The 57,671-nt window shown below is 38.4% G+C and carries 44 protein-coding genes, 4 tRNA genes and 2 pseudogenes (1 of these 50 running past the window's edge); 22 read left to right on the top strand and 28 right to left on the bottom strand.

Features of this window, described 5'->3' with window-relative positions; genetic code table 11:
- Nucleotides 1–3,153 carry the 5' portion of a delta-poly-L-ornithine synthetase PosA gene (gene posA, locus J678_RS19835; protein ID WP_032027463.1) on the bottom strand. It extends 846 nt beyond the left edge of the window, so 3,153 of the gene's 3,999 nt are visible here — the first part of the coding sequence; its start codon is at nucleotides 3,151–3,153; its stop codon lies off the left edge, out of view.
- A gap of 618 nt (nucleotides 3,154–3,771) precedes the next feature.
- Here posA and J678_RS19830 point away from each other — a divergent pair.
- Nucleotides 3,772–4,290 (top strand): annotated as a pseudogene (locus J678_RS19830) (SgcJ/EcaC family oxidoreductase).
- 79 nt (nucleotides 4,291–4,369) lie between these two features.
- On the opposite strand, the gene J678_RS19825 reads toward J678_RS19830, so the two are convergent.
- Together J678_RS19825 and greB are read right to left on the bottom strand one after the other, a co-directional pair.
- Nucleotides 4,370–4,459 (bottom strand) — tRNA-Ser (locus J678_RS19825).
- A gap of 89 nt (nucleotides 4,460–4,548) precedes the next feature.
- The gene (greB, locus tag J678_RS19820; RefSeq protein ID WP_002048569.1) at nucleotides 4,549–5,043 is read right to left on the bottom strand and encodes a transcription elongation factor GreB; all 495 of its coding nucleotides are present in this window, start codon (nucleotides 5,041–5,043) and stop codon (nucleotides 4,549–4,551) included.
- A 372-nt stretch (nucleotides 5,044–5,415) separates the two neighbouring features.
- Between greB and J678_RS19815 the strand changes: the two genes are divergently transcribed.
- Complete coding sequence (locus J678_RS19815; protein WP_004707379.1) at nucleotides 5,416–6,528, top strand: transglycosylase SLT domain-containing protein; 1,113 nt, start codon at nucleotides 5,416–5,418, stop codon at nucleotides 6,526–6,528.
- A gap of 91 nt (nucleotides 6,529–6,619) precedes the next feature.
- On the opposite strand, the gene J678_RS19810 is transcribed toward J678_RS19815, so the two are convergent.
- The gene (locus J678_RS19810) at nucleotides 6,620–7,003 is read right to left on the bottom strand and encodes an SCP2 sterol-binding domain-containing protein (RefSeq protein ID WP_001110719.1); all 384 of its coding nucleotides are present in this window, start codon (nucleotides 7,001–7,003) and stop codon (nucleotides 6,620–6,622) included.
- 208 nt (nucleotides 7,004–7,211) lie between these two features.
- Nucleotides 7,212–8,117 carry a tRNA 2-thiocytidine(32) synthetase TtcA gene (gene ttcA, locus J678_RS19805; protein WP_002048552.1) on the bottom strand — a complete coding sequence of 302 codons (906 nt, stop codon included), beginning with the start codon at nucleotides 8,115–8,117 and terminating at the stop codon, nucleotides 7,212–7,214.
- A 504-nt stretch (nucleotides 8,118–8,621) separates the two neighbouring features.
- Between ttcA and J678_RS19800 the strand changes: the two genes are divergently transcribed.
- Together J678_RS19800 and htpX are read left to right on the top strand one after the other, a co-directional pair.
- Entirely contained in the window at nucleotides 8,622–9,488 is an 867-nt protein-coding gene (locus J678_RS19800; protein WP_002048562.1) for a lytic transglycosylase domain-containing protein, read from the top strand.
- Nucleotides 9,489–9,745: 257 nt separating this feature from the next.
- Nucleotides 9,746–10,651 carry a protease HtpX gene (gene htpX / locus J678_RS19795; RefSeq protein ID WP_002048489.1) on the top strand — a complete coding sequence of 302 codons (906 nt, stop codon included), beginning with the start codon at nucleotides 9,746–9,748 and terminating at the stop codon, nucleotides 10,649–10,651.
- A gap of 39 nt (nucleotides 10,652–10,690) precedes the next feature.
- Here the strand turns inward: htpX and J678_RS19790 are convergent, their stop codons facing one another.
- A complete protein-coding gene (locus J678_RS19790; RefSeq protein WP_017394275.1) occupies nucleotides 10,691–11,269 on the bottom strand; it encodes a DUF4112 domain-containing protein in 579 nt (192 codons plus the stop codon).
- Nucleotides 11,270–11,341: 72 nt separating this feature from the next.
- Nucleotides 11,342–14,437, bottom strand: a complete 3,096-nt coding sequence (locus J678_RS19785) for a multidrug efflux RND transporter permease subunit (RefSeq protein ID WP_032027461.1) — start codon at nucleotides 14,435–14,437, stop codon at nucleotides 11,342–11,344.
- Nucleotides 14,438–14,701: 264 nt separating this feature from the next.
- Here J678_RS19785 and J678_RS19780 point away from each other — a divergent pair, with 264 nt between their 5' ends.
- Nucleotides 14,702–15,841 (top strand): glycerophosphodiester phosphodiesterase, encoded by a 1,140-nt coding sequence (locus J678_RS19780; RefSeq protein WP_017394276.1) that lies wholly within the window; start codon nucleotides 14,702–14,704, stop codon nucleotides 15,839–15,841.
- Nucleotides 15,842–15,885: 44 nt separating this feature from the next.
- Here J678_RS19780 and J678_RS19775 read toward each other — a convergent pair whose 3' ends face one another.
- Nucleotides 15,886–16,848, bottom strand: a complete 963-nt coding sequence (locus J678_RS19775) for an MBL fold metallo-hydrolase (RefSeq protein ID WP_004707372.1) — start codon at nucleotides 16,846–16,848, stop codon at nucleotides 15,886–15,888.
- 107 nt (nucleotides 16,849–16,955) lie between these two features.
- Here J678_RS19775 and J678_RS19770 point away from each other — a divergent pair, with 107 nt between their 5' ends.
- A complete protein-coding gene (locus J678_RS19770; protein WP_004699662.1) occupies nucleotides 16,956–17,330 on the top strand; it encodes a diacylglycerol kinase in 375 nt (124 codons plus the stop codon).
- A 172-nt stretch (nucleotides 17,331–17,502) separates the two neighbouring features.
- Here J678_RS19770 and groL read toward each other — a convergent pair whose 3' ends face one another.
- The 4 genes from groL to J678_RS19750 form a co-directional block, all read right to left on the bottom strand.
- The gene (gene groL / locus J678_RS19765; RefSeq protein WP_002048605.1) at nucleotides 17,503–19,137 is read right to left on the bottom strand and encodes a chaperonin GroEL; all 1,635 of its coding nucleotides are present in this window, start codon (nucleotides 19,135–19,137) and stop codon (nucleotides 17,503–17,505) included.
- Between the two features lie 58 nt (nucleotides 19,138–19,195).
- Nucleotides 19,196–19,486, bottom strand: a complete 291-nt coding sequence (locus tag J678_RS19760) for a co-chaperone GroES (protein ID WP_000065579.1) — start codon at nucleotides 19,484–19,486, stop codon at nucleotides 19,196–19,198.
- Between the two features lie 185 nt (nucleotides 19,487–19,671).
- A complete protein-coding gene (locus J678_RS19755; protein ID WP_017394277.1) occupies nucleotides 19,672–20,430 on the bottom strand; it encodes a metallophosphoesterase family protein in 759 nt (252 codons plus the stop codon).
- Nucleotides 20,411–21,349, bottom strand: coding sequence for a diacylglycerol/lipid kinase family protein (locus J678_RS19750; protein ID WP_017394278.1), 939 nt, complete (start codon nucleotides 21,347–21,349; stop codon nucleotides 20,411–20,413). Before J678_RS19750 ends, J678_RS19755 begins: the two co-directional genes overlap by 20 nt.
- Before the next feature lie 391 nt (nucleotides 21,350–21,740).
- Between J678_RS19750 and J678_RS19745 the strand changes: the two genes are divergently transcribed.
- Nucleotides 21,741–23,573: a phosphoenolpyruvate carboxykinase (GTP) gene (locus J678_RS19745; RefSeq protein ID WP_004707365.1), complete on the top strand. Its 1,833-nt coding sequence runs from the start codon at nucleotides 21,741–21,743 to the stop codon at nucleotides 23,571–23,573.
- 41 nt (nucleotides 23,574–23,614) lie between these two features.
- Here the strand turns inward: J678_RS19745 and glpD are convergent, their stop codons facing one another.
- Together glpD and glpK are read right to left on the bottom strand one after the other, a co-directional pair.
- Entirely contained in the window at nucleotides 23,615–25,132 is a 1,518-nt protein-coding gene (glpD, locus tag J678_RS19740) for a glycerol-3-phosphate dehydrogenase (protein WP_017394279.1), read from the bottom strand.
- Nucleotides 25,133–25,285: 153 nt separating this feature from the next.
- Nucleotides 25,286–26,794: a glycerol kinase GlpK gene (gene glpK, locus J678_RS19735; RefSeq protein WP_017394280.1), complete on the bottom strand. Its 1,509-nt coding sequence runs from the start codon at nucleotides 26,792–26,794 to the stop codon at nucleotides 25,286–25,288.
- A 373-nt stretch (nucleotides 26,795–27,167) separates the two neighbouring features.
- Between glpK and J678_RS19730 the strand changes: the two genes are divergently transcribed.
- Together J678_RS19730 and J678_RS19725 are read left to right on the top strand one after the other, a co-directional pair.
- Nucleotides 27,168–28,499, top strand: a complete 1,332-nt coding sequence (locus tag J678_RS19730) for an MFS transporter (protein WP_079378170.1) — start codon at nucleotides 27,168–27,170, stop codon at nucleotides 28,497–28,499.
- 114 nt (nucleotides 28,500–28,613) lie between these two features.
- Nucleotides 28,614–29,036, top strand: a complete 423-nt coding sequence (locus tag J678_RS19725) for a hypothetical protein (RefSeq protein ID WP_001043188.1) — start codon at nucleotides 28,614–28,616, stop codon at nucleotides 29,034–29,036.
- A gap of 21 nt (nucleotides 29,037–29,057) precedes the next feature.
- On the opposite strand, the gene J678_RS19720 is transcribed toward J678_RS19725, so the two are convergent.
- Complete coding sequence (locus tag J678_RS19720) at nucleotides 29,058–29,726, bottom strand: class I SAM-dependent methyltransferase (RefSeq protein ID WP_001278008.1); 669 nt, start codon at nucleotides 29,724–29,726, stop codon at nucleotides 29,058–29,060.
- Nucleotides 29,727–29,959: 233 nt separating this feature from the next.
- On the bottom strand, nucleotides 29,960–30,808 hold the full coding sequence (gene folD / locus J678_RS19715; protein WP_001229846.1) for a bifunctional methylenetetrahydrofolate dehydrogenase/methenyltetrahydrofolate cyclohydrolase FolD: 849 nt from the start codon (nucleotides 30,806–30,808) through the stop codon (nucleotides 29,960–29,962).
- Between the two features lie 152 nt (nucleotides 30,809–30,960).
- Between folD and J678_RS19710 the strand changes: the two genes are divergently transcribed.
- Together J678_RS19710 and J678_RS19705 are read left to right on the top strand one after the other, a co-directional pair.
- Nucleotides 30,961–31,034: transfer RNA gene (locus J678_RS19710), tRNA-Cys, on the top strand.
- A gap of 11 nt (nucleotides 31,035–31,045) precedes the next feature.
- A tRNA-Leu gene (locus tag J678_RS19705) sits at nucleotides 31,046–31,131 on the top strand.
- 102 nt (nucleotides 31,132–31,233) lie between these two features.
- Here J678_RS19705 and J678_RS19700 read toward each other — a convergent pair.
- Entirely contained in the window at nucleotides 31,234–32,997 is a 1,764-nt protein-coding gene (locus J678_RS19700) for an alkaline phosphatase D family protein (RefSeq protein WP_032027460.1), read from the bottom strand.
- A gap of 196 nt (nucleotides 32,998–33,193) precedes the next feature.
- Here J678_RS19700 and J678_RS19695 point away from each other — a divergent pair.
- Both J678_RS19695 and J678_RS19690 read left to right on the top strand, forming a co-directional pair.
- Nucleotides 33,194–33,279 (top strand) — tRNA-Leu (locus tag J678_RS19695).
- Nucleotides 33,280–33,354: 75 nt separating this feature from the next.
- Nucleotides 33,355–33,696 (top strand): hypothetical protein, encoded by a 342-nt coding sequence (locus J678_RS19690; RefSeq protein ID WP_199963275.1) that lies wholly within the window; start codon nucleotides 33,355–33,357, stop codon nucleotides 33,694–33,696.
- Here J678_RS19690 and J678_RS19685 read toward each other — a convergent pair whose 3' ends face one another.
- The 4 genes from J678_RS19685 to rlmE all read right to left on the bottom strand — a co-directional run bounded on the left by J678_RS19685 (nucleotide 33,697) and on the right by rlmE (nucleotide 37,806).
- Complete coding sequence (locus J678_RS19685; RefSeq protein WP_016804968.1) at nucleotides 33,697–34,011, bottom strand: DUF5713 family protein; 315 nt, start codon at nucleotides 34,009–34,011, stop codon at nucleotides 33,697–33,699.
- A 132-nt stretch (nucleotides 34,012–34,143) separates the two neighbouring features.
- Nucleotides 34,144–34,995, bottom strand: coding sequence for a dihydropteroate synthase (gene folP, locus J678_RS19680; protein WP_025466196.1), 852 nt, complete (start codon nucleotides 34,993–34,995; stop codon nucleotides 34,144–34,146).
- A 130-nt stretch (nucleotides 34,996–35,125) separates the two neighbouring features.
- The gene (ftsH, locus tag J678_RS19675; RefSeq protein WP_001286662.1) at nucleotides 35,126–37,021 is read right to left on the bottom strand and encodes an ATP-dependent zinc metalloprotease FtsH; all 1,896 of its coding nucleotides are present in this window, start codon (nucleotides 37,019–37,021) and stop codon (nucleotides 35,126–35,128) included.
- Nucleotides 37,022–37,155: 134 nt separating this feature from the next.
- On the bottom strand, nucleotides 37,156–37,806 hold the full coding sequence (rlmE, locus tag J678_RS19670; protein WP_000235573.1) for a 23S rRNA (uridine(2552)-2'-O)-methyltransferase RlmE: 651 nt from the start codon (nucleotides 37,804–37,806) through the stop codon (nucleotides 37,156–37,158).
- A 199-nt stretch (nucleotides 37,807–38,005) separates the two neighbouring features.
- On the opposite strand from rlmE, the gene yhbY reads away from it, so the two are divergent.
- Complete coding sequence (gene yhbY / locus J678_RS19665) at nucleotides 38,006–38,329, top strand: ribosome assembly RNA-binding protein YhbY (RefSeq protein ID WP_000729551.1); 324 nt, start codon at nucleotides 38,006–38,008, stop codon at nucleotides 38,327–38,329.
- Between the two features lie 14 nt (nucleotides 38,330–38,343).
- Entirely contained in the window at nucleotides 38,344–38,880 is a 537-nt protein-coding gene (locus J678_RS19660) for a DOMON-like domain-containing protein (RefSeq protein WP_017394284.1), read from the top strand.
- A gap of 59 nt (nucleotides 38,881–38,939) precedes the next feature.
- Here J678_RS19660 and J678_RS19655 read toward each other — a convergent pair whose 3' ends face one another.
- Nucleotides 38,940–39,527 (bottom strand): hypothetical protein, encoded by a 588-nt coding sequence (locus J678_RS19655; RefSeq protein WP_017394285.1) that lies wholly within the window; start codon nucleotides 39,525–39,527, stop codon nucleotides 38,940–38,942.
- A 313-nt stretch (nucleotides 39,528–39,840) separates the two neighbouring features.
- Here J678_RS19655 and carA point away from each other — a divergent pair, with 313 nt between their 5' ends.
- The 3 genes from carA to greA all read left to right on the top strand — a co-directional run bounded on the left by carA (nucleotide 39,841) and on the right by greA (nucleotide 44,789).
- Nucleotides 39,841–40,980 carry a glutamine-hydrolyzing carbamoyl-phosphate synthase small subunit gene (gene carA / locus J678_RS19645; protein WP_032011620.1) on the top strand — a complete coding sequence of 380 codons (1,140 nt, stop codon included), beginning with the start codon at nucleotides 39,841–39,843 and terminating at the stop codon, nucleotides 40,978–40,980.
- A 14-nt stretch (nucleotides 40,981–40,994) separates the two neighbouring features.
- Nucleotides 40,995–44,225 (top strand): carbamoyl-phosphate synthase large subunit, encoded by a 3,231-nt coding sequence (carB, locus tag J678_RS19640; RefSeq protein ID WP_004707343.1) that lies wholly within the window; start codon nucleotides 40,995–40,997, stop codon nucleotides 44,223–44,225.
- Nucleotides 44,226–44,312: 87 nt separating this feature from the next.
- On the top strand, nucleotides 44,313–44,789 hold the full coding sequence (gene greA, locus J678_RS19635) for a transcription elongation factor GreA (RefSeq protein ID WP_002048557.1): 477 nt from the start codon (nucleotides 44,313–44,315) through the stop codon (nucleotides 44,787–44,789).
- Nucleotides 44,790–44,858: 69 nt separating this feature from the next.
- On the opposite strand, the pseudogene J678_RS19630 reads toward greA, so the two are convergent.
- A pseudogene (locus J678_RS19630) lies at nucleotides 44,859–45,456 on the bottom strand (TetR/AcrR family transcriptional regulator); the annotation flags it as partial.
- Between the two features lie 139 nt (nucleotides 45,457–45,595).
- On the opposite strand from J678_RS19630, the gene J678_RS19625 reads away from it, so the two are divergent.
- The 3 genes from J678_RS19625 (at nucleotide 45,596) to J678_RS19615 (ending at nucleotide 47,293) form a co-directional block, all read left to right on the top strand.
- Complete coding sequence (locus J678_RS19625; protein ID WP_002048554.1) at nucleotides 45,596–45,985, top strand: RidA family protein; 390 nt, start codon at nucleotides 45,596–45,598, stop codon at nucleotides 45,983–45,985.
- 115 nt (nucleotides 45,986–46,100) lie between these two features.
- On the top strand, nucleotides 46,101–46,733 hold the full coding sequence (locus J678_RS19620; protein WP_017394288.1) for a CatB-related O-acetyltransferase: 633 nt from the start codon (nucleotides 46,101–46,103) through the stop codon (nucleotides 46,731–46,733).
- A gap of 122 nt (nucleotides 46,734–46,855) precedes the next feature.
- A complete protein-coding gene (locus J678_RS19615) occupies nucleotides 46,856–47,293 on the top strand; it encodes a universal stress protein (RefSeq protein WP_004885516.1) in 438 nt (145 codons plus the stop codon).
- Between the two features lie 37 nt (nucleotides 47,294–47,330).
- Here the strand turns inward: J678_RS19615 and J678_RS19610 are convergent, their stop codons facing one another.
- Nucleotides 47,331–48,077, bottom strand: coding sequence for a hypothetical protein (locus J678_RS19610; RefSeq protein WP_017394289.1), 747 nt, complete (start codon nucleotides 48,075–48,077; stop codon nucleotides 47,331–47,333).
- A 25-nt stretch (nucleotides 48,078–48,102) separates the two neighbouring features.
- The gene (locus J678_RS19605) at nucleotides 48,103–48,432 is read right to left on the bottom strand and encodes an MGMT family protein (protein WP_004707331.1); all 330 of its coding nucleotides are present in this window, start codon (nucleotides 48,430–48,432) and stop codon (nucleotides 48,103–48,105) included.
- Between the two features lie 79 nt (nucleotides 48,433–48,511).
- Between J678_RS19605 and J678_RS19600 the strand changes: the two genes are divergently transcribed.
- A complete protein-coding gene (locus tag J678_RS19600; protein ID WP_017394290.1) occupies nucleotides 48,512–49,228 on the top strand; it encodes a metalloprotease in 717 nt (238 codons plus the stop codon).
- Here J678_RS19600 and J678_RS19595 read toward each other — a convergent pair.
- The 3 genes from J678_RS19595 to J678_RS19585 all read right to left on the bottom strand — a co-directional run.
- Complete coding sequence (locus tag J678_RS19595) at nucleotides 49,225–50,949, bottom strand: CapA family protein (protein ID WP_017394291.1); 1,725 nt, start codon at nucleotides 50,947–50,949, stop codon at nucleotides 49,225–49,227. The two genes, J678_RS19600 and J678_RS19595, sit on opposite strands and share 4 nt — an antisense overlap.
- Complete coding sequence (locus J678_RS19590) at nucleotides 50,946–52,601, bottom strand: poly alpha-glucosyltransferase (protein ID WP_017394292.1); 1,656 nt, start codon at nucleotides 52,599–52,601, stop codon at nucleotides 50,946–50,948. Before J678_RS19590 ends, J678_RS19595 begins: the two co-directional genes overlap by 4 nt.
- Nucleotides 52,602–52,748: 147 nt before the next feature.
- On the bottom strand, nucleotides 52,749–57,671 hold a 4,923-nt coding region (locus J678_RS19585), incomplete at its 5' end, for a type I secretion C-terminal target domain-containing protein (RefSeq protein ID WP_050675889.1).

Raw genomic sequence — 57,671 nt, 5'->3', positions numbered from 1 at the left:
ATCAGCAATATAAGCACTGTTTCCGACAAAACTACGGTTACCAATTTTGGTCGATTTTAATGTCATCCAGCCGCCTTTGATTTCTTCATCACCTAGCATTACAGCATCGGCAATAAAGCTTTCTTCACCCAAAGTCAGCATTTCTGGAATAACACCGTTTGCGGTAGAAATTTCGGTATTTTTACCTACTTTTGCACCGAGCATACGGAACCATGTTGGCGCATAAATGGTCGCAAACAAGCCATGTAAAGTTTGTAAGCTTGTTTCCAAGATTTGAGACGCAAACCATTTACGATAATACGTGCCGCCATGAACCGCATAGGTTCCAGTTTCAAGACGAGGCAATGCAATTTTACGAATGACTGAAGAAATAACAGCAGTAATCATCATCATCATTGCACTAGCTGGAATCGCTAAAATGAAATAGTAAAGTGCGATTTGCAAATGGTCGTTGGTACTAATATTAAAGACGTTTGCATCTAACCAGTCGACCAAAAGGAAGCTTGGGAAAATTGGAATAAAGAACAGACATGCAATAATTAATGCGCTAATTCCATAATATGCATATTCAGCAATTTTACGAATAAACGATAATTTTGGACGCTCTGGCAATTTAGCGTGTTCGTCCACATGCCCAATTTTCTTCGCAGGTGTACCATCCCAAATTTCTCCGGCTGGTACCACTGTGTCATATTCAATTGAGGTTAAGGCATTTACGTGAGCTTGTTTTTCTAACACTGTATTTTCTTCTAATACAGCATAAGAACCCACATAACTATCTTCTTTTAAGTGAATTGAGCCTAATACCAAGTGACCATGTTCGACTTTGGCATTTTCCAAGTTTACTTGAGAACCAATGCTCACCCCATCTTCAACAGTAAGTAAAGATGGCATACGAATATGTACTGAACTAATCGTTACGTCATGGCCGATTTTCGCACCAAGCGCTTTCAAATATAAGTTAAGTAAAGTTGAGCCTGACAAAAGATAGACTGGTGAAATATTGCTAATACGGTCTGCTAACCACCAACGGAAATAAGTTAATCCCCATAATGGATATTGCCCTGCACCAACGCCTGTCATTAATAATCGTTTTACCGTAATTGAAACCACAAAACTGGCAATAATTACGCTGATATAAACCAATAAAGACATCGCGATTGCATTTGGAATACTATCTCGTGTTCCACCGGTAAAATAATGATAGGTAAAGAATGGCGCTAACCACTGCAAGATATTAATCGAGATTAAAACCGGAATAGTAATAAACTGAGCAATACCACATAACCACTTATAAGTTTGATTACGAGGGTTATCTTGTCCAATCTGGCTATCAAATACAGTCGGCGTTGGTTGCTCTAGCATGAGTGCAGCAATTGCCCCAACCCTTCTCGCTTGATATAAGTTTTGAATAGTTAAGTGGCTATATTCCGGATGTTCACGTAGGTTCGAAATTAAAACCGCCGCTAGAAGTGAATGCCCACCTAGGTCATCAAAGAAATCTGAGTCGAGTTTAATCGGCATGTTTGGAAACAAGCGATTTAAAATACCAAATAAAACTTCTTCGGCCGGGTTCTGTGGTTGGTCAGATTCACTTCGATCAATCACACTGGTGAGTGGTCGTGCTTTTAAAGCCTTACGGTCAATTTTTCCTGACAATAAACGCGGAACTTCTTCAATAATCTCAAAACGGTTTGGCACCATATAAGGTGGTAATCGCTGGCTGAGATTATGGCGAATCTCTTTAATTTCGATTGCTTTCTTTGCATCAATTTCTGGTGCAATAAACGCAATGAGCTGGTCAATACCGTCTTCAGGACGAAGAATAACTGCCGCAGTACCAATACCTTCAATATCGCAAAGCGCAGCTTCGATCTCACCGAGTTCAACACGGAAACCACGAATTTTTACCTGATCGTCGGCACGTCCCAAGCAATGTACTTGTCCAAATTCATCAATTTTAGCCAAGTCACCAGTACGATAGAGCGATTGTTCATCTGGACCTTCTGCCCAAGGGTTTTGAATAAACTTATCAGCCGTTAAATCAGGTCTGCCTAAATATCCTTCTGCCACACTTGGCCCGAAAATACAGAGCTCACCTGTTTCACCTTGGGGTAGTAATTCTCTTTCAGCGTTTATGACCAACATGCCATAGTTTGGTAAAGGCTTACCAATCGTAACGAGTTTGCCACGCTCCAAGGCCTCAAGACTTGCCGTAACCGTAGTCTCAGTTGGACCATACGTATTAAACATTTTATGATGAGGCAATGCCCAACGGTCAACCAGTGAATCCGGGCACATTTCCCCACCTAAGTTAATAATTCTTAAGTTAGGTACATCTTCTGGGAATAAAGCAAGTAAAGTCGGTACAGCATGCAATACCGTAATGTTTTCTTGCTTTAATGTTTGGCATAAACGTTCAGGGTCACTCACAAGTGACTTAGGTGCAATCCACAATGTTGCACCAACCAAGTAAGAAAGCCAGATCTCTTCAAACGACATGTCAAAAGCAACAGAAAAGCCTTGATAGACTTTATCTTGCTCTTCAATACCCAAAACATTATTTTCACTACGTAAAAAGTGGCAAATATTTCTTTGGGTAATCACGATCCCTTTCGGCTTACCTGTTGAACCGGATGTATAAATAATATACGCAGGTTGTTCGGGGGTCGTTTTAGCTAAAGGAATATTTTCACTGAGCGGCTTTTGCAATTCAGTATTGGTCCACTTTGTTTGTGGTACTTCATCTAAATGTGCATACCATTCATCTGTAGTAATCATTCCTACAGCTTCGGCATCTTCAAGACAAACTGCTATACGGTCAGCCGGTGTATCCATATCGAATGGAAGCCATGCTGCACCACTTAAACAAATTGCCAACTGAGCTTTTAAAAGCTCAATACCACGAGGCAACCATAACCCAACAATATGACCTGGTTTTACCCCTCTTATCGTCAAATGCTGAGCCATGATTAAAGCTTGCTGATATAACTCACCATAACTCAACGTTTTATCTGCTTCAATTAAAGCCGTCTTATCAGGAAGAGTTTGTGCAGTATGGACAAAAATATCGGCCAAGACTTCATGCTGCAAAAATTCCGGATGATACTTTCCACGAATAATATTATTCGTGTTTGTTACAAACTGGTTCATTTTTATACTCTCTTTAATTTTCTGATTTGGCTCAAATGAAGTCATGTTTGTTTTTGTGACCCATTAAAGAAATCAAGATATGTCATAAATTAAATAATTGAACTTAAATCAAGATTAAAGTTTTAGTTTTAAAGTCTATTTAATAATATATAAATTCCGATTGTTTAGGCTCATTTTTTCTAAAAAAATTAATCTCTTAGCTACAATATTTTAATTTCATCACACTCATCAGGATGAAAAACGTACAAAAACAGCCAAGTAAAAACCTATAATTCACAAGATTTATATAACTCTAATTTTAATAAAACTAATAAATGCTATCCGATATACAAATTCTCCATATTTTAAACTTAATTGATTCATTGTGAACATTTAAAAAGTCCTAAAATGGAAAATTCTATTTAAATTTTTAGAGGGTATTTAATTATTAACAATATATTAAAGTCATTATGAGTCATTTCTATTTATCTTATATTTTTATCTGTATTTTTCTAAAAAACTTTTGCGATCGCTTAACTCAAGCTTACATATGTTTAATATCATTTAGTTATGAGGGAACACTCCCTATTTTGCGCTGCAAGTATTGTTTGTTTATATAGAATCTCAAACATATGAAGAATGAGAGCTGCTGTTACGTTTAAGCAGGTCGAAGTCCCTTCATTTATAATACATTGAAAATAGACTTAAAACTTAAATAGTAGGGATCATATGAGTCAACACATAATAAACCCAGAAGATATTCCCCTAGCATTTCAAGCCGCTTGGAATAATCATGATATGAAGGCCTTTGCAGCGCTTTTTCATCAAGATGCGACTTTTGTTAATCGTTTCGGTCATTACGTTAAAGGCATTAATGAAATTATTGCTCTTCACCAGCCTATTCATGAAACCATTTATAGCGATTCAACACTAGAGAATGAGCTCATAGACGTCACCTCTTTAACTAATGATATCTGTATTTCACATTTTTGGAGTCGTCTAACCGCAGGCTTAGCTCATCCTCAGGGTCCCCATCAAATTGATACCCTTCTTCTCACCGTCCTTGTTAAGCAAAATAACTCTTGGTGTATTCAGGCGCTAGAAAATGTGACTTTAACGAACCCACGCACAGGAGAGATCATACTTAGAAATTTATGAAACAGAGTAATATAATTTTTTAAGTAATTTATAGATATAAAAAAAAGCCCTTGTCATTAACAAGGGCTTTTAAGAATTTTGGCGGAAGCGGTGAGATTCGAACTCACGGAGGACTCACACCCTCGTCGGTTTTCAAGACCGGTGCATTAAACCGCTCTGCCACGCTTCCAACGAGCGCTATAATATAAACAAAAATGCAAGTTGGCAAATCTTTTATTTAATTTTTAATTCAAACGCTCAAAATAAAAACAAATCTATTTAAATTTCATCATTTTTAGGCTTTTCATAACGAATTGCATTGATATACCAAAGCTTTTTACCTAAAGGAGTGTGCACTTCAACCTCATCATCGACTTGTTTACTCAAGAGTGCACGTGCCATTGGCGACTCAATCGAGATATGTTGAGGATGATGATCATAAATTTCATCAATCCCTACGATACGTAAAGTTTTTTGTTCACCTTCTTCATTTTCAATTTCGACCCAAGCGCCAAAGTAAACTTTGCCTTCTTGCTCGGGAGCATAATCGACAATTTTTAACTCTTCTAAACGTTTTCCTAAATAACGTACCCGTCGATCAATTTTTCTAAGCAGCTGCTTATTGTACTGATAATCGGCATTTTCACTGCGGTCGCCAAGGCTTGCCGCCCAATTCACTTTCTTTGTGATTTCTGGTCGTTCTTCATGCCAAAGTTGTTTTAATTCAGCAACTAATTTGTCATGTCCTGACCGAGTGATTAAGTTAGATTTCATGATAAAAAACCACTGATGAACAACATACTGCTTACAAGATGTAGCATTTTATACCCTATTTACTCATATCAGAAGTGTATAAATTTTCTTCCTTAATAAATTCATGTTGTTATGTTGATATATCGAATATTTAATTGTTCAAAATTTGACAATCTTTTTTTTGAAGATTATGATGCGCGCATCTTAAATGTTGAGTATTTTTTAACCCAACCAAAAACTTTGTAGATTTTCTACATAGTTTATTTTTTTCATTTCATGTCATTTTGAATGACGTCATGACTGCCCACCCCTTATTGAATTTATCAACTTTTAAAAGTTATGGCAGCTTTTTGTCTGGCTTTTAGGGCATAAATTATCTGTAGCGGAGACAACATGCACAGTAATTCAAGTTCTGGGTCGAGGCTTGGCCTTAGCTCTTTATTTTCTTCTCTCCCATTGAAAGTTCTTGCACTCAGCACTATGTTTTTTCCCTTTCATAGTATTAATGCAGGAAAAACCCTACAGTACAATACTGTAGTTAACACCAACACATTAACCGTAGTTGCTGTAGAAAGCCCAACTACTGTTTTTAAAGAAGATCAATTTTTACATGGCTTCGGTTATGACTTGGCTCGTAACTATGCACAAAGCTTAAATGTAAAGTTGGACTTCAAAATCGTGGCAGATAACGCCACCGCACTCAAGTGGGTCCAGCAAGGTAAAGCAAATCTTGCCATGACGACCGCGAGCTTAAGCTCAATCGAGAACAAAGGTTTAATGTCTTTTTCTGCAAGTTGTGGTGACATCGTAAATTTGCAAAAAAATGGATTAAATCCCGATTTAAGCTGGGTGTTTAAACAAGCAGATGATCCTCTTACACAAACAGCTAGTGGTTTTGTTTGTCAAAGCAAGCAAAATGGTCTGACTCAACAACTGGCTTCATTTTACAACCGTAACGTTGTAAAACCTGAGTCTTGGTCGACGATTCAACGTGATATAAGTACACGTCTACCTATTTACAAAGCCAGCTTTAAACAAAGCGCGGCCAAGTATGATTTAGATTGGCATTTGCTTGCAGCAATGAGCTATCAAGAATCGTATCTTAAGCCAGAGTCTGTTTCACCAACAGGCGTACGCGGGTTAATGATGTTAACCAACAGTACAGCTCGGGCAATGGGTGTAAGTAACCGTAGCGATCCAGCGCAAAGCATTCAGGGCGGTGCGAAATATTATGATCTCATGCTAAGTGAGTATGGTGATATTCCCTACCCAGATCGTAACTGGTATGCCCTTGTGGCCTACAATATGGGTCCGGGAGCAGTCAACCAGATCCAGAAGCGCTTACAAACCCAAGGAAAAGACCCAAACCAATGGGTTAATCTCTATGACTATTTACAACGCAATCAAATGCGAAATGGTCGATACAAACAAGCGGTACAGTACGTGACTCGTATCCGTGCTTATCTTGAGCATATTAAAACGGCTCAAACACGAATCAATATCTAGTTTTATTGTTTTAAAAGTTGATAAATTCATTGTTTGTATCAATAAAAAGCTTACCTCTTGGGGTAAGCTTTTTATATGAATTCTTTTAGAATTAAGCTGTTTGTTCTAATACTTTCTTGAACAAATCTTTTTGTTCTTGGCTTGGTTTAGCTGTTTGTAAAGCCATTAACTGAGACATGTCGCCTTGAACTTTAATTTTACCAGTCATGAATGCTTGCATAGCTGCAGCCATATCAAACTCTAGGAATACTTTACGTAAAGTTTCAGCATCCATGTTTAAAGTTGTTTTGGCATTTGAAGACAAACCTTTTTGGATTTTACCCCCATCTAACGCTAATTCGGTATTTCCAGAAGCATCTGTAACTACTAAATTAATTGCCAAATTCGCAAGAGCTGGTGGCAAATTAAGATCACCTGCTTCAGCAGTTAATTTTTCGACAGTCGCAAACCAATCATCAGTTAAAAATGCAGGCATGATTCTTCCTCAAATTTATTTGTTCAATTTCTCTAGTTAGTTGCCTATCCAGACAACATCATATGAAGCACTTCTGCTTGTGCGTTGTTATAGCATGTAATTTTAAGGTTGGGCTATGACTTTTTGTACGGAACATTCATTTTTTAGTATTTTGATACATTAAAGGCACTTGTTTATAAAGTGCCTTTAATTGACTTACTTAATTGTTTTATTCAGCAGCAAAACTTAAGTTCACAACATCTAAACGTTTTTTAAGTTCTTCAGGGTCTTTAAAGTCGATCTCGCGCTGAGAATCTAGCGCTTCGAAATCAAACAAATCACGGTCTGCTAACTGAGACGGAGACACGTTTTGTAACGCACCAAAAATACTGTGTAAACGTTTCGGATATTGTTTATCCCACTCACGCAACATTTCATTAAGCATGGCACGTTGTAAGTTCTCTTGTGAACCACAAAGGTTACACGGGATAATTGGGAACTTACGTAATTCTGCATATTTGATAATGTCTTTTTCTTCAACATAAGCTAAAGGACGAATCAAAATATTTTTCTTATCCGAAGACAAAAGCTTAGGTGGCATTGCTTTTAAGCTACCGCCATGGAATAAGTTCAAGAAGAAAGTTGCAATGATGTCATCACGGTGATGGCCTAACGCAACTTTAGTGGCACCAATTTCTTGAGCAAAGCCATAAAGCGAACCACGGCGCAAACGTGAACACACTGCACAGTATGTTTTACCTTCAGGCGTTAAACGCTTGGTAATGGTATAAGTGTCTTTTTCCAAAATGTAATATGGAATGTTATTTTCTTCCATATAGCGTGGTAACACATCTTCTGGAAAGCCCGGCTGTTTTTGGTCAAGGTTAACCGCAACAATATCAAAGTTGATTGGTGCAATACGTTTGAACTGCAACAAAATGTCGAGCAAGGTATAACTGTCTTTACCACCAGACACACACACCATGACCTTGTCACCATCTTCAATCATGTTGAAGTCACGGATGGCATGTCCAACTTGACGGCGAAGCTTCTTAAGCAAACGATAATAGGCCGAGCTTGTTGGAAGTTCAGGCTTAAAATTAAATCCTTCGTTGGACTCAACTGGCGCGTACATAGACGAGATATACCCATAAATAAAAATACCGCGCAATTTTATATGATTCGAACGGGAATCGCATCAAAAGAATAGTTTCAATTCTTGAAGTCGTCATAATGCTCAGGCATGATGCAAAAGCAGTGCTCCATTTTGACCGATGAGTTCATTTTTTGCGCAAAATGCTTACTTTTTGGACTTTTCCACAGTTTTCCACAAAACCTGTGGATAAAATTGTGGATTTCTTAATACTTGACAAACTGTTTTCACCTTCTGTTAAGGGTTTTATTTAAATTGATCATTTTTTAACCAATGATTTTTGCCTTTAATTTTCAAATAGTTAGACAAGTCAATAGAATCATTTTAAAAATTTTTTTTAATTTTTTTTGATGATCATTCGAACAAAACAGCTTGATTTTTTAAAAGAGCAAAAATAAAAAAAATTACACAAAACTTCTTTCTGTAATATTTTTTGATAAACTCTTTGACTAGTTACGAATACCTTAAAATTGTGAATAACATAAAATGAAAAATTCGGTTCAATATCTTTTTTCGTGTTTACTGGGGATGACCACTTTTTCGGTAGGTATAACACCGACTTTAGCGGGTCAAATGTACATTTACCAAGACAAAAATGGCAGCACTTTACTTACTAACCGTAAAAGCTATGACCATTCACTCAAGAAAGTAAAGGTGACTTACTACCCCGATAGTAATATTCATAGTTATACAAACTGGGGCGCTTCAGAAGCTTCTGTTCTACCAAGCTATAGCAAAAATAAAAATGCTTTTGACCATATTATTAAACAGGCAGCACAACAGCATGGTGTATCCGAAGGTCTAATTAAGGCAGTCATGCATACCGAATCTGGTTTTAATGTGAATGCTCACTCTCCTGTGGGTGCGCAAGGTTTAATGCAACTCATGCCAGCTACTGCTCGCCGTTTTAACGTATCTAATGCTTATGATCCTCAGCAAAATATCTTTGCTGGTGCTAAATATCTAAGTTGGTTGCTCAAACGATTTAACGGCAATACGCAAATGGCTCTTGCGGCTTATAATGCAGGTGAAGGGAACGTGGATAAATACGGCGGCATTCCGCCATTCCGTGAAACCCAAGATTATGTACGACGAGTCACAAGTCGATATCAAAACTTATATTCTTCTGGTGTAAGCCTTTCATCTTTTAGTAATTCAAATATTTCTACCCAGACTGTAAATCAGCCAGAGTTGACCCAAACCACCACAACTCAACAAGTATCGGCTAAACCTGTTAAATATTCTTCTGCACGCCAAATCGTGACATTGTCTGATGGCACCTATACAGATGCACCAACAGGGACTTATGTCACCAATAATGCAACGGCAATTGCCCATATCAGAATTGAGTAAAATTAAAAACCGCATACTTTGCAGCTCATACTTTAATAAGGCCCATCGTCTAAAAATTGTAATGATCTATTACCCCGACCCTAGTATTTAGACGGGCCTTATAAATAACTTGTTTAATTTGAATACATTCGTATACCGGAAAGAATGTATCGATTCCTTATTTTTTCCTTGAATTTTTCCCCCAAGCGCCGCATATTAGCTGAGTGATTTATAATTTATAAATCAGATAATATTTTATTTATAAGAGGATTTTCTCAATGATGCGGATTGGTTTGTTTTTGCTTACCAACCTCGCGGTACTGGTTGTAGCTGGCATTATTTTGTCACTCTTCGGTGTCGGTAGTTACCATGGCGCGGGTGGCTTAAATCTAGGCAACCTTTTAGTCATCTGTTTTGTGTTTGGTATGGTGGGCTCTTTAGTCTCTCTATTTATGTCCAAATGGATGGCTAAGAAAACTACTGGTACAGAACTGATTGACCCAAATGCTCCTCGTAACCAAGCTGAAAGCTGGTTATTGCAAACAGTCGCTGAACTTTCTCAACGTGCTGGTATTAATATGCCAGAAGTTGGTATCTTCCCTTCATATCAGTCTAATGCTTTCGCAACAGGCTGGAATAAAAATGATGCGTTAGTTGCCGTTTCAAGCGGTCTACTTGAGCGTATGAACAAAGATGAGCTACGTGCCGTGCTTGCGCACGAGATTGGTCACGTTGCAAATGGTGACATGGTTACCTTGGCACTCATCCAAGGTGTTGTAAACGCCTTTGTTATGTTCTTTGCTCGTGTAGTAGGTGATTTTATCGACCGTAATGTTTTTGGTCGTCAAGACAATGAAGCACCTGGTATGGGTTACTTCCTCATTACGATGGTTTTAGATATCGTGTTCGGTATTCTAGCTTCTGCTATTGTAATGTGGTTCTCTCGTTACCGTGAATACCGTGCAGATGAAGCTGGTGCACGTTTAGCTGGTAAACAAGCAATGATTTCTGCTTTATTACGTTTGCAAGCTGAAACAGAGTTACCAGACCAAATGCCAAAAGAAATGAAAGCGTTCGCGATTGCGGAAGGTAAAGAACAAGGTTTCAGCTTAGCTGCTTTGTTCCAAACTCACCCAACGATTGAACAGCGTGTCGCAGCTCTACATCAGTTAGATTGCCCATAACACAGTAAATAAAAAAGCCTCCAGTTGGAGGCTTTTTTATTAGGCTGAATGATGGACCAGTCCCCAAAGAAAACTAATCCCCCACCATATTGCTAAACCAATCAGAACAAGCACCAATACCCCTAATAAATCCGGTATATGTAGCCATAGCCAACTCACAACAGGATTACGCCAGAAGGCTGAGTGTTGCTGTTTCTTTTCAAGCTTTTCATGTAAATACGGATGAATAACATGTATATCACTTTGAATCGCATATTCTTCACGAATATGGGTATGAACCACATCTAATGCTTTTCTACTAGGACGTATAAAAATATCGAAAATAGTTCCTGCAACTGGTACACACCCCACCACAGCATCGACTACAGCCAATTTTATGACGGGAGTAAGCTTGTGCTGTGGCACACCAATTTGCTTGGCTTTATATATGGCGTAGCAAGTCAGGACAAAACCCGCAACATCACCAGCAATTGGAATAGTACTTAAAGCAGCATCGGCACCAATACCCTGCTTTGTAAAAGGAATACGGACGGCGCTATCCATCATGGTTGCAAACTTGGCAAGGTCCCGTTCCAGTGCGATGACCTGCTGCTGTGTTAGTTTTTTTTCTTGAGGCATCTAAATCAAATATATGAAGAGAAGTTAAACTTAATATACTTGATTTAATGCCTGTTTTTAAATTGTTTGCTTTTAACTTGAAGCTTTCGATTTAAACAATGAACGTAATAACACATACATAACTGGAATAAAGAATAGAACCAGTACAGTACCAAACATTACGCCACCTAAAATACTAATACCAATTTCTTGGCGGCTCACCGCACCAGCGCCTTGTGCAAATACAAGTGGAATCACACCTGCACCAAAGGCTAAAGAAGTCATTAAAATCGGTCTTAAACGCAAGCTTGCGCCTTCTAAAGCGGCCTGAATAGCATTCTTTCCTTTCTCTTGGGCTAATGCAGCAAACTCAACAATTAAAATTGCGTTTTTACAAGACAATCCAATCGTGGTTAGAAGTGCAATTTGGAAATACACGTCATTTGGTAAACCAAAGATATAAGAGAAAATAACACTTCCTCCTACACCTAGCGGAATAGAAGTCATCACGGCAGCAGGAATACTTAAGCTCTCATACAAAGCAGCTAAACATAAGAAAATAAAACCTGCCGAAATCAGATATAACCATACCGCCTGATTGGTCGACTTCTGTTCTTCAAAAGACAGACCAGCCCAAGCCAAGCCAATATCTTTTTGCTGGTTGACGAGTTGTTCAACATCTTTCATAGCCTGACCAGAACTGCTACCACCGGCAACATCAGCCTGTAACTGTAAAGCACTATATCCCATATAGCGTTTTACAATTTCTGGTGCCCCACCCCAGCTAAAGTTAGCAAACGAACTAAAAGGCACCATTTCATTTTGATTATTACGCACAGACCAATTATATAAATCTTCAGGTTTAGATCTGAACTCGGCATCGCCTTGAATCATGACACGTTTAATACGTCCCCGATCAATAAAGTCGTTTACGTAAGTTCCGCCCCATGCACTCGACAAAGTGTTATTAATTGCAGATAGTTCCAAACCATTTGCCAAAGCCTGTTTCTGGTCAATTTTGATATTCAGATTTGCTTTACTATTGGTAGACTGCTTATCAAAGTTTTCAAAAGTTGAATAGTTTTTACTTTGAGCCTGTAACTGACGGAACATACCATCTAAGAAGTTTTGCCCTTGTCCATTTAAATCTTGAATCCAGAAATCCAAGCCATCAGTCTGCCCCAAACCATTTACCGAAGGAGGTAAGGTCACGTTAATTTGAGCATTACTAAAATTTCTGAAATATTTCATTGCACGCTTTTGTATAGCGTCAGCCGAGTCCTCTTTCGCCGTACGTACATCCCAAGGTTTTAAAGCAATAAAGCCTTGCGCTAAATTTTGTCCTGTCCCGGCATTATTTCGACCGTAACGAATTAAAACCAGATCAACATTTTTATCTTCTTTAGTGAGAAAGTATTGGCGCACTTGTTCACCAATTTTCTGACTTTCAGAAATTGGAGCACTGTCTACCAGCTTAATTTGCACACTTAAAATACCTTGGTCTTCTTTAGGAATAAAGCCGCTTTTTAAACCACTGTAGAAGAGCATAAAAACTGCAATCAGCGCCACAAAAATCACAATAACCGATTTACTGTAATGAATACTCGTCTGAACAAGCTTGATATATTTATTTTTAAGTTGATCAATTTTTTGGTTAAACCACACTGCCCAGCGCATAGGTTCAGGATTAGGTTTTAAAATTAATGCACACAATGCAGGCGTTAAAATGAGTGCAACCGTAAGCGATAATGCCATAGCGGCAACTAAAGTAATGGAAAACTGACGGTAAATCACGCCAATTGAACCACCTAAAAAAGACATTGGAATAAAAACAGCAGTTAAAACCAATGTAATGCCGACTAATGCACCGCTAATTTCACCCATTGACTCAATTGCAGCTTCTTTTGGAGTTAAGTGCTGTTCATGCATGAGCCGCTCAACGTTTTCAACTACCACAATCGCATCATCAACCAACAAACCAATGGCGAGTACCAGTGCAAATAACGTTAATGTGTTAATACTAAAACCAAGCACATATAAGACTGCAAAAGTTCCCAAAATCACAACCGGAACTGTAATACTCGGAATGAGTGTTGCACGCCAGCTTTGCAAAAACAGGAACATCACCAAAATTACCAAAATAATGGCTTCTACAAGCGTCTTTACAACTTCCTTAATCGACTCTTGAACAAACGGCGTATTATCTCGTGGATAAACGATTTTATAGCCTGCTGGTAATTTAGCGGCGAGCTGATCTAAGGTTTGATGGATGAGCTTAGAAGTTTGAATAGCATTTGCGCCCGAGGACAGAGATATACTTACACCCGCAGCAGGATAACCATTAATCGTGTTGAAAGACTGATAATTTTCTGCACCGAGCTCAACTCTTGCAATATCTTTTAAATAAACATAACTAGCCGTTTTATCTGACTTTACGACAATATTTTTAAAATCATCAACAGTCTTTAGTCGAGAACCTGCCGTCACTTTTGTATTTAGATATTGACCATCAATGACTGGTAAATCACCGATTGCACCTGCAGCAACTTGGGTATTTTGAGCAGTGATTGCATTAGCCACATCACTTGGCATTAAATTATATTGCTTTAACTTGTCTGGATTTAACCAGATACGCATCGCATATTGCGAACCGAACACATCCGTTTCACCCACCCCTTCAATACGGTTTAAGTTATCAACGACATGTGTAGTTAAATAGTCCGACAGCTCAATATTTCCGGTTTTACCAGTCGAGTCGTATAAACCAATTACCATAAAGGTATCGCCTAGTGACTTACTGACTGTCACCCCTTGACGTTGTACTTCATCGGGTAAACGGCGTATGACACCACTAATACTATTTTGGACTTGGACCTGAGCAGTATCGGGGTTGGTTCCATTATCGAAACTAATGGTAATTCGGCTACGTCCTGATGAATCACTTGATGAGCTAAAATAGAGTAAGTGATCAATCCCTTGTATTTGTTGTTCTAAAATTTGGGTAACACTTTGCTCAACCGTTTGTGCATCTGCTCCGCTATAACTTGCCGACACTGTAATTTTCGGAGGTGCAATATCGGGATACCGTTCTACGGGCAAGTGCATCACCGAAAAAATACCAAAAGCCATGACAATGATCGCCAATACATTGGCAAAAATGGGGCGCTGAATAAAAAATTTAGATAGCATGGCTGCTCGGTATGATGTCGTTAATTAACAGGAGTAAATGCCGCTTTGAGACCTTGTGATCATCAACGAGCGGTGTAAAAAAGACAAGTGGAATTAAAACAATAAATGTAATTAAGACAAAAACAAAGCGTGATTCACTATTTCCAACAAAGCAATAAAGAACCAGTTAAATAGTGTCACTTAAAATTCATGAATTCTTCATGATCACGTCAAACTAAATCCCAATACTTGAGTCGTTTCAACTAAAACAATATGAGTAGAATTATGTTTAGAAAAGCACTTTTATGCTTAAGTTTAATTAGCTTGGTCGGTTGCAATGACGATGATAAAACCGAAACAACCCCAACTACACCAGAATATCAACTTCCTAAAATTTTAGTGATTGGACACCGCGGCGCTAGCGCTTTACGTCCTGAACATACTTTGGCTTCATATCAAAAAGCGATTGATGATGGTGCTGACTTTATTGAACCTGATCTGGTTTCAACAAAAGACGGTGTATTGGTTACTCGTCATGAAAACGAAATTGGTGGTACTACCAATATCAGTACTCTTGCCCAATTTGCAGACCGTAAAACCACAAAAAATATTGATGGTGTCAATTTAACGGGTTGGTTTACGGAAGACCTCACCTTAAATGAATTACAACAAGTTAAAGCACGTGAACGTATTCCTGAGTTCAGACCAGCAAATACAGCTTATAACGACCTGTATTCAATTCCAACACTTGAACAAGTCATTGAACTTGCCGAAGCAAATTATAAAAAAACCGGAAAGATTATTGGCTTATATATTGAAACCAAACATCCAACTTATTTTAAAAACAAGAATTTGGCCATGGAAGACACACTTCTTAAAACTCTTGCCAAATATCAATATACACGTGATATTGCCCCTATCTATTTGCAATCGTTTGAAGTCAGCAATTTAAAGTATTTAAAAGATCAACTTGATCTACATAAAACACTTAAACATGCACAAATCATTCAGTTATATGATGCAAAAACCTCTCGACCAGCAGACTTTGTTGAATCTGGTGTGTCTAAAACATATGGTGATTTAGCTACAGCGCAAAGCTTAAAAGATGTTGCTAAGTATGCAAATGGTGTAGGCCCAAGCAAAAACTATATTCTCAATTTCAATAATGATGGTTCAGTACAAACTACTTCATTTATTAGCGATGCACATGCCGCTGGCTTAAAAGTACACCCATATACTTTCCGTCCAGAAAATAACTTTTTACCACAGCCTTTAAAATGTAGCGACAAACCTGCCGAGCGTTGCCCGACAGGTGCTCTAAAAGAGTTTGAAGCATATTTCAAAGCAGGTGTAGATGGCGTCTTTACAGATGACCCAGCACTCGGCCGTGAAGCAGTCAATAATTTTGAGAAAGCAACTAAATAGTTAAAGACTTAATAAAAAACAGGGCATTCAATGCCCTGTTTTTTTTACTTATCAACACTGTTATTAAAATATAGAGGAATCCATTGGTATTGCTCTGCATTTACTTTATACACATGGCCAATTCCTGGGAATGGCAAATGTGGAGCAGCTACCCATTGCTGTTTATTTGAGATTTCAGCAAACATTTTCAAACGAGTGTTAATTGCCTGCTCAGAATTTACATCAAAATCTACGCCGGTTTTTGGAGCATCAAACTGTAAAGAATGTGAGTGGACAATGTCTCCCACAAAGACAATTTGTTGATTTTTACTCTTTAAACGGAAACTGTGGTGACCCGGTGTATGCCCTTGTGTATTGATTACTTCAAAACCTTGAATGACATCGCCATCTTTAAAAGTCTTGAAAGCTTTTTTCGCTTGATACGGTGCAAGCGCAGCTTTTATATTTTTAACAGTGCCTAAATAATTTTCTTTTTTATCTGCGGGTACAGTTTTTTCAGAAGCTGGATTTAACCAATAGTCAGCTTCACGTTCATGTGCATAAATAGTTGCATTAGGAAATACAGCTTTTCCATTTTGAGCAATACCACAAACATGGTCTGGATGTAGATGGGTTAACAAAACCGTTTTCACGTTAGCAAGTTGATAGCCTGCCAATTCAAGATTTTTAGCAATTGAACCCAGCTGTGGGCCAAAACAACTTGAAGCACCACTATCAACAAGAGTTAAACTTTTACCGTCATCTACCAAGAATGCATTTACCGAAGTTTGAACCCCTTTCTCATTAACAGCGGCGTATTTTGTTAAAATTTTAGTCTTCTCAGCCTGACTCAAATTTTTAAATAACTTAGGGTCTAAATAAATAGTGCCATCCAGTAAAGAGGTGATGCGATAATTACCAAATTGATGCTTATAATATCCCGGTACTTGTTGAGCTGAGGCAGGCTCTGCATAGCTTACATGTAACCCACTCATGACAAGTCCTAATGCTACAAATAATTTTTTCATCTCTTCTTCTCTATCAAGTTATAAAGTCAAAATCTTTAAAAAAGATTTAATATTTTTTTTAAGGGCCGCGATATATAATGCATGAAAAGTGTTAAAAATATAAGTGAATGAATAGTTATTCTCCCTACAAAGGCAAAAGCGGACTAAAGCGCATCTTGAATGCGACAGGTTATTCAATTTCAGGATTTAAGGCGGCTTATAAAAATGAAGCCGCTTTCCGACAAATTGTTTTAATTAATGTTGTGCTTATCCCTACTAGCTTTTTTCTAGATGTAACTCGCGGTGAACATGCACTTATGGTGGTTGTGTGTTTATTTGCAATTATTGTAGAACTATTCAATTCTGCGATTGAAGCGGTAGTTGACCGTGTATCACTTGAAAAACACCAACTCTCTAAAAATGCTAAAGATATGGGAAGTGCTGCTCAATTTGTCGCGCTTTCAATTATTGCAGTGACATGGCTTATCATTTTATTAGGTTAAAAAAAAACCATGCTTATAAGAGGATAAGCATGGTGTAACAAAAAAGAGGAACTACAGCTACTGTTCCTGACTATAAGTTTAAGAATATCAACTTAACTTTTTCTTAATTTATATAAGAAATAAAAAAATCCCTGCAAATGCAGGGATTTTTTTATTTAGACGTTGATGTTTATCACATCATGCCGCCCATTCCACCCATACCGCCCATGTCTGGAGCAGCTGGTTTGTCTTCAGGAATGTCAGTAATCATACATTCTGTAGTCAACATTAAGCCAGCAACAGAAGCAGCGTGCTCAAGTGCAGAACGAGTTACTTTAGCTGGGTCAAGGATACCCATTTCTAACATATCGCCATATTCACCAGTTGCAGCGTTATAACCGAAGTTACCTTCACCTTTCTTAACTGCATTGATTACTACAGATGGCTCATCACCAGCGTTCGCAACGATTTGACGAAGTGGAGCTTCGATCGCACGACGTAAAATGTTGATACCTGCAGTTTGATCTTCGTTAGCACCTTTTAGGCCTTCAAGCGCATTTACGGCACGTACAAGCGCAACACCACCACCTGCAACAACACCTTCTTCAACTGCTGCACGAGTTGCGTGAAGAGCGTCGTCAACGCGGTCTTTCTTCTCTTTCATTTCAACTTCAGTTGCTGCACCGATTTTAATTACAGCAACCCCGCCTGCCAATTTAGCAACGCGTTCTTGTAATTTTTCACGGTCATACTCTGAAGTAGATTCTTCGATTTGAGCACGGATTTGTTGAACACGCTCAGCGATAGCAGCAGCATCACCAGCACCATCAACAATAACTGTATTTTCTTTAGAAACAGTGATTTTGTGCGCTGTACCTAAATCTTGAAGAGTCGCTTGTTCTAAAGACATACCAACTTCTTCAGAAATAACAGTTGCGCCAGTCAAGATCGCGATGTCTTGAAGCATTGCTTTACGGCGGTCACCGAAACCAGGAGCTTTAACAGCACATACTTTGATAATACCGCGCATGTTGTTTACAACAAGAGTTGCAAGCGCTTCACCTTCAACATCTTCAGCGATGATAAGAAGTGGTTTACCAGTTTTAGCAACTGCTTCTAAAACAGAAATCAATTCACGAATGTTGCTGATTTTTTTATCAACAAGAAGGATGAACGGATTTTCAAGTTCAGCAGTCAAAGTATCTTGCTTGTTAGCAAAGTATGGAGAGATATAACCACGGTCAAACTGCATACCTTCTACAACGTCTAATGCGTCTTCAAAGCCAGAGCCTTCTTCTACAGTGATTACGCCTTCTTTACCTACTTTTTCCATCGCTTGAGCGATAAGTTTACCAACAGTAGTATCAGAGTTAGCAGAGATAGAACCAACTTGTTCAATTGCTTTGAAATCATCAGCTGGCTTAGCAATAGAACGGATATTTTCAACTACAGTTTTTACTGCAATGTCGATACCGCGTTTTAAATCCATTGGGTTCATACCAGCAGTTACTGATTTGATACCTTCGTTTAAAATTGCTTGAGCAAGTACAGTTGCAGTTGTCGTACCGTCACCTGCGATGTCGTTAGTCTTGCTTGAAACTTCACGTACAAGTTGAGCACCCATGTTTTCAAACTTGTCTTTTAATGAAATTTCTTTAGCAACAGTTACACCGTCTTTAGTGATGTGCGGCGCACCGAAAGAACGGTCGATTACAACGTTACGGCCTTTAGGACCTAAAGTCACTTTAACCGCATCTGCAAGTACGTTTACCCCTGCAATCATTTTTGAGCGAGCTGAATCACCAAATTTTACGTCTTTAGCTGACATATTAAACTCCGAATCTTTTTAAATACTGAATCTGATAATGAATTGAGTTATGGATCGATTAGCCTTCTAATACAGCTAAGATGTCTGACTCTTTCATGATTAAGAGTTCTTCACCGTTTACTTTAACTGTTGTACCTGCATAAGTACCAAATAACACCTTGTCACCAACTTTAACATCCAAAGCACGTACGCCGTTATCAGTGATTTGACCATTACCTACTGCAATTACTTCACCTTGAGATGGCTTTTCAGCAGCAGAACCTGGCAATAAAATACCGCCAGCAGTTTTGGTTTCTTCTTCTACGCGACGAATCACAACGCGATCATGTAATGGACGAATGTTGCTCATAATTAACTCCATCAGACTTAGTCTTTTTGATTAATCGTTATTGCTTTAATCCAGAGCAATAACAAAATATTTAGATGTCACTTTTGTGGGGATGAAAAAAATGGCTTCAAGGGGAAATAAGAAAAATTTTTCTGTTTTTTGAATATTTTTTAAACAATCAAATATTTAATCTCATCTAAACCAAATCAATCTGTAGTGAATTCAGCCTGCTGTTCACTAAACCAATAATGCTGAATCTTTCCTGTATTTGAAACCATATTAAAGCTATTTGGATTATGATGATATAAACGAGTAGAAGTTGCTGTACCCGCATGAATATCATAAATAGGATGATCTATTTCCAGATGGTAAATTTGAGTTAAATCATATATAGCCGTTTTATGGAGATGACCATGCAGCATTCCGAATAATCCAGTTGTACTCCACTTCTCTAAGGCGATTTTTCCTAAAACCGGACAATCCTTTATTCCATGCTTATTATCGGGTGGTGTATAAAAAGGTTGATGGAAAACTACTAGCTTTAATTTATCTTTAGGCCCTTTTTGTAAACGCTCATAAGTATCTTGAATTTGTTCAATCGAAATATGACCACGTGTATGGTAACGACGGCGTATGCTATTTACACCAACAATATAAAAATGTTCAGTTTCTAAAGTTGGCTCTAGTTCACCAAAAAAATATCGATAACGAGTAAATGGAGAAAAAAAACGATTCCAGACATGATACAAAGGAATGTCGTGGTTACCTGGCACCACTAAATAAGGAATATTGAGACTATCTAAATATTGCCGACATTTAAAAAATTGTTCGTATTTGGCACGTTGAGTAATATCACCACTTACAACAATTACTTCAGGCTGTTGCTGAATACAGAAGTGCCTAATTGCCTCTAAACACTCTTGTTTTTCCGTTCCAAAGTGTAAATCAGACAGATGTAATAACATTCGGCACCATTATATTTAAAGCATTTTTTTCTACAGTGAACTTTAAAGGTGGTTTCATCTCTATGATTTCACCATCTAAAGCAACTGTAAGTTTCGATTTTTTTGCACATTCGACTACAACATGATCTGCACAAAAACTATATACATCTTGAGCATCTTCAACTTTACCTTGAATCCACTGCCAAAGCATATTCAGTAAACTCAGCTTATCACTTTTTGTAATTACAACTCCAGCAACTCGTCCCTGTGCTGCACATTCTGCAATTCTAAGTTTCATATCACATAGTTGTAATTGATTATTCCCAAAGAAAATAAGAGGTGCTTTAACAGGATATTTTTTACCATCTACTGTTATAGATAGCTTCATTGACTTATTTTCTCTTAACAAAACATCTAAAGCTGATGTATAGGCATGTAAAGGAAGCCTTCCTAAATATTTATTGTAGAGTTCGCGCTTTTTGATAAAGAGTGGATATAGACCTAAACTAGCATTATTTAAATAAATATGATCATTGATTACTGCTATATGTACTGACCGAGGAATGCCTGTAGCAATCACTTCTGCTGCTTCTAAAAGATCTAGCGGAATATCTAAAACTTTAGCGACATAGTTAAAAGTACCTAAAGGCAAGATTCCCATTGGAATAGAAGTATTCTTAAGTTTAGATGCAACAGCATTTAATGTGCCATCCCCACCAGCTGCAACAACCACCCCTATATTTTCGTTTTGTGAATGCCGATGAATAACATTATTCATCAGATCATCAAACAATGTATTTTCATTTAATTCAAATACTTGTATTTCAAAACCATGTTCAGTAAATACAGTCATCAGTTGCTCATAAACATCTTCATGTTTTGAAGCGTGAAATCCTGATTTTTCGTTATAGATGATCGAAAGAGGTTTCAAGGGCCGCATTTTATTATCGTAAAGTAAGATGTTTATTCTATTTTGTATATAAAATCACCTATTAAAAGTCTCTTTATGTAAATTTTGAATGATCTTCATTTGTTTAATCAATAATAATTCTCAAAAAAAATTTAAGAGCTAATTTATTGATTTTAAATAAAATAACTTAAGTAAATAACACACATACAACATAAAAATATAAAAGTAAAAACTATATAAAACATCATAAGCAAATGATTTTCATATAAAAACAATCGGAATTCCAAATATCTAATTGTTAGTCTTTAGTCTTATTTTTTTTATGATTTTATGCTTTAATACAGCCACTTTTTTATTTGATCTTTCATTGTACCCCAATGAATAGACTTGTACGTTGTACATATTTTGAATAGGCCTCACCATGACCACAGTGAACGCACCAGAATTCGTTCGTCATCCTAAGCTTATAGCATGGGTTGAAGAAATTGCAAACTTAACCAAACCAGCAAAAATCGAATGGTGTGACGGAAGCGAAGAAGAGTATCAACGTCTAATCGACTTGATGATCGCTAACGGCACCATGCAGAAATTAAACCAAGAAAAACATCCTGGTTCTTATCTTGCAAATTCTGACCCATCTGACGTTGCGCGTGTTGAAGATCGTACTTACATCTGCTCTCAAAATAAAGAAGATGCTGGTGCGACAAACAACTGGGAAGATCCAGCTGTTATGCGTGAAAAATTAAATGGTTTATTTGAAGGTTCAATGAAAGGCCGTACGATGTACGTTGTTCCTTTCTCTATGGGTCCTTTAGGTAGCCATATTGCTCATATCGGTATCGAGTTAACTGATTCTCCTTATGTTGCTGTTAGCATGCGCAAAATGGCACGTATGGGTAAAGCTGTTTATGATGTATTAGGTACAGACGGCGAATTTGTTCCTTGTGTACACACCGTAGGTGCTCCACTTGCTGAAGGTCAAAAAGACGTTGCATGGCCTTGTAACCCAGAGAAATATATCGTTCATTACCCAGAAACTCGTGAAATCTGGTCTTTCGGTTCTGGTTACGGCGGTAACGCATTACTTGGTAAAAAATGTTTAGCTCTTCGTATCGCTTCTGTCATGGGACGCGAACAAGGTTGGTTAGCTGAACACATGCTTATTCTTGGTGTGACTAACCCTCAAGGTGAAAAACACTACATCGCTGCTGCATTCCCATCTGCTTGTGGTAAGACAAACTTTGCAATGTTAATTCCACCAGCAGGTTATGAAGGTTGGAAAATCGAAACTGTAGGTGACGATATTGCTTGGATCAAACCAGGTGAAGACGGTCGTTTATATGCGATTAACCCTGAAGCTGGTTTCTTCGGTGTAGCACCTGGTACAAATACCAAAACTAACCCGAACTGTATGGCAACACTTCATAAAGATGTTATCTATACAAACGTAGCAGTAACTGAAGATGGTCAAGTATGGTGGGAAGGTCTTTCTAAAGAAGTTCCATCAAACTTAACGAACTGGAAAGGTCAACCTCACGTAAACGGCGAAAAAGCAGCACATCCAAATGCGCGTTTCACTGTTGCAGCTGGTCAATGTCCATCTATCGATGCTGACTGGGAAAACCCAGCAGGTGTTCCAATTTCTGCATTCATCTTCGGTGGTCGTCGTGCAGATACAGTTCCTTTAGTTTCTGAAGCTTTCGACTGGGTTGACGGTGTTTATAAAGCGGCAACTATGGGTTCTGAAACTACTGCTGCTGCTGTTGGTCAACAAGGTATCGTTCGTCGTGACCCATTCGCGATGCTTCCATTTGCTGGCTACAACATGGCTGACTACTTTGACCACTGGTTAAGCCTTGGTGCAAAAGTAAGCGAGAAAGCTGAAGCTTCTGGCAACAAATTACCGAAAATCTTCAACGTAAACTGGTTCCGTCGTGATGCTGAAGGCAACTTCGTATGGCCTGGTTTCGGTCAAAACATGCGTGTTCTTGAGTGGATCATTGACCGCTGTGAAGGCCGTGCAAACGCTGTTGAAACACCAATCGGTTTTGTTCCAACATATGAAGACTTGAACTGGAAAGGTACTGAGTTCAGTAAAGAACAATTTGACCTTATCACTACTCAAGATAAAGACCAGTGGGTTACTGAAATTGAAAGCCACACTGAGTTATTCAACAAACTTGGCGAGCGCTTACCAAAAGCATTAAAAGAACGTCAAGCAGCATTACTTGAAGCTGTAAAAACTGGCTTCTAATTGCTAAATATAAAAAAGGCCGCTTCATGCGGCCTTTTTTATTATGCGGCATCATCTTTTAATCGACGTTCAGACAAGTAAGCTTCTAACACTTTCACCTGTTTCTCATTAAACGCCAAACCTAATTTAGATCTTCGCCAGAGTATGTCTTCTGCAGTATTTGCCCACTCATATTCACATAAATATTTAACTTCACATTCAAATAAATCATGACCAAAATTTTGCCCCAATTGTTCTATACTATTTTGTTCATGAAGCATGTTCCCAACTCTTGTGCCATATGCATGTGCCCAACGTTTGGCAAGGGATTCTGAAACTCCATTTACACTTAATTGAATCTGGTTGATTAAATCATCTAATGTAATCCAGTTCTCAGCACCCGGTAATGGTTCATTGGCAGTCCACTCCTCTGCCATTTCACTAAAGAACGCAGACAAATGTTCTAAAGCGGCCTCAGCCAGTTTCCGATAAGTCGTAATCTTGCCACCAAATACCGATAACAATGGTGCCGTTTTATCTTCCGTCTGTAGTGCCAAAGTATAGTCGCGTGTAATTGCCGAAGGGTTATCAGACTCATCATCACATAAAGCACGTACACCTGAGTACTGACTTACAATATCTGCTCGCGTTAACTGCTTTTTAAAATGTGAATTGGTCACTGTCAAAAGGTAATCTATTTCTACATCGGTAATCTCTACCTTTTGTGGATCACCTGTGTATTCCTGATCTGTTGTACCAATGAGGGTATATTTTTCTAAATAAGGAATTGCAAAAACGATGCGTCGGTCTTCGTTTTGCATAATAAAAGCCTTATGACAGTCATATAGCTTTGGCACAACAATATGGCTTCCTTGGATCAATCGGACTTGATAAGGAGATCTTAAATTTAGATTTTCACTAATAATTTCTTCAACCCAAGGTCCCGCCGCATTTACAATAGCTTTCGCACGTATCTGATAAAACTCAGCTCCGCTTTGTAACTCCAGATGCCACAATTCCTGTTGTCTATAAGCCTTAACACAACGTGTACGTGTAACGACTTTTGCCCCTTTCTCTTTAGCTTGTAGTGCATTTAACACCACAAGACGCGCATCATCTACAGTACAGTCAGAATATTCAAAACCACGTGTTATCGCTGGTTTTAAAGGGCTGTCTTCTTTGAAATAAATGAGATTTGATCCTAATAATTTTTCTCGTTTTCCCAAATGATCATAAAAAAATAGACCTGCTCGAATTAGCCATGCAGGGCGTAAATGGGGTCGATGAGGCATGATAAAACGCATTGGTTTAATAATATGTGGCGCTTTAGCTAGCAATACTTCACGCTCTGCTAATGCTTCTCTGACCAGCCTGAATTCTTTATGTTCTAAATAACGTAGGCCGCCATGAATTAATTTGCTGCTAGCAGATGAGGTATGGCTGGCTAAATCATCTTTTTCACATAAAAATACCGATAATCCGCGCCCTGCTGCATCATTGGCAATACCAACACCATTAATACCGCCACCAATTACAGCAATATCATATATTTTTGAATAATCATTAGGTTGTACTTTCATTTCTCATGTTCTTTTTATTGTTGATCTTATAAAAATTAAAACATCAAATTGATGAAACAACAATCAAAAAAGTAGAATAATCAATTTTGAATAAATAAACATTGAGCCGCTAATTGATTACTCTACTTTTAATTTAACTCATTAAAGAACAAATCAATCCTCAGCCCAACTTTGACTGCGTTTCACTGCTTTCAACCAACCTTTATAAATAAACTCAGATTGTTCAGCAGACATTTTGGGTTCAAAAACTTTTTCTATGGCAGATTTATTTCTTAACTCGTGAAGATCTTGCCAAAAACCCGTTGCTAAACCTGCAAGGAAAGCTGCGCCCAAAGCAGTGGTTTCTTTCATTATTGGACGTTCTACAGGGGTTGCTAAAATATCAGACTGAAATTGCATCAAGAAGTTATTTTCCGTTACTCCACCATCAACACGGAGCGTACGAAGTTCTTCTTCTGCATCTTGCTGCATAGCATCTAAAACATCTCGAGTTTGAAAAGCAATGGACTCTAAAGTTGCACGAATAATATGTTCAATACTAGCCCCACGCGTCAGACCAAAAATTGCTCCGCGTGCTGTCGGGTCCCAATACGGTGCCCCTAATCCGGTAAAAGCTGGAACAACGTATACACCGTTACTGTCTTTTACTCGTGTTGCATAATGCTCAGAATCTTTAGCGTTCTTAATAACCTTTAATTCATCGCGTAACCACTGTACACAAGAGCCACCATTAAACACGGCACCTTCTAAAGCATAATTCACTTCTCCGTTTGCACCGCATGCAATAGTAGTCAGTAATCCATGCTCTGAACGAACAATCTTCTTACCTGTGTTCATGAGTAGAAAGCAGCCTGTACCATAGGTATTTTTAGCCTGCCCTGACTCAACACACATTTGACCAAAAAGTGCAGCCTGTTGATCACCCGCGATTCCCGCAATAGGAATACCTACTTCTTGGCCACTAATGGTATGTGTATACCCATAAACCTCAGATGAACTACGCACCTCAGGTAGCATTGCTCTAGGAATATTTAAAGCTTGTAAAAGTTTTTCATCCCATTCAAGCTTTTCGATATCAAACAGCATAGTCCGTGAAGCATTGGTAAAATCAGTGACATGGACGGCCCCATTAGTTAATTTCCAAATGAGCCAAGTATCCACCGTACCGAATAATAACTCTCCCCGCTCAGCACGCTCACGGCTGCCTTCCACGTGATCTAAAATCCATTTAATTTTTGTGGCCGAAAAATATGGATCAATCACTAAGCCTGTGGTTTTACGAATATATTCTTGCCAACCAGCTTTATGCAATTGATTACATATTTCAGTCGTCTGTCGACTTTGCCAAACAATGGCATTATAAATAGGCTTACCTGTTTTCTTATCCCAGACAATGGTGGTTTCTCGCTGGTTTGTAATCCCAATTGCCGCAACTTGCTCACTCTTGATGCCTGCTTGAGCCAAAGCCTCTACCCACACAGCGCTTTGAGTTGCCCAAATTTCCATTGGATCATGTTCAACCCAGCCCGGCTGAGGGTAAATCTGGGTAAACTCTCTTTGAGCAATACTGACAACATTTGCATCATGATCTAAAACAATTGCTCTTGAGCTTGTTGTGCCCTGATCAAAAGCAACAATATATTTCTTTGGGCAATTTGACATCTGAATGTCCCTTTCATTATCCACACACATCTAGTCCACAATGCAAAGACATTATGCCTAACTGTATTTATTTAAAATTTTCTTTGGAATATATCATTATTTTTAAGGGATATAGGTTTTCTTCGCCCAAACATTACTCATTCTTTATCGGTTTTTACTACTTGGGAAAAAATAATATTCTAAAAATCCGAGTAAGCTTATAAAAATGAACTGATCGGCTAATTTGAAATCACATAAATATTCAACTTATTCCTTTGCTTAAATAATAAACATTGTTTTACAGACATAAAAAAAATAAAGTGAAATACTCCTCTAGATAATATGTAAAAACAGAATAAATCTTCTCTTCTATAGCATTCAACCCAAGCGAAACATGGAGCGACTCATGGTTGATCAACTTTCTACCGCAACACCTCCACATTCTAATTTAGATACAAAAACTCGTCTAAAATCAATTTTGGGCGGTTCTGCTGGCAACCTTGTCGAATGGTACGACTGGTATGTATATGCCGCATTTACGCTCTATTTTGCTCATGCTTTTTTCCCAAAAGGGAGCCAAACTGCTCAACTTCTTCAAGCAGCTGCAATTTTTGCAGTAGGCTTCCTTATGCGTCCGATTGGCGCATGGATAATGGGGATTTATTCAGACCGTAAAGGACGTAAAGCTGGCCTTACGCTTTCTGTCACCTTAATGTGTGTTGGCTCTCTACTCATTGCGGTTACCCCTTCCTACGAAAGTATTGGCGTATTTGCACCATTACTTTTAGTTATTGCACGTTTAATTCAAGGCTTAAGTGTGGGTGGTGAATACGGTGCAAGTGCGACATATTTAAGTGAGATGGCTGAAAAGAACCGCCGTGGTTTTTTCTCAAGCTTCCAATATGTCACCTTAATTGCAGGACAACTTACAGCTTTATGTGTACTACTCATCTTGCAAATGGTACTCACCGAGCAGCAATTGCATGACTGGGGATGGCGTATTCCTTTTTTCATTGGTGCACTTTTAGCAATTGTAGTATTCCGTATTCGCCGTGGGCTATTAGAAACACAATCTTTTAAAAATGCTCAGACAGAGACAGATCAGCCAAAATCAGGAATGTTTGCTTTATTTAAGCATTATCCTAAAGAAGCCTTTACAGTATTGTTCTTAACTGCTGGTGGTACACTCGCTTTTTATACTTACACCACCTATCTACAAAAATATTTAGTCAATACATCTGGCTTTACCAAACCTGAAGCGACTCAAATTACCACTCTAGCCTTATTTATTTTTATGTGTTTACAGCCATTGGCGGGTGCATTATCAGATCGAATTGGGCGTAAACCACTGATGATTTTCTTCGGGGTGACAGGTGTTTTATTCACATATATTTTATTTGATGCACTGGCAAACACGCATAACTACTGGACTGCATTCTGGTTATGCTTTGGGGGCCTGATCATGGTGACTGGCTACACTTCAATTAATGCTGTCGTGAAAGCTGAACTTTTCCCAGCGCATATTCGTGCTTTGGGCGTAGCTCTCCCTTATGCAATTGCAAACACTTTATTTGGAGGAACAGCCGAATTCTTCGCATTAAGTTTTAAAGAAGCTGGTCATGAATCTTGGTATTTCATTTATGTCAGTATTATGATTTTCATTTCATTGCTGATTTACATCTTTATGAAAGACACCAAACATCATTCAAAAATCAAAGAACATTAATATTTTTATTAGAGCTAATATCATAAGCCGATGTTAGCTCTAAACTAGTGAATAACCACAAACAACGCTTCTATTTTATGAGATACTGCGTATAAGAAAATAAGGACGATACTGATGAATAAAAGTATTTTATGTTTGGCATTAAGTAGTATGTTTATTTTAACTGCTTGTCAGACTACGCCTCGACAATATAATGGTTCAACTGGCTATCAGATTGAAAACCAAACTAAAACTTCAGCGACTCTAGCTTATACTTTAGCTGGCCGTAGTAACCAGCAACTTGATGAGCGCAAATTACAACGTGCTTGTCAGAATGTGTTAGGTGCCCAGAAAGTTTATAAATTATCAATTTTAAGCATCAACGAAATTCCTAATCCAGCTAAAGATGAGCATTATGGAATTCAACTCGGTGAAACTCGCGCATCTTTTGGCTTATCAAATACGCCTAGCTTAAATAACGGTGAAGATTATGCGACACGCCAAGCACTTGAAGCACGCCCAAGTACATTGAAAGTTGTTCGTTATACTTGTTCATAACATAAAAAAGACGCTGTTCTTTTACAGCGTCTTATAAAAACTTACATTTCTAAATTCTTTTGCTTCATCCAAATCTGGCCACGTTGTCGCACTTCTTTCTTCAATTTTTTCATATTTTGGATGACTAAAATTTTTAACACGGCTATCGGCTACCCATACTTCTGGTGCAAATTTTAAAAATTCGTCTAAGAAAAAGCGGTTACATTGGTCATATAACACATCAGCAGCGAGTAAAACATCAACCTGCTCAGCTTTATATAAATCATCCAGATATTCGAGCTCTACATCATTAAGTAAAGCATTTTCACGGCAAGCATTTAGACTAACCTGATCAATATCACAGCAGATTACGCGTTTTGCTCCTGCCATTTTTGCAGCAATTGCCACTACACCAGAACCTGCTCCGAAATCTAACACCACTTTATCTTTAACATGGTGCGGCTCTGCAAGTATCCACTGAGCCATCGCCAAACCTGATGCCCAACAGAAAATCCAATACGGCGTGTCATTCCAAATACGGCGAATAACTTCGTCATCCAATCGATCAGTTGGAAAAACTGGAGGAATCAACCATAAAGAAATTGGAGTTTCTGGCAACTGTTGTGCCATTAATTCACAATGAGGAATGACTTCATGTAGGGCTTGAAGTAAATGTTCAGGGGCTTTAGACAGTTGAAAGGTGCAGCTCATAAATAAGCTCAACAATTTACAATTACTATTTGATACGCGTTAACGTCATCCGCAATTGTTCGAGGTAGGACTACATTAAACTAAAATGTTTCTGCGACTCATCTATAGCTAACCAGTAGCTGACGAGTTTTGCGAATGACAAATGGTTTTGGTTACTTTTCCCGAAAGAAAAGTAACATACGAGCTCCTAACATTTGCGTTAAACGGTAGGACGCCGTCGTGAATAAATTAAATTAACCTAAAGCTTTTTCAGCAGCTTCTACAGTTTGACGAATCAAAGTTGTAATAGTCATTGGACCAACACCACCCGGTACTGGTGTATAAGCAGAAGCAATTTCTTCAATACCTTGTAATTGAATATCGCCTACACCGCCGCCATCACGTGGGTGGAAACCAGCATCTACAACAACTGCACCCTGTTTAATCCAATCTTTTTGAATAAGTTCAGCTTTACCTACAGCACCAACAATAATGTCAGCTTGTTTCACAAGCTCAGGTAAGTTTTGTGTACGTGAATGACAAATCGTTACTGTTGCATTTGCTTGTAACAACATCATTGCCATTGGTTTACCTAAAATTGCTGAACGGCCAACCACAACCGCGTGTTTACCAGCAATTTCGATATTATTTTCTTTAAGAATTGTCATGATACCCGCAGGAGTTGCTGAACCATATGCAGCTTCACCCATTGCCATACGGCCAAAACCAAGGCAAGTTACGCCATCAACATCTTTTGCTAATGAGATCGCATCAAAACACGCACGCTCATCAATTTGTGCAGGAACTGGATGTTGTAAAAGAATACCGTGAACATCTGGATTGGCATTAAGCTTTTCGATTTCAGCTAATAATTGTTCTGTTGTGGTTTCTTGTGGTAATTCGATTTTTAATGAATCCATACCTACTCGGCGGCAGGCATTCCCTTTCATACGTACATAAGTTGCAGAAGCACCATCATCCCCAACCAAAATAGTCGCTAAAATTGGGGTACGACCTGTTTTCGCTTTTAAAGCTTCAACACGTACCAACAAATTTTCTTCAATTTGCTTTGCTAATGCACGACCGTCTAAAACCAATGCCACAGCACATCTCCAAGGTAGACATGAATTTAATGTGCCAATAATACATGATAATTTCGACAATTTTATTCTAGATGTTGTTTTTATGTGCATCTTCGCTCAAAACAGTATTGTTTTTTTTGTAAAGGTTGCTAATATGTGCATCACCAAATGTAGGCGGGGTGGCAGAGTGGTCATGCAGCGGACTGCAACTCCGTGGACGCCGGTTCGATTCCGACCTCCGCCTCCAAATTTGGTAAAGCCCGGGTGGTGAAATAGGTAGACACAGGGGATTTAAAATCCCCCGCCCTCAAAGCGTGCCGGTTCGAGTCCGGCCCCGGGCACCATCTTCAAGTACTGAATATGGTGTCATAAAGAATCCAGCGTAAGCTGGTTTTTTTATGCCTAAAAAAAGGGTTACCTCAGCAACCCTCTACTTTTCTATAGTTTCAAGCAGTCTTTTGATCTTGCTTTAACAGCATCAAATTTAGATCCAATACAATATCGTTTTGTCGGCTTGAATCTATCTGATATTCGGGATTTTTAATTGAATCTACAAATCTCCACTCAGAATGAACTTGTGCCTGATCTAGAGTAACCAACAAGTATCCTCGTTGATTTAAATTACAGTAGGCTAATTCATCAATTAATGTAGTAAAAGCAAATTCAAACTGTTGCAGTTGAGCCAGTGGAATACTTAAATATTTTTCTAAACCTGGAGACGATACAGAACTAGTTGCCAATTCAACTCCAATATACTTTCCTTTCTGGCTATATAAATAAGATGCCCATGCGTTATGAGTATCCCCCGCTAACACAATGATCTTTTTATTAAACTCTGCCAATTTGTCATATACAAACTCTCTCTCAGCATAGTAACCATCCCAAGCATCTAAATTGTATGGTGCCACCGTCATAATTCTTGCTTTTTCTTGGGCTGTTAATGTTGGATCATTTTGTTGCAAACGAAGTTTTAAAGTAACCAACTCGGTGATTTGTGTATTCATTTTAGCAAGTGTTTCAGGCGAAGTTCCCCCTGAAGTAATTTGCCCTAAAGATGCCAATAGCTCAGCTGGAATCCACATTTTACTCATTAATACTTGCTGCCCTACTACATTCCATGTAGCTGTAGATTGTTTTAATTTATCGACTAACCAATCTCTTTGCGTATAACCCATTAAAGTACGCGCTGGATTAGTTAAATCTGCCTGAAATTTGGCAATATCCAAACCAGAGGCTGTCATATAGTCTTTGTATTCAAGCTGCTTATCACGCGCAATAATACGCGTATCTAGCATGGTTAATTGGACAAGTGAACCAAAGTTAAACTGACGATAAATATTTAAATGGTCAGAACTAGAGACTGGGCGAATTGGCATCCATTCAAAATAAGCTTGTAGAGCAGCTAATTTTCTATCTAAAAAAGATCCTTCATCACTTTGATGATTTTCCGCACCATCACGCCAAGCATCATTCGCTAGTTCGTGATCATCCCAAATTACAATAAAAGGATGGCGCTGATGAGCAGCTTGCAAATCTTTATCCTGACGATAAAGTGCATAACGTTTGCGATAATCCTCTAATTTAATAATTTCTTTATTATTATCAGCGGGTAGCGTACGCCCAAGTTTTACTGCATCTTCCGCCGCATAACCATCTGCACCATATTCATAGATATAGTCCCCCAAATGGATAATGACATCGACATTCTGTTTAGCCATTTCCCGATAGACATAAAAGTAACCCGCAGGATAGTTAGAACAAGAACATACTGCAAAGCTCACTTTATTGGTGGATGTTGGTAATGTTTTCGTCTGCCCCACTGGTGAGACTTTATTACCAAATTTAAAACGATAATAGTACACCGTATCTGCTTGTAACCCAGCTGCATCAACTTTCACTGTAAAGTCATCAGTCTTCGTTGTTTCAACCATTCCCGTCTTTAAATTTTGTTTAAACTGATTATCGGTTGAAATTTCCCATACAACTTTTAAGCGCACCCCAGAGTCTGTCGGTGTTACTCGTGTCCACAAAATAACTTTATCTTGTAGTGGGTCCCCGCTTGCGACACCATGAAGAAAATCTGCTTGTATTTCTGGACTTTCATCATCTGAGCCATCGTTACAACCTGTAAAAGCAATAGGTATAGATAAAGCCCCAAAACCGAATAAACTTTTTTGAATTAATTCTCGGCGTGAAATTTTCTCTGACATAAAATTCTCTAAGTTTTAAGCAATGAGTGCCTTAAACTTAAGTACATAACATGAACAGCTGATCTCAGTTTGATGAACAAATCATGACAAAAATTGGTTAATTTATATAAATACCGATAAGAACTGATTGAAAATAAAGCAAACTCTCCGATTTTCTCTTGCCAATCGCGCACTTGTCCTCTATTATTGCGCACATGCCCGGGTGGTGAAATAGGTAGACACAGGGGATTTAAAATCCCCCGCCCTCAAAGCGTGCCGGTTCGAGTCCGGCCCCGGGCACCATTTTCATCTATTGAATTTGGTGCTACAAAGAATCCAGCGTAAGCTGGTTTTTTTATGCCTAATGAAAATGATCCCATGATAAGAATATTAATATTTATATCCTCTCTACTCTTTATATCCTCTGCAAATGCTGAAGATATTTTTAACGGCACTATCTTATTTAAAAATAAATATTGGCATTTTATACGCTGTTCTATCACTCAAGATGACTATTTAATTGAAGCTTCTCAAGATGTGATTACTCAATTAAAAGCATTACAGCAGAAAGAGAAAAAATATTGGGTAAGCTTATTAGCAAATGTCAAAGTACAGCAGAATGGAAATTTAATATTGGAAGTTGAGAAAATAGATGAAGTTCATTTAGGGTCATCATGTCATTTATTAGATGCACTTGAAAGCTTTGAAAATCGAGAGTAATTACCACTCTCGATTCATAACCAGCTCTTCCATTTCAAGATCTAAAAATCCTGCATCTTGCACCACCATCATCATTGCCTCCGCAATATAATCAGCAGCACTATCATCAAGCGATGAATCTAGATCTTCAAACTGCGGTTTCATTTCATTAATTTCACTTACAGTCTGATGAGCATATCGATAAACATCTTGATCAGCTAAAGCAGGCTTTTGAACTTTTTTAGCAAATTGTTCAATAAGCTGCTTAAGTTCAGCGACCAAAATATCTGGATAATATTCATCATCAAACATCGGGAGAAGTAGGTCTTCGAACATACAAAAGATTACACAACAGCAAAAACTTGCCGCTTATAACATATTTTCACAAAAATCACGAGATTTTTACCCGACTCACTCATCCACTTTATTTAGGACACCCATACCCTAGTCTATTTATACAAGGGAATTTCAAGCTTGTTGCATAGCTTGCCAAACCGAGATAGCGTCATGCATTGCTTTTACATCATGTGCTCTGACAATGGATGCTCCTTGTTGAATACTAAGCAAATGCCCAGTAACACTTCCGACAGCACGTTGATCAGCGGCAGCACCTTTTAAAGCTTCTCCGATAAACCGTTTACGAGAAAGACCAGATAAAATTGGATAGCCCAATTCATTAAGTTTCCAAAATTCTTTTAATAGTTTTAAATTTTGCTGAGCATTTTTTGCAAAACCAAATCCAGGGTCAACAATAATGTTGTGCTTTTTTACCCCAACAGCCAAAGCCTCATCAATACGTTGTTGCAATTCTTGCATTACATCTAATGTTACATCAGCGTATTGATCCAACTGATTCATTGTAGTTGGCTCACCACGCATATGCATAATCACCACAGGGATATCTAGCTCTACAGCGGTTTTTAAAGCATTAGGACGTGTTAAGGCGCGAACATCATTCCAGATATGTGCCCCTGCTGCTTTTGCTGCGCGAATAACTTCTGGCTGGCTCGTGTCGATCGATAAAATAATATTATGACGAGATAAAGCTTCCACAACAGGTACCACACGGCGCACTTCTTCTTCTACTGCAACTTCTGAAGCACCAGGTCTTGTAGATTCTCCTCCAATATCAATAATAGTCGCACCTTGCTCAATCATATTAAGTGCATGATCAACCGCTTGGTCTAATTGGTTATGTTTGCCACCATCACTGAAAGAATCAGGGGTAACATTTAAGATACCCATGACATGAGGCTGAGATAAATCTAATTGAAGCTGTCCACACTGTAAAATCTGCTTAGGTAAAGAAATTAACTGCATAAAAAGCTCCGGTTCAAAATCAACGGCTATTTTAACAAGTATGCTTTACATGCTGTCGATTTCTTTCAGCTTTATCGAAATTTAAGACAAATAAAAAAGCCACATGATTGTGGCTTTTTTATTAATCAACTTAATTCATTGCTGGTAATGGCGGTGGAGTAGATGGACCATCTTTTGGTGGTTCAAACGCAGATACCGGATTTTCAGCAATATAAACTTTAGGTGGTTGAGGCTCACGACCTTCCATGATGTCACGGATTTGATCACGATCAATGGTTTCCCATTCCATCAACGCTTTAACCATTGCATGTGCGATATCTTTATTATTTTCCAAGATATCACGAGCAACTTTATACTGTTCATCTAAAATACGGCGTACTTCCTGATCAACTTGCTGTTGAGTAGCTTCAGAAATTGTACGGCTACCTACATTACCGAAGAATCCATTTTGGTTTTCATCTTCGTAAACCATAACACCCATTTTATCAGACATACCGTACTTCGTTACCATCGCACGAGCCATTTTTGTAGCACGTTCGAAGTCATTTGAAGCACCAGTCGATTGTTGCTGAATAAAAACTTCTTCAGCAATACGTCCACCAAACAAAATTGCAATTTCATTCAACATTTTGTCTTTATAGTGGCTAATCTGATCTTGTTCAGGTAACTGCCAAGTTACACCTAAAGCCCAACCACGCGGCATAATTGTTACCTTATGCACAGGGTCAGTACCCGGTAAAATCTCAGCAACAATTGCATGTCCAGCTTCATGGTATGCAGTTGCACGACGCTCTTCTTCACGTAAAACCATTGATTTACGTTCAGGACCCATATAGATCTTGTCTTTTGCATCTTCAAAGTCATGCATATCGACAGTGTTCTTATTACGGCGAGCAGCAAACAAAGCAGCTTCATTTACAAGGTTTGCCAGCTGAGCACCAGAGAAACCAGGGGTACCACGAGATAAAACTTTAACATCTACACCAGTAACTGAAGGCAATTTTTTCAAATGCACATTCAGGATTTGTTCACGACCACGAATGTCAGGTAAACCAACCATAACTTGACGGTCGAAACGCCCTGGACGTAATAATGCTTTATCCAATACGTCAACACGGTTAGTCGCAGCAATAACGATTACGCCTTCATTACCTTCAAAACCATCCATCTCTACGAGCATTTGGTTTAAGGTTTGCTCACGCTCATCATGTCCACCACCTGTACCCGAACCACGGTGACGGCCTACTGCATCAATCTCATCAATAAAGATGATACATGGTGCATGACGTTTTGCTTGTTCAAACATGTCACGGACACGGGACGCACCCACACCCACAAACATTTCAACAAAGTCAGAACCAGAAATGCTAAAGAATGGAACTTTTGCTTCACCAGCAATTGCTTTGGCTAATAACGTTTTACCAGTACCTGGAGGACCAACCATAAGTACGCCACGTGGAATCGTAGCGCCCAAGCGTTTGAATTTTGCAGGATCTTTTAAGAAATCTACAATTTCCACAACTTCTTGTTTCGCTTCATCACAACCAGCAACGTCAGCAAAAGTCACTTTGATTTGGTCTTCTGAAAGCATTTTCGCTTTCGATTTACCAAAACTCATCGGACCATTTTTACCGCCTGCACCACCACCCATGTTACGCATAAAGAACATGAATAACAGAATGATTAACAGTACAGGGAAACTAGCAATGAGAAGTTGCATCAAAATGCCTTGACGTTGTGGTGCTGTGCCCTCTACAACAACATTTTGCTTGTTTAAGCTTGGCATAAGTTCAGTGTCTTCAACTTGCGGACGAACAGTTTCAAACTGAGATCCGTTAGTTTTTTCACCACTAATATTTAAACCGTCAATCGTGACTTGCTTAATTTGGCCAGCATTCACCGCTGCAACAAAATCTGAATATTTCATTGCAGTAGGCTTATTGCGGTCACTGATATTACTGAAAATTAAAATCAGAACACCCAGTATTATTAGCCACAATACGGCATTCTTGAAGTAATCGCTCAAAGCTTTATTCCCATATCGATCTAATTTGATCATGCCCAATCTTGGCCGATCGTCTTAAAAACAGCAATTGTCTTGCTTGCGGATAACCTAAAAGATACAAAATGCACAATTTTTAGGAGCTTGGCAAGTAAACTTTATTGCAATGCTTTCTTACGCCCTTGTCCAACCAAAAAAACTTCTTTAGATCGTGCCCGAGAAGCTGCTGGTTTTGCTGTTTTTAACACATCAAAACTATCAACGACTTGTTTACGAAACTCATCAAATCCTGCGCCTTGGAACACTTTAACAACAAACTGTCCATTTGGACCCAAGACTTTCTGAGCAAAGTCTAAAGCAAGTTCACACAAGTAAATCTGTCGAGGTTGATCAACAGCCCTATTACCTGATGTATTGGGGGCCATATCAGAAATTACAATGTCTACTTGTCTTCCGTTTAAAATATTTAACAATTTTTCAAATACAGCTTCTTCTCTGAAGTCGCCTTGTAAGAAAGTGACATCCGGCAAAGCATCCATAGGTAAAATATCGGAAGCAATAACTAAACCCTTGCTACCAACAAGTTTCCCAGCAATTTGCGACCAACTCCCAGGAGCTGCTCCCAAATCAACCACTGTCATGCCTGGCTTGATCAACTTATATTTTTCTTGAATTTCAAGAAGTTTATAGGCTGCTCGTGCACGATATCCTTCCTTTTGTGCTTTTTTTACAAAAGGATCGTCTAGATGTTCCCTCATCCACGCACGACTACTTTTAGACAATTTTTGGTTTGTGATGCGTGTTGCCATAACTCACTAAATATCAAAAAAACTTCTGATTGCTCATTGTACGTGAAAATTACTCTCATTACAGTACGGATGTAACGTAATCTCAATAACTTTTACAGTTTTTTTCCAATAATGTTGATCGATTATTTATACAGTTTTTCGTACATTTGATTTTAAGTTTTTTGCTATACTAAGTCGTTTTTAAAATCAGGTATTTTTAATGGCCGCTTTATCTATTCATGAACGTAAACGTTTACGTCAAATTGGTCACGTGCTTAATCCGGTTGTCATGATTGGTGGACAAGGCTTAACAGATGCTGTAATCGAAGAAACGCTTCGTGCTTTAAATGATCATGAACTCATCAAAGTAAAAATTGCTGGTGAAGACCGTGAAGCTCGCGCAGCTGTAATTGATGCAATTGTAGAAGCAACTGGTGCTGAAGCTGTGCAGAAAATTGGTAAAATCGTTTTACTCTACAAAAAAGCAGCTAAGCAAAACCAACACTTATCTAACCTCGTTCGTCACGCTCACTTAGCAAACTAACTTATTGACTACTTATGGCAAGTTACGAACTTTCAGCTTTTGATCGTTTTCATGCTGTTTCTGTTGTTGGCGCAATTGAACAGCAAGCCCCGCATACATTAAATGTGGGTTTTTGGATTCGTGATCCAAACCAACTTATTATCTGGCCCCAAGAAGTCGCGGCTCATCCTCGTCAAGATTTTTTGTGGGAAGAGACTTGTTTTGAAATTTTTATCGGCGTGCATGATGAAGATTTCTACCGGGAAATTAACCTTTCCCCTTCTCAAGCATGGCAGGCCTACCAGTTTGAAGAATATCGATATCCGGAAAGCATGCCTCCCCTCGTTGCTTACGATATCGAACTAAATCATCTCAAGCGTACCCATTATGGTTTAAATGTAAGTCTTGATTTAGGTCAGTTTATGCAACAGCACCGTTTGAAATGGGCAAACCTTTATTTAGGTTTAACTGCTGTTTTAAAAACAAAAGATGGTATGCAGTACTATGCAATGCAGCATAGTGGCAAAAATGCTGATTTTCACAATAAACGTGATTGGCTGCATCAGTTTTAAAAAAATAAAAAAGCGAGAAATTAATTCTCGCTTTTTTATTGAATTTTATTCTTCAATTCTTAGTGATCTCTTGCTTTGTTCCAAGCCTCAACCGCATTATTTTTTGTGCGCTTTAAACTCTCACTTAAAGAATCTTTATGTTTTAAAGAAATTTGACTAATGTCACCCTTAAGTTCTTTAGTCACTTTCGTTAAATCTTCAATTAATGCATTAATTTCAGCTTTTAATGTATTTTTCAGTTCATTTAGTCCTTCTTGAGAAGTATTGAACTGAGCTTTAATCACATCAAGACGTTGTAAAATATCTTGTTTAATCTGAGCAAATTGGTTTTGAATATTCTGATTCAATTCTTGAGTTTCAGCCTCAATTTTTTCTTCAGTCTCGGTAATTACAGCTTTAACTTGTTCTTCAGTTTCTGCAATAGCTTCTTTAACTTGCGAAGTTGCTTCATGAGCGACTTCTTTCACCTGTTCTGTTTTTTCAGCTACAACTTCTTTTACCTGTGTTGCTTTTGTACTCACTGCTTTTTTAGCTCGAGTTGTTGTTTTCGCTACAGCTTCTTTTGCTTCAGTTACTTCGGCTTTAACCGTCTCTGCTACAGACGAAGCATTCTCAGCTATATCTTTTGAAACTTGATTATTGCTCATGCTATTTCCTCATATTGTTTATTTTTTAGCTAGTATTACAATAAGTGGAATTGGCTTATTTCAGGCACCAGATTGTTAGACAATTTGCTAAAAGTATCAATTTCAGACAAGCGGATGAGTTTTTTTGCAAAAAGCAAGCAAGGAATTATATTTTTTAATCGAAAATAAATAGACTTTTTAGGGTTCCATGCGTATAATGCGCTGTTAAGTTACAAGCGGGCAGACCGATAGGGAGGGGCATGTTTTTTTAGAACATTGCCTAACTTTTTTAGGTCTACTCGCTTTTTTACAGCCGAAATTCAGGAGCTTTGGTTTGAGCCCCCCCGCCATTTTAGCCCTCGCAGATGGAACGATCTTTAAAGGAACGTCAATCGGCGCAACGGGAAGTACGACTGGAGAAGTCGTTTTTAACACAGCCATGACAGGCTATCAAGAAATTTTGACTGACCCAAGTTATGCACAACAAATTGTGACATTAACTTACCCTCATATTGGTAACACTGGTTGCAACGAAGAAGACGTTGAATCTGGTCGTATCCATAAAGTATGGGCGAATGGTTTAATTATTCGTGACCTTCCACTATTACACAGCAACTTCCGTTCTGAGCAATCATTAAGTGAATATCTGCAAGCACACAATGTTGTCGCAATTGCTGATATTGACACACGTAAACTTACTCGTATTTTACGTGATAAAGGTGCACAAAATGGTTGCATCCTTGCCGGCGAAAATATTACTGAAGAAGAAGCGATTGCTAAAGCTCGCGCTTTTGGTGGTTTAAATGGTTTAGACCTTGCAAAAGAGTGCTGTGATCCAACAGGCTTTGAATGGTCTGAAGGTTCATGGGCATTAGGTAAAGGCTTTACTCAACCTGAGTTAAAATACCACGTGGTTGCATACGATTATGGTGTCAAAACCAACATCTTGCGTATGCTTGCAGACCGCGGTTGCAAACTCACTGTTGTTCCTGCTGAAACTCCGGCTGAAAAAGTATTAGCACTTAATCCAGATGGCGTATTCCTTTCAAACGGCCCTGGCGACCCAGCTGCTTGTGATTACGCTATCGAAGCTGTAAAAACTATTGTTGAAACCACAACATTACCTGTATTTGGTATCTGTTTAGGACACCAAATCTTGGCACTCGCTTCTGGTGCAAAAACTGTAAAAATGAATCATGGTCACCACGGTGCGAACCACCCTGTACAAAATCTTGAAGATGGTACAGTGATGATCACCTCTCAAAACCATGGTTTTGCTGTAGATGCAGAGACATTACCGGCTAACTTAAAAGCAACGCATAAATCATTGTTCGATGGCACCTTACAAGGTATCCATCGTACTGACAAACCAGCTTTCAGCTTCCAAGGTCACCCTGAAGCAAGCCCGGGTCCACATGATTGTGCACCATTGTTCGATCATTTCATCGAACTTATCGAAGCATCTAAACAGTAATTAAGGAGCGAATAATGCCTAAACGTACGGATATTAAAAGCATCTTAATTATTGGTGCTGGTCCAATTGTTATCGGTCAGGCTTGTGAGTTTGACTACTCTGGTGCTCAAGCATGTAAAGCGCTTCGTGAAGAAGGTTACCGTGTTATTTTGGTTAACTCTAACCCAGCGACCATTATGACTGACCCTTCAATGGCTGATGCAACTTACATTGAGCCAATTACTTGGCAAACTGTTGCTCAAATCATTGAAAAAGAACGTCCAGATGCGGTCCTTCCAACTATGGGCGGACAAACTGCACTGAACTGTGCGCTTGCACTTGATGAAAATGGCGTATTAGCGAAATACAACGTAGAACTTATTGGTGCAACGAAAGAAGCGATTGAAAAAGCCGAAGACCGTAAACTCTTCGACATCGCTATGCGCAAAATCGGTTTAGAGTGTCCAAAAGCTGCTATTGCTGAAACCATGGAAGAAGCATTGGAAATCCAATCTCGCTTTGGTTTCCCAGTAATTATCCGTCCATCATTTACAATGGGTGGTTCAGGCGGTGGTATTGCATATAACCGTGAAGAATTCCTTGAAATTTGTGAACGCGGTTTCGACCTCTCTCCTACTCACCAGTTATTGATTGATGAATCTTTAATTGGCTGGAAAGAATACGAAATGGAAGTTGTTCGTGACAAAAACGACAACTGTATTATCGTATGTGCGATCGAAAACTTTGACCCAATGGGTGTTCACACAGGTGACTCAATCACTGTAGCACCAGCTCAAACATTAACTGACAAAGAATACCAATTGATGCGTAATGCTTCAGTTGCGGTTCTTCGTGAAATTGGTGTTGAGACAGGTGGTTCTAACGTTCAGTTCGGTATTAACCCGAAAGACGGCCGTATGGTTGTGATCGAGATGAACCCTCGTGTATCTCGTTCGTCTGCTCTTGCTTCTAAAGCAACTGGTTTCCCGATTGCAAAAATTGCTGCGAAACTAGCTGTTGGTTATACCCTTGATGAATTGAAGAATGACATCACTGGCGGTGTAACTCCTGCGAGCTTTGAACCATCAATCGACTATGTTGTAACGAAGATTCCTCGTTTTAACTTCGAGAAATTCCCACAAGCAGAACCAGTTCTTACCACTCAGATGAAATCTGTTGGTGAAGTCATGGCAATTGGCCGTAACTTCCAAGAATCTGTACAAAAAGCATTACGTGGTCTTGAAGTTGGCGTAAGCGGTTTCGATGAAAAAATCGAAGCTGGTGCAACAAACGTAAAAGAAACCATTTTAAAAGAGCTTAAAGTTCCGGGTCCTGAGCGTATTTGGTACGTAGCAGATGCATTCCGTCATGGTTTCTCTTTAGATGACGTATTTGAAGCAACTAAGATTGACCGTTGGTTCTTGATCCAAATTCAAGATATCGTTAAGACAGAAGCTCAAGTAAAAACTTTAGGTTTTGGTGATCTAACTGCTGAAAATATCCGTTCATTCAAACGTAAAGGTTTATCTGACCTTCGTATTGCGAACCTTATGGGTATTTCTCAAAAGCAATTCCGTAAGCAACGTTGGAACTTGGGTGTTTATCCAGTTTACAAACGTGTTGATACATGTGCTGCAGAGTTTGAATCTGGTACAGCATATATGTATTCAACTTACGATGAAGAGTGTGAAGCAAATCCATCAAATCGTGACAAGATCATGGTTATTGGTGGTGGTCCGAACCGTATTGGTCAAGGTATCGAATTTGACTACTGCTGTGTACACGCTGCTTTAGCAATGCGTGAAGACGGTTACGAAACAATCATGGTGAACTGTAACCCTGAAACTGTTTCTACCGACTATGACACATCTGATCGTTTATACTTCGAACCTGTAACACTTGAAGATGTTCTTGAAATCGTACGTACTGAGAAGCCAAAAGGCGTAATCGTACAATACGGTGGTCAGACTCCACTTAAATTAGCACGTGCTTTAGAAGAAGCTGGTACTCCTATTATCGGTACTTCTCCAGATGCAATTGACCGCGCAGAAGACCGTGAACGTTTCCAACAAATGATTCAACGTTTACAGCTTCGCCAACCAAACAACAGCATCGTAAAATCTGCTGAAGAAGGTATCTCTGAAGCTGCTAAAGTTGGTTATCCGTTAGTTGTTCGTCCATCTTATGTATTAGGTGGCCGTGCAATGGAAATCGTATATAACGAAGATGAACTTAAACGTTACCTTCGTGAAGCAGTACAGGCTTCTAATGAAGCGCCTGTTCTTCTTGATCACTTCCTTGATGATGCAACTGAAGTTGACGTTGACTGCGTATCTGACGGTAAAGATGTCGTAATCGGCGGTATCATGCAGCATATCGAACAGGCTGGTATTCACTCTGGTGACTCTGCATGTTCTATTCCTCCTTACTCTCTTTCTAAAGAAGTACAAGATGAAATGCGTCGTCAAACAGTTGCTATGGCGAAAGAACTTGGTGTAGTTGGTTTGATGAACGTTCAGTTCGCAGTTAAAGGCGATGATATTTACGTTCTTGAAGTAAACCCACGTGCATCACGTACTGTTCCGTTCGTATCAAAATGTATTGGTGAATCTTTAGCAAAAGTAGCTGCTCGTTGTATGGCGGGTCAATCTCTTGAATCTCAAGGCTTTACTAAAGAAATCATTCCAACTCACTTTGCTGTGAAGGAAGCTGTTTTCCCATTTGCTAAGTTCCAAGGCGTAGACCCAATGCTTGGGCCTGAGATGAAATCTACAGGTGAAGTAATGGGCGTTGGTAAGACATTTGGCGAAGCGTTCTATAAAGCCGTTTTAGGTTCGAATGATCGCTTACCTGGTCTACCAACTGAAGGCGAAGAAAAGATTGCTTTCTTATCTGTTCGTGAATCTGATAAGAAATATATTGCTGATATCGCTAAAAAGTTCGTAGCTTATGGCTTCAAACTGGTAGCAACAGGTGGAACGTATAAAGTACTTAAAGAAGCAGGTTTAGAATGTGAATCTGTAAATAAAGTAACTGAAGGACGTCCACATATTGTTGACCGCTTGAAAAATGGTGAAATACACCTTATTGTCAACACTACTGAAGGCAAACAAGCTCAATATGATTCTGCAATGATTCGTCGTGCTGCCCTCCAAGGCAAAGTTTATTACACAACGACTATCAATGGTGCAGAAGCAGTTTGCCAAGCCTTTGCTGTGAAATTGCCAATGGATGTATACCGCTTGCAAGATTTAACTGTAGGTTAATTTTTTTCCGATAAGTCCCGCCACCTTATCGGTGGCGGGATTTTTTCATTTTTTTAACTGTGTTTTCTCAACTTAAGAGGGACCGAAATGCAACGTTATCCAATGACCCCTGAAGGTAAAATCGCCTTAGAGAAAGAATTACAACATCTGAAATCTGTTGAACGTCCACGTATTACTCAAGCGATTGCTGAAGCACGTGAACATGGGGACTTAAAAGAAAACGCAGAATATCATGCTGCTCGTGAACAGCAAGGTTTCTGTGAAGGCCGTATCCAAGATATCGAAGGGAAATTGGGTGCTGCACAAGTCATCGATGTTAAAGACTTAGAACAAAACGGTCGTGTTGTATTCGGTGTTACGGTAACGATTGAAAACCTTGATACTGAAGAACGTAAGACTTATAAGATTGTTGGTGATGATGAGGCTGATTTTAAAATCAATAAAATTTCAGTAAATTCACCAATTGCACGTGGCCTTTTGGGTAAAAATGAAGGTGATGAAGTAAAAATTACCACTCCTCAAGGCGAAGTTGAATACGAAGTTGTAAGTGTAGAATATCTTTAATTTTTAATTAGATATACTTAGGCTATAAGACCCCTCAATTGAGGGGTTTTTACATTTAAGACAAATAGTAAAAAATTCACTATGCGTCTTTTAAAAAACCTGATGCAAAGATTTGAAAAGCATTTAATGCTTCAGGAAGTACCTGTTCAGGATATTCACTAGAAGCCACCCATAAGGCTGCATTCATGGCAGCACCATTTAAAAGCACTGCTGCTGCTTCTGGATCTACAATTTTAATTCGTTCCTCTATCAAAAGCTGTTCAACGCACTCACGAGTAGACTGCAAACATCTATTTTGACTTGGCCAATGCGCCGGATCACCCAACACTGCAGGGCCATCACGTAGCACAATACGCTGAAATTCAGGCTTCAAAGCATTTTGAATATAAGTCTGCCCTTCAACTAGTAATCCTTCCCAAAGATCATCAAGCTGCTCTCGATGCTGCTGAGCATATTCGGCCATCTGTGAATCAATTTGTTCTACAACTGCTGCAAATAAACCACGCTTATCGCCAAAATGATGATAAAGCGCCCCACGAGTCAATCCTGCCTCGGCCGTGAGTTTATCCATTGAAGTATCGGTATAGCCATATTCCGCAAATGCATGACGTGCTACTTCAATTAGTTTTTTGCGGGTTTCCGCCATTTTTCTTTCACGAACAGACATATATTTCACCAGCTAATCATCACAAAAAATATTAATTGACATACGCCTCGTATGTCAATTAAGTTTACATACGAGGCGTATGTGAAAATTAACCGACATTTATTGATTAGAAGTTAAATACTGAAGGAGAACAAACCTGATGAGAACTGCAATATTTCCCCAAAATCGTCATGCCTTATATGAACAGCATGGCTATTCAGCCGCAATTCAATCGAAAGATTTACTCTTTGTTTCAGGGCAGGTTGGTAGCCTTGAAGATGGCTCGCCTGTACCTGATTTTGAAAAACAGGTAACACAAGCTTTTAAAAACTTAGAAGAGACATTGAAAGCAGCAGGTTGCACTTTCGATGATATTATTGATGTCACTACCTTTCATACGGATCCCGAACGGCAGTTTGAAAGTATTATGAAGGTTAAAAATCAAATCTTTACACAAAAGCCTTATCCCAACTGGACAGCTGTTGGCGTAACTTGGTTAGCGGGTTTTGATTTTGAAATTAAAGTCATTGCACGTATTCCTCATAAGTAATGAAGACAAATTAGTACGTGCTTTAGTATTCGATTCATTAGCTGAACTGAGATTATTGGTTCAGCTTGAATCGCAATTCGGTATAATGACTTATTCCCTTTTTTATATCTTCCTTATGGCTGAAAAGTTAATTAGCTCCCCTGTCCGCCATTGGTGCGAATTTGAATTTATTTCCAAAACTGTAAAAAATCCGAATATCCATATTAAAGGTAATTATTCTTACTACTCAGCCTACTGGGATCAAGGTTTTGAACGCTGTGTCGTACGCTATTTACACGACAAACCATCTACTCCCGATAAACCAATCGATCAGCTTTATATTGGTAATTTTGTATGTTTTGGCGCTGAGTGTGTGATTATGATGGGTGGTAATCAGCTTCATAGACCAGACTGGATTTCGACTTTCCCTTTTGATACCCGCAGTTTTTTAACAGTTGGCGACACCATCATTGCAGATGGTTGTTGGATTGGAAGCCGTGCCATGATTATGCAAGGTGTAAAAATTGGTGAAGGTGCTGTTATTGCAACTGGAGCCATCGTAACAAAAGATGTCCCACCCTATGCAATTGTAGGTGGAGTTCCGGCAAAAGTTATTAAATACCGTTTTCCTCAAGAACAAATCGACAAACTACTTGCTTTAAAACTTTATGATTTAGATGAAAAACAAGTTTTAAAAATGCGTGAATATTTGCAAACTGATGATATTGATGCTTTAACAATCCATATTGAAAATTTAAGAGATAAGTAAAATATATTCTCAAGTTTTTCTTGTTTAAAAATCACAAATGATTACGTGGCCGAATTTAAATCGTAAGAAAAGAAGTATAAAGTATTGAATAAATAAGCATCATTACAATAAGGAACATTCTCATGTTATACCAACATATTCTTGTACCAATTGACGGTTCTGAAACATCTATGGTCGCTATGAAAGAAGCGATCAAACTTGGCAAAGCATTAAATAGTAAAATTACTATCGTACAGGTCATGGCACTTGATCCAATTATTGCAGATCTTTATGTAAAGACTGGTCAAACTAATGAACTAATTGAGCGGACTAGAACATACTTACTTGATATTTTAGAACAAGCCAAACAACAGTTTTTACAAGAAGGTCTTAGCGTAGAAACCAAATTACTTGAAGGTTTCGTTGTGCATGAAGAAATTATTCAAGCTGCACAAGAGCTTAATGCTGACTTGATTATAATGGGCTCTCATGGCCGTACAGGCGTACGAAAACTTGTATTAGGAAGTGTTGCACAAAAAGTTTTAGGTGAAAGCCATATTCCTGTTTTAATTGTTCGCTAAAAAATGCCTGTCTGGCTCAATTCGGCCAGATAGGCGCCTATTTTTTAAAAGGAATAACGTCTTCTCTTGATTGCTCAACTGTTATTGTTTTTTTACTTTTAAAAGCATCCCAAGAATAATTTTTATAATTTAACTGCCATAAATAGTAAGATTGACCGATATCTTTAAACCTAATATTTAATGTCATCCATGTTTCATCATGGCAATGCGGTGACTTCTTATACTCTTGTTCTGAAAAACATGCTCGAATCATTTTACTTGAAGAAAAATTAATATCTTTTAAGGCAACTTGATACTGCCCTTTAGACTTAAGCTCAATAAAATCAGCGTTTTCCTCAAAACGCCCTCCTCCAGAATAACCAGTAAACCATGTGTTTAGCACTGCTATTGCATGCTCATTTTTATTGAGTGGATATAGTGCTGGAAAGATTTTGAGTCCATTAGGGCCTAAATCATCAGAATGTGGCTCTTTATTACTATGTTCATAATTTTTAAAATTCCACTGATTCAGCACTGTATATTGATTATTTTGCTTTTTAACTTCAGCAAGTTGTGGAGTTTCATCTATTAAATAATAAATCTGATCTTGTGTGTTTTTTACTTTCCATAGCTTAGCTTCATCGCTACATTTATGACTTAACTGCTGACAAATCGAATGTATATCTTGTGATGAGACTTTCACATTTATAAAAGGTTGAGCTGAAATAGCCTGCTCTGCAAAACTCGATTGCACTGTTAAACCTAGTAATAATATGGCTAGACTCTGCCATTTATAATTCTGCATTTGTATTTGTTCTCTATTAATAATTTTAAGGTTGCCATGCGAATTGCTTTAAGTTCACTTTGCCATTCAACAAATAGACTCCTTCAGCTTCAAGCTTTAACTGCTGAACATTTTCACCTTTTTCATTAAACTTACTTAGGCTAATTTTACCTTGTGAGTTAATAACACGGTACCAAGGAACTTGATGATCTGCATCAAGATGCTTAAGAACATAACCTACTAATCTGGCGTGTTTAGGTAACCCTGCCATACGTGCTATTTGTCCGTAAGTTGCTACTTTTCCATATGGAATTAGAGCAATGACTTCTAAAATCTGTCGATGTAGTTCATACTGAGTTGTCAAAATGGAATCCATAAAAATTGACATCGTTCATATCATATAAAAATTTACTTTAAATCTCTTTAAAAGAATATGCAGAGACATTGCGATGAATATGAAAAAAACCTTATTGATGATTACAGGGACACTTCTGTGTGTTTCTTGTACGACCCGCCCTCCTCTACAAACGCCAGATTTATCAGAGGAACCTGCCAATAATAGACCTGTAGTTCCAGTTACTTTCGTTTTTACTACAGACAATCCTTCTGCTGCACGTTTTGATAACCTTACACAAATGCGAAAAGAAGTCCGCATCTTAAATAAATATTATTTAGATGACCAAGGCAATAAAATTTTTAATTTCAAATTAAACCGTTATATTTCTTACCAAGATTTTTCAAAAATGCATTGCGAACTTGGTAATGAAATAAACCAAGCTCGTCCTATTTCTATAGGCTCGATCCCTGCAAGTGTGAATGCATGCTTTCCTAAACGAACAGCACGTAAAGAGGTCATAGTCTTTATATACGATGCGTATTCAAAAAACTTAGAATTTGATGATGTTACTAGTCGTACATTCCGTAATAGTGGAAAACCCTTTATTTTATTAGACTGGAATCGATTAAATTACAATATTCAAGCGGGTAGTATTCATGAAATGGGCCATGCTTTCGGCTTAAAACATGTATGTGTACCTAATGCAACTAAAACCACCCCCACCAATATTATGGCCAGTGCTGAGTGTAAATTAGGCAGTGGCGGCTTAAGAAATTTGGGGTTTACTCAAACACAGCTTCAAACCATCTTATCAACTTATAAACAATATTCTTAAAATTTAATTTCAACATATCTCCCCAAGTTATCTTGGGATGTCATGTAATTCTCATGGGTCAGTAAAGATGTCATATAAGTACTGGCCTTTGAGAAATCTTCAATATCTACTGGATACGGCTGCCAAAAAGTTTTTAAGTTATCCGTATAAATTGGATAAAGACGAAGTAAGTCATTTGCCAAATCGAGTTTGGCTATACAACCAAATGGCAAAGCATTTTGCTGTTCATATTCTCCATCACTATTAAACACAGCATTACCAATACCAAACACAACAGGCTTTTGATTGATGATCTGGATTGGCTGAATAGTATGAGCGCCATGACCAACTATAAGATCAGCTCCTGCTTGAGTAAGAATAGTCGCGAGTTTAGTTTGGTCTTTTGTAATAGGCATAAAGTCGATACCCCAATGACAAATAACAGTAATTTTGCGCTCTGGATGATTCTGCTTATAACGCATTATTTGTTCAAGTAAAACACCATTTAAACAAGCTACTCCACTTCTTGCCCCTAGTGCATAGAAATCATAGTCTAGATAAGCACTGTCTCTATGCCAATAACCATTAAAAATCGCATAGTGCTTAGCTTCAAAAGCTATTTCAAAGTAATTGTGAGCATCTTTTTGGTTCAGTCCAGCGCCAATATAAGCAATACTCGCCTGATCCAACTGTTGTAATGTATGGGCCAACCCTTCATCGCCATAATCCTTCAGATGATTGTTCGCCAACACCAAATAATTCAAATGAATGCTCTTAAACTCTTCTAATGTTTTTTTAGCGTCGGCTTTTAGAATGAATGGCTTTTTATCTTTTAACGGCGATTGATTTTCTAAAGAAAAGACTGCTTCAAAGTTAGCTATGTTTATGTCATTTTTACCTAAAAATGGCTGTATTTTTTCAAATGAATAGTGATATCCATACTGCTGTAAAGCATCTGTTTGTCCTCTAGACTTACGCTTTTCAGTGTACATTTCACCGAAATAGGTATCTCCCAGAATATTGATAATGCCTGTTTGAGAAGAACATTTTTTTGCCTCGACATACTTTTCTTGAAAAAAATGGTAGTACGGAACCAAATGCTCAAGACGGTGAATATCATCTAAAAAAGAGAAAAATCCAATGCTCTGATTCTGTTCGGAATAAGTGATATAAATCTGTCTAAAGGTATGTGAGAGATATAAAACCGAGGTGAGTACTGGATGAGCAAGCAAAGGCGTAATCGGTTGATATACTTTATTTTTAAAAAAAAGTGTTTTGATAAAGAAAAGGTTCTTTAACTCGGCTGGATAGCTATAAATATTTTTTGCCAACAAAAATAGATTTTTTAATTGATTAGGTGCTTTTAAAGTTAATTTGTAGTTTTCCGCTCTTTTAGACAAGATCAATTGAGCTTGCTCAACGGAATCAAACAGTATATTACTTAAGGCATCTTTAACATCATTTGCCTGAGTAAAAATTACGAATTGTAAAAGCTGGGCAAATGTATAAGATTCATTTTTTTCCAAGCCCAAATATTGTTCACCAATTTTCTTATTTTTTTGTTCAGAAACCCGATAGACTTTATCAGCTTGAACTTTTTTTTGATGGAATTGTTCTAATGCATAATCAATCAATAATAAAGTAGAAATGTCTCCATCAATTTCAAATGTCCAAATTGCCTCTTCAAATTGAGCATGATCAAGAGAGGCTAGCAGCTTAATTTCAAATAGAGGATCAGTCATATCCCCTCTCCTTCGAAATCTTTTACGTAGGCAATGTAGCCAGACAAGTTATGTTCCTGATCATCAATTCTTACTCTAAAGCGATCATGTCGTACATAAAAAGCATGCAATATTTTATCTGGACGCGCCATGTACATCGCTATTTCCGGATAGAAAAAACCTGTGGTTTGAAATTCGGCCCGAAATGTAATCAGTTTTTTTAATTCGTGCATATAAGCTTGTTCAAAAAGTTTTTGATGGCCTTGCTCTTTTAAACGATTTACCATTTTATAAGCAGCCATTAGCATTTCTAACAAAGTTGCATACGTTGTTTTTCTATTTCGAATAAAAATAAAATGTTTTAAATAATTATTTAAACCAAAAATAAAATATTTTTCTTCAGGACATATTTTTGTAAGCTCATTGGTACAGTAACTTAACCAATGATCATGATATTTTTCATATCTTTTATAAATAAAATTTTCAAACATTAATTTAACAGTGTCTAATAATCTTTCATCCTTATTTATTTGATACAACCTGAGTAAAGCTAATGCTGCTTCTCCATCATAATAAATGATTCTAAACCTTTCTTTTAAATCATAGTCTGGATAATTTAATACATGAGTAGTTAATCCATCTGAATCAACTAATTTTAAAATACCATTTGCAAGTTTCTCTGCATATTTTAAATAATCTGTTTTTTGAGTAATTTCCTGATATTTCGTTAACATTAAAATAGCTGCTGCGTTTGCACCTAATTTAATTTCAAACTCCCCTTCTTTACCATCAATCATAAAAGCAGTTGTAGAGTCTTTTTCTTTATAGAAAGTAGTAAGAGCGTATTGAATTGCTGCAATAATTTTAGGCCAGTACTCAGGTTTATCTTGTAATTCGAAAGTTTCTAATAGTGCATAAAGTGATGTGCAATGACGTACAGTATTGTAGTTGCGGATATCTCGATCGAAGGCAGGAAAATAGCCATAAATGAATTTGCCATTTTCTTGAATCTGGCTGTGCAAAAACGCTGCATTTTTCTCAATGAGCTCTCTAAAATGCAGCTTTTTATTGGTCGCAATACCTCTAATACCATTTGCATCATAACGGCTTGCTAAATTAATAAACTGCCCATTTTCATAAAAAGTTGCATAGGTATCGAAAGTCCAAATATCTTGCAGCTCTTGTAGTCTAATTTGTGGTTTAGTAGCGTTATATTTTTGCTTAATTGCATAGTTAAGATTGGTTTCATCAAAAAAGTTAGGTTTGTCATAACTCAAACCTCGAATAATAGCTTTGCCATATATCTCTTGCTCCAGAAAAACCACCGAACATGCTTCATCAAATGCAATTCCTCTGCGGTAATGATTATTATGAAATTGATGATGAACAAGTTGTTCTATTTGACTCCAACTTTGTTTTTCTAGGTTGTACGCAACATCAATTTTTATATAGTCTGGAAGTTGATCTGGAGAAAACTGTCTATTAATAAAATCGAATAACTGTATAGTTGCTTGTGAAAAAGCTGTTTTTTCGGTATGCCAGACACTACATCTTTGATCTTTAGGACCAAATGATATAAACAAAATTGTTTTTTCCGGAAAGTCTGAAACATGCTGAAAGAAATGTTCCAACCAAAGCTTAAGTTGTCTTTTAAAGTCTAGAAATACCGACACTCGAATTAAGTCCCTATTCGTTATTTGTTGTTCTATAAAATTTTCAATACATCATAGCATGAACTCTTTAAAAGCTCAGTTAACGTATTGTTTAAACATAAAAAAAGAGAACCCTAGGGTTCTCTTTTTTATTTGGTTAATTATCTATTAGTAGATAATTTGACCGTTGTTAAGAAGATCATTAAGCGTTAATGATGTTCTAGCTTGATCCAAATGAATCGTCAACAATTGCGTACTTGAATAAGTTAAACCTAAGCCATCCCGGTCTACACTAATGGTGGCGTTTTGTGTGGCAGCGTCATAGCTTACAGATACATACTGACCAATGGTTAAACTGTTTGGATGAGTAAGTAACAAGTTACTAATATCGATCTTATCAGCTTGGCTATCAGTTGCTGTATTACCTACATGGAAATCAGTCCATGTATCTACACCACCAGCAGTTGTGTTACCACCTGTTGGGCTATTCACACTAGCAGCAGTCAACGTGTTGTAAATCAAGGTATCCGAGCCATTTCCAAGCGTAAATGTATCATTTGCTCCTGTACTTACAGCTAGGCTATTCAACTCTTGACTTAAGTTGATCGTTAATGTGCTAGTTGACTCTGCACCAGTCACCGATACGAGTTTGTAGTTAATCGTATCAATCGTAGCATTTGCCGCAGTATCAAGAGCTTTATAGTAGTACGAACCATCATGGTAGAGATACAACGTACCTTCACCTGTATTGATCGCCTGACCAGCAGCAATTTGGTAATTTCCTGGTGTAACTTCAACATATAGTTGAGAAGCAGCTGAAGTATCTGCAACTCCACCAGTTGTATCGCCTAACAAGATATTGCCGTGAATCCAATCAGACTGACCATCAGGTGTATAAGTATCTAGATGGGTTGTTTTGGTCGTTACAACTGAATCAAGTGACATATTACCAATTGGAAGTAAGCTAGATAAGCTAAATACCACTCGATAAGTACCAGCAGATAAATGAGATACATCAGCTGAGTATGCTGGTGCACCTAAAATACCTGCCAAAGCGGTCGCAGAACCTGAGTAAACTGTATCAACCCACGCTCCCCCAACAAATTGTTGGATCTTATATCCAGTCGTTGGTAAAACAGACAGGCTTAAAGATGCTAAATAGTTCAACTGAACATGTACATCAGTAACAGTATTAGCTGCAACAACAAATTGGTTCGATGTCACTGTACTACTTAAAACTGGAGGTAATGTACTAAGCGATACGTTACCACTTGGTACATCAACAACTGCATCAGTCACTTGTTTCATACTAACAGTTGCATGATTAGTATCAGCATTTGCTACAGGTAACGGAATTACTGCATCTGCACCAGGGTTAGCATTGTTCCAAGTGATATTCACATCTGGAGAACCAATTTGGATATGCAATGTTGCTGTGTCTGTTCTACCAGTTACTGGGTCTGTCACTGTATAGGTAAAGCTATCAACTTTTCCTATATTTTGTGTGTTCGCTGTAGCTTGATAACTATAAGTACCATCAGCATTAATCGTTAAGGAACCATAAGCACCAACAATAACAGTTGATGAACCTACATTCACAGCCTGCGTATTACCTGTTTCAGAAGACACAGAAGTCACAACTGTCGTAGTCGTAATGTAGTCTGGCGTATAATTTGGTCCATATACAGCCGAGTTGTCGTCTGAAAGAACATTGCCTGTAACCGGAGTTACAACCAAGTTAGGTACTTGAGTAATATCACCATTATTCAAAGTAATACTTGCTGTGACGCTACCTAGAGCTGTTAGAAGCGTATTGCTTTCCATAAATAGCTCATAGCTACCAGAACCTAAATTATCAACTTTGAATTTCACTTCAGAGCCGAAGATACCTAATAGGTCAAGCACTCCAGTATTCGCGCTATCTGCAATTACTGTACGAGTACCATCTGGATTTACTCGTGTTAATACCACATGTAAACCATCAACAACTGTAGCTACTGAACCAAAGTTAACCGAGATAATGGCTTCAGACACATGTCCTTCAGCTACATTAAAGGTTGCTGTACCTTGTTTAGAGCCAATAACGACTCCGCCAACTCCTAACAACCAGTTATAACTAATCGCGTTACTAAGAACTTGTTGTGTAGTTGGGTAAACCATGTCAATTGCTGCTGAAGCAACGTTATCCATTGCATCAACTGGAACATGACCTGTAATTACTGCAGGCTGAGATGGATCTGCTGCATTCCAAGTCATAGCAACCTTGTTACTATCCAAGTGGACATACAAGACAGCTTGAGATGTATTACCTGTTGCTGGGTCTAGTAACGTATATGAGAACTGATCAACTTTACCAAGGTTTAGACCATCTGCATTTGGTGTATAGGTATAATTACCATGTTGATCAATCACTAACGTACCGTAAGTACCAGTGATTGTAGTTGTACCCGTTGCGTTAACGGCATTTCCATTCACTGCTGAGATCACTGCATTATTACTTGCAGCATCTACTGCACCATTAATACCAGCATCTTTGATGACGTTACCAGAGATCGGATCAACTGAATATCCAGATACAACATATGGGTTATACACATCCATTGTACCTGTCAATGTACCACCAATACCCACACCTAGTAGACCACTGTAGCCCATAAATGCACGATATTGTCCTGGATCTAGCCCTTCAATGACTGCTGTTGGAGTACCTCCTATTAGAGATAGACTAACTAAAGTCGCTTGTGGGTTATTTCCGCCAATAGATACCCATTGTCCTGTTGCAGCATCATATTTTTGAACAACAATCGAATAATCATTCAATACACCAGCGTTGAGTAAACCACTGAATGTAAATGTCGCAGTACCTTGACGGTCAGCATCCACATTGAATGCAACTGTTGGGTTACCAAGGAGCTGTAAATCTAGACCTGCTAACGATATTGCAGCTACATAACTTGCACTACCAAGTGCTACGTCATTCGCAACAAGTAAAGATTCCGGATTAATTTCAGCAACTGCCAAGTTATCTGCAGCTTTGACAGAACTTAACTGAATGTTAAGAGCTGCTTGAGCTACATCACCAGTTACAGAATCTTTTAACGTATATACAAAGTGATCAACCTGTCCAACTCCAGAAGCATTTTGATTTGGAGTGTAAGTGTATGAACCATCAAGGTTAATCACCAATGTACCGTATGTACCATTAATGATTGTGCCATTAGCAAGAACAGGTTGGTTATTAACTTCACTCACAACTGTATTTGGAGTTACGACATCAGCTTGACCGTTTGAGTTAACATCTACGATCACATTACCATCTGCAGCTTCTGTATAGAAACCACCGATTTGAGTTGTATCATAAATGTCCATAGTACCTGTTAATGTACCTAGTAAACCAATACCTGCCAGACCGTTATAAGTCATAAAGGCACGATATTGACCTTGCTCAAGCCCATCGATAACAACACCTGGTGTAGAACCTAATAAAGTCAGGTGAAGAATATCTGCTTGACCACCGCCATATATAGAAGTCCATTGACCAGTAGCTGTATCAAATTTTTGTACAACTAATGAGTAATCAGATAGAGCATTAACCCCTATTAAAGCACTGTAGGTAAATGTCGCATTACCTTCTTGGTTGGCAGCTACATTAAAGTTAACCGCTTCAGAACCAAGCTGTAAGTTAAGTCCAGCAAGTGATACAAGCGCCAAGTAAGTTTTACTACCAAGAGCCGCATCATTTGCGATTTGTAATGGCTGTGGAGCAAGAACAGCTGTATCAAAGTTGTCATATGCAATGATAGAAGAACTTGCAATTGTATAACTTTGAGTAGCTTGCAAGTTACTACTGTTGCCAGCAGCATCCGTAAAGGTTGCTTTTGCATCAACTGTCAAATCAGTATCAGCTACAAGCTGGTTACCAGGTACACCTATTGTCCATGTTCCATTCGCCGGATCTACTACAGCCGTATAATCCGTGCCATTAACGTTAACAACAACCGAGGTAACAGTTGCATCAGCAGGAATAGTCACTGTTCCAGTAATATTTACTGTACCTGCAGTCTCAACCGGACTAAGGATGTTATCACCTGTAATCGGATTAATCGCAATTGCAGCAGCATTAATGTCTGGTGGCGTAGTATCCACAGTTACTGTGACATCAGTAGCATTATCGATATTGCCTTGCGCATCTACTGCTTGGGCATGGATAGTCACTGGCCCATCTGCAGTTACTGCGATCGCAGCAGTGATATAACCATTGCTTAAGTCAGTTGCATTGACTGTATAGTTAGTGCCATTAACATTTACAACTGTACCCACCGCTGCATCTGGACCTAATCCTACACGGGCATTAAAGCTACCGTCTGTACCAAGTTCTGATGCATTGATGATGCCGTCAATGTTTAAATCATCCGGTACTGTAATCGCAGTGATTAAATCAGCTGGTGTGGTATCTACAGTTACAGTGACATCTGTTGGACTGCTGATGTTGCCTTGCGCATCCACTGCTTGGGCATGGATGGTAATTGGGCCATCTGCTGTTACAGGAATCGCTGCTGTGATATAGCCATTGCCAAGGTCAGTTGCACTCACTGTGTAGTCAGTACCATTGACATTCACAACAGTACCTACCGCTGCATCTGGACCCAACGCTACACGCGCATTGAAGCTACCGTCTGTGCCAAGTTCTGATGCATTGATAATACCGTCAGCATTTAAGTCATCCGGTACTGTAATCGCTCCAAGTAAGTTCGCTGGAACAGTATCGACAGTCACGATTACATCTGCTGGACTGCTGATATGACCTTGTGAATCCACTGCTTGGGCATGAATGGTAATTGGACCATCTGCAGTTACAGGAATTGCTGCGGTGATATAGCCATTCGTCAAGTCAGTTGCACTTACTGTGTAGTCAGTGCCGTTAACGTTTACGACTGTGCCTACCACTGCATCTGGACCCAACGCTACACGGGCATTAAAGCTGCCATCTGTGCCAAGTTCTGATGCATTGATGATGCCATCAGCATTTAAGTCATCCGGTACTGTAATCGGACCAAGCAAGTTCGCTGCTGCAGTATCTACAGTCACGAC

This window comes from Acinetobacter sp. 1424608 (assembly GCF_000588255.1).
GTDB lineage: Bacteria > Pseudomonadota > Gammaproteobacteria > Pseudomonadales > Moraxellaceae > Acinetobacter > Acinetobacter nosocomialis.
The sequence above is the reverse complement of the archived record's forward strand: the minus strand, read 5'-3'. Positions and strand labels throughout refer to the sequence as shown.

Coding starts and splice junctions, on each gene's coding strand:
- greB (WP_002048569.1), bottom strand. CDS start 5,043: ATGAAATCTAACTTAATCACTCGGTCAGGACATGACAAATTAGTTGCT.
- J678_RS19815 (WP_004707379.1), top strand. CDS start 5,416: ATGCACAGTAATTCAAGTTCTGGGTCGAGGCTTGGCCTTAGCTCTTTA.
- J678_RS19810 (WP_001110719.1), bottom strand. CDS start 7,003: ATGCCTGCATTTTTAACTGATGATTGGTTTGCGACTGTCGAAAAATTA.
- ttcA (WP_002048552.1), bottom strand. CDS start 8,117: ATGTACGCGCCAGTTGAGTCCAACGAAGGATTTAATTTTAAGCCTGAA.
- J678_RS19800 (WP_002048562.1), top strand. CDS start 8,622: ATGAAAAATTCGGTTCAATATCTTTTTTCGTGTTTACTGGGGATGACC.
- htpX (WP_002048489.1), top strand. CDS start 9,746: ATGATGCGGATTGGTTTGTTTTTGCTTACCAACCTCGCGGTACTGGTT.
- J678_RS19790 (WP_017394275.1), bottom strand. CDS start 11,269: ATGCCTCAAGAAAAAAAACTAACACAGCAGCAGGTCATCGCACTGGAA.
- J678_RS19785 (WP_032027461.1), bottom strand. CDS start 14,437: ATGCTATCTAAATTTTTTATTCAGCGCCCCATTTTTGCCAATGTATTG.
- J678_RS19780 (WP_017394276.1), top strand. CDS start 14,702: ATGTTTAGAAAAGCACTTTTATGCTTAAGTTTAATTAGCTTGGTCGGT.
- J678_RS19775 (WP_004707372.1), bottom strand. CDS start 16,848: ATGAAAAAATTATTTGTAGCATTAGGACTTGTCATGAGTGGGTTACAT.
- J678_RS19770 (WP_004699662.1), top strand. CDS start 16,956: ATGAATAGTTATTCTCCCTACAAAGGCAAAAGCGGACTAAAGCGCATC.
- groL (WP_002048605.1), bottom strand. CDS start 19,137: ATGTCAGCTAAAGACGTAAAATTTGGTGATTCAGCTCGCTCAAAAATG.
- J678_RS19760 (WP_000065579.1), bottom strand. CDS start 19,486: ATGAGCAACATTCGTCCATTACATGATCGCGTTGTGATTCGTCGCGTA.
- J678_RS19755 (WP_017394277.1), bottom strand. CDS start 20,430: ATGTTATTACATCTGTCTGATTTACACTTTGGAACGGAAAAACAAGAG.
- J678_RS19750 (WP_017394278.1), bottom strand. CDS start 21,349: ATGCGGCCCTTGAAACCTCTTTCGATCATCTATAACGAAAAATCAGGA.
- J678_RS19745 (WP_004707365.1), top strand. CDS start 21,741: ATGACCACAGTGAACGCACCAGAATTCGTTCGTCATCCTAAGCTTATA.
- glpD (WP_017394279.1), bottom strand. CDS start 25,132: ATGAAAGTACAACCTAATGATTATTCAAAAATATATGATATTGCTGTA.
- glpK (WP_017394280.1), bottom strand. CDS start 26,794: ATGTCAAATTGCCCAAAGAAATATATTGTTGCTTTTGATCAGGGCACA.
- J678_RS19730 (WP_079378170.1), top strand. CDS start 27,168: ATGGAGCGACTCATGGTTGATCAACTTTCTACCGCAACACCTCCACAT.
- J678_RS19725 (WP_001043188.1), top strand. CDS start 28,614: ATGAATAAAAGTATTTTATGTTTGGCATTAAGTAGTATGTTTATTTTA.
- J678_RS19720 (WP_001278008.1), bottom strand. CDS start 29,726: ATGAGCTGCACCTTTCAACTGTCTAAAGCCCCTGAACATTTACTTCAA.
- J678_RS19700 (WP_032027460.1), bottom strand. CDS start 32,997: ATGTCAGAGAAAATTTCACGCCGAGAATTAATTCAAAAAAGTTTATTC.
- J678_RS19690 (WP_199963275.1), top strand. CDS start 33,355: ATGATAAGAATATTAATATTTATATCCTCTCTACTCTTTATATCCTCT.
- J678_RS19685 (WP_016804968.1), bottom strand. CDS start 34,011: ATGTTCGAAGACCTACTTCTCCCGATGTTTGATGATGAATATTATCCA.
- folP (WP_025466196.1), bottom strand. CDS start 34,995: ATGCAGTTAATTTCTTTACCTAAGCAGATTTTACAGTGTGGACAGCTT.
- rlmE (WP_000235573.1), bottom strand. CDS start 37,806: ATGGCAACACGCATCACAAACCAAAAATTGTCTAAAAGTAGTCGTGCG.
- yhbY (WP_000729551.1), top strand. CDS start 38,006: ATGGCCGCTTTATCTATTCATGAACGTAAACGTTTACGTCAAATTGGT.
- J678_RS19660 (WP_017394284.1), top strand. CDS start 38,344: ATGGCAAGTTACGAACTTTCAGCTTTTGATCGTTTTCATGCTGTTTCT.
- J678_RS19655 (WP_017394285.1), bottom strand. CDS start 39,527: ATGAGCAATAATCAAGTTTCAAAAGATATAGCTGAGAATGCTTCGTCT.
- carB (WP_004707343.1), top strand. CDS start 40,995: ATGCCTAAACGTACGGATATTAAAAGCATCTTAATTATTGGTGCTGGT.
- greA (WP_002048557.1), top strand. CDS start 44,313: ATGCAACGTTATCCAATGACCCCTGAAGGTAAAATCGCCTTAGAGAAA.
- J678_RS19625 (WP_002048554.1), top strand. CDS start 45,596: ATGAGAACTGCAATATTTCCCCAAAATCGTCATGCCTTATATGAACAG.
- J678_RS19620 (WP_017394288.1), top strand. CDS start 46,101: ATGGCTGAAAAGTTAATTAGCTCCCCTGTCCGCCATTGGTGCGAATTT.
- J678_RS19615 (WP_004885516.1), top strand. CDS start 46,856: ATGTTATACCAACATATTCTTGTACCAATTGACGGTTCTGAAACATCT.
- J678_RS19610 (WP_017394289.1), bottom strand. CDS start 48,077: ATGCAGAATTATAAATGGCAGAGTCTAGCCATATTATTACTAGGTTTA.
- J678_RS19605 (WP_004707331.1), bottom strand. CDS start 48,432: ATGGATTCCATTTTGACAACTCAGTATGAACTACATCGACAGATTTTA.
- J678_RS19600 (WP_017394290.1), top strand. CDS start 48,512: ATGAAAAAAACCTTATTGATGATTACAGGGACACTTCTGTGTGTTTCT.
- J678_RS19595 (WP_017394291.1), bottom strand. CDS start 50,949: ATGACTGATCCTCTATTTGAAATTAAGCTGCTAGCCTCTCTTGATCAT.